52 protein-coding genes and 1 tRNA gene (1 of these 53 only partly in view) are annotated in these 57,282 nt (G+C 72.1%); 37 read left to right on the top strand and 16 right to left on the bottom strand.

Annotated features, from left to right (window positions below; translation table 11 throughout):
• From ACIQGQ_RS29160 to ACIQGQ_RS29130, 7 genes are all read left to right on the top strand, one after another.
• Positions 1-2,695: the 3' portion of a nitrate- and nitrite sensing domain-containing protein gene (locus tag ACIQGQ_RS29160; RefSeq protein WP_402401276.1), read on the top strand. It extends 362 nt beyond the left edge of the window; the window shows 2,695 of its 3,057 coding nt (coding positions 363-3,057); its start codon lies off the left edge, out of view; its stop codon occupies positions 2,693-2,695.
• Positions 2,692-3,180 (top strand): roadblock/LC7 domain-containing protein, encoded by a 489-nt coding sequence (locus tag ACIQGQ_RS29155; RefSeq protein ID WP_402401048.1) that lies wholly within the window; start codon positions 2,692-2,694, stop codon positions 3,178-3,180. Before ACIQGQ_RS29160 ends, ACIQGQ_RS29155 begins: the two co-directional genes overlap by 4 nt.
• Entirely contained in the window at positions 3,177-3,590 is a 414-nt protein-coding gene (locus tag ACIQGQ_RS29150) for a DUF742 domain-containing protein (RefSeq protein WP_352277121.1), read from the top strand. The genes ACIQGQ_RS29155 and ACIQGQ_RS29150 overlap by 4 nt, the downstream gene beginning before the upstream one ends.
• Positions 3,571-4,221 carry an ATP/GTP-binding protein gene (locus ACIQGQ_RS29145; protein WP_366293269.1) on the top strand — a complete coding sequence of 217 codons (651 nt, stop codon included), beginning with the start codon at positions 3,571-3,573 and terminating at the stop codon, positions 4,219-4,221. The genes ACIQGQ_RS29150 and ACIQGQ_RS29145 overlap by 20 nt, the downstream gene beginning before the upstream one ends.
• Positions 4,222-4,415: 194 nt before the next feature.
• Positions 4,416-5,654, top strand: a complete 1,239-nt coding sequence (locus ACIQGQ_RS29140) for a styrene monooxygenase/indole monooxygenase family protein (RefSeq protein ID WP_402401044.1) — start codon at positions 4,416-4,418, stop codon at positions 5,652-5,654.
• Positions 5,655-5,952: 298 nt separating this feature from the next.
• Complete coding sequence (locus ACIQGQ_RS29135) at positions 5,953-6,513, top strand: hypothetical protein (RefSeq protein WP_402401041.1); 561 nt, start codon at positions 5,953-5,955, stop codon at positions 6,511-6,513.
• A 120-nt stretch (positions 6,514-6,633) separates the two neighbouring features.
• Positions 6,634-7,281: a DUF6518 family protein gene (locus ACIQGQ_RS29130; RefSeq protein WP_402401039.1), complete on the top strand. Its 648-nt coding sequence runs from the start codon at positions 6,634-6,636 to the stop codon at positions 7,279-7,281.
• A 93-nt stretch (positions 7,282-7,374) separates the two neighbouring features.
• Here ACIQGQ_RS29130 and ACIQGQ_RS29125 read toward each other — a convergent pair whose 3' ends face one another.
• Positions 7,375-8,508: an NlpC/P60 family protein gene (locus ACIQGQ_RS29125; protein WP_402401036.1), complete on the bottom strand. Its 1,134-nt coding sequence runs from the start codon at positions 8,506-8,508 to the stop codon at positions 7,375-7,377.
• A 342-nt stretch (positions 8,509-8,850) separates the two neighbouring features.
• Here ACIQGQ_RS29125 and ACIQGQ_RS29120 point away from each other — a divergent pair, with 342 nt between their 5' ends.
• Complete coding sequence (locus ACIQGQ_RS29120; RefSeq protein WP_402401273.1) at positions 8,851-9,825, top strand: DUF3710 domain-containing protein; 975 nt, start codon at positions 8,851-8,853, stop codon at positions 9,823-9,825.
• Between the two features lie 71 nt (positions 9,826-9,896).
• Here ACIQGQ_RS29120 and ACIQGQ_RS29115 read toward each other — a convergent pair whose 3' ends face one another.
• The 4 genes from ACIQGQ_RS29115 to ACIQGQ_RS29100 form a co-directional block, all read right to left on the bottom strand.
• On the bottom strand, positions 9,897-12,536 hold the full coding sequence (locus ACIQGQ_RS29115) for a PQQ-binding-like beta-propeller repeat protein (RefSeq protein ID WP_402401033.1): 2,640 nt from the start codon (positions 12,534-12,536) through the stop codon (positions 9,897-9,899).
• A gap of 83 nt (positions 12,537-12,619) precedes the next feature.
• Positions 12,620-12,886, bottom strand: a complete 267-nt coding sequence (locus ACIQGQ_RS29110) for a hypothetical protein (RefSeq protein ID WP_402401030.1) — start codon at positions 12,884-12,886, stop codon at positions 12,620-12,622.
• Between the two features lie 149 nt (positions 12,887-13,035).
• Positions 13,036-13,788, bottom strand: a complete 753-nt coding sequence (locus ACIQGQ_RS29105; protein WP_402401027.1) for a TetR/AcrR family transcriptional regulator — start codon at positions 13,786-13,788, stop codon at positions 13,036-13,038.
• A 44-nt stretch (positions 13,789-13,832) separates the two neighbouring features.
• Entirely contained in the window at positions 13,833-14,768 is a 936-nt protein-coding gene (locus ACIQGQ_RS29100) for a diiron oxygenase (RefSeq protein ID WP_402401024.1), read from the bottom strand.
• A 176-nt stretch (positions 14,769-14,944) separates the two neighbouring features.
• Here ACIQGQ_RS29100 and ACIQGQ_RS29095 point away from each other — a divergent pair, with 176 nt between their 5' ends.
• Together ACIQGQ_RS29095 and ACIQGQ_RS29090 are read left to right on the top strand one after the other, a co-directional pair.
• Positions 14,945-16,051, top strand: a complete 1,107-nt coding sequence (locus ACIQGQ_RS29095; RefSeq protein WP_402401021.1) for a ferritin-like domain-containing protein — start codon at positions 14,945-14,947, stop codon at positions 16,049-16,051.
• A gap of 54 nt (positions 16,052-16,105) precedes the next feature.
• On the top strand, positions 16,106-17,020 hold the full coding sequence (locus ACIQGQ_RS29090; RefSeq protein WP_402401018.1) for an ADP-ribosylglycohydrolase family protein: 915 nt from the start codon (positions 16,106-16,108) through the stop codon (positions 17,018-17,020).
• Between the two features lie 7 nt (positions 17,021-17,027).
• On the opposite strand, the gene ACIQGQ_RS29085 is transcribed toward ACIQGQ_RS29090, so the two are convergent.
• From ACIQGQ_RS29085 to ligD, 8 genes are all read right to left on the bottom strand, one after another.
• Positions 17,028-18,098: an amidase family protein gene (locus tag ACIQGQ_RS29085; protein ID WP_402401015.1), complete on the bottom strand. Its 1,071-nt coding sequence runs from the start codon at positions 18,096-18,098 to the stop codon at positions 17,028-17,030.
• Between the two features lie 4 nt (positions 18,099-18,102).
• Positions 18,103-19,560, bottom strand: coding sequence for a penicillin-binding transpeptidase domain-containing protein (locus ACIQGQ_RS29080; RefSeq protein WP_402401012.1), 1,458 nt, complete (start codon positions 19,558-19,560; stop codon positions 18,103-18,105).
• A complete protein-coding gene (locus ACIQGQ_RS29075) occupies positions 19,557-20,936 on the bottom strand; it encodes an FtsW/RodA/SpoVE family cell cycle protein (RefSeq protein WP_402401009.1) in 1,380 nt (459 codons plus the stop codon). The genes ACIQGQ_RS29080 and ACIQGQ_RS29075 overlap by 4 nt, the downstream gene beginning before the upstream one ends.
• Positions 20,937-21,021: 85 nt before the next feature.
• Positions 21,022-22,317 carry an ATP-binding protein gene (locus tag ACIQGQ_RS29070; protein ID WP_402401006.1) on the bottom strand — a complete coding sequence of 432 codons (1,296 nt, stop codon included), beginning with the start codon at positions 22,315-22,317 and terminating at the stop codon, positions 21,022-21,024.
• On the bottom strand, positions 22,314-23,054 hold the full coding sequence (locus tag ACIQGQ_RS29065) for a hypothetical protein (RefSeq protein WP_402401003.1): 741 nt from the start codon (positions 23,052-23,054) through the stop codon (positions 22,314-22,316). Before ACIQGQ_RS29065 ends, ACIQGQ_RS29070 begins: the two co-directional genes overlap by 4 nt.
• A 131-nt stretch (positions 23,055-23,185) precedes the next feature.
• Positions 23,186-23,503, bottom strand: a complete 318-nt coding sequence (locus ACIQGQ_RS29060; RefSeq protein WP_402401001.1) for a zinc-ribbon domain-containing protein — start codon at positions 23,501-23,503, stop codon at positions 23,186-23,188.
• On the bottom strand, positions 23,500-25,650 hold the full coding sequence (locus ACIQGQ_RS29055; protein WP_402400999.1) for a HEAT repeat domain-containing protein: 2,151 nt from the start codon (positions 25,648-25,650) through the stop codon (positions 23,500-23,502). The genes ACIQGQ_RS29060 and ACIQGQ_RS29055 overlap by 4 nt, the downstream gene beginning before the upstream one ends.
• 270 nt (positions 25,651-25,920) lie before the next feature.
• On the bottom strand, positions 25,921-26,826 hold the full coding sequence (gene ligD, locus ACIQGQ_RS29050) for a non-homologous end-joining DNA ligase (protein ID WP_402400996.1): 906 nt from the start codon (positions 26,824-26,826) through the stop codon (positions 25,921-25,923).
• 60 nt (positions 26,827-26,886) lie between these two features.
• On the opposite strand from ligD, the gene ACIQGQ_RS29045 reads away from it, so the two are divergent.
• A complete protein-coding gene (locus ACIQGQ_RS29045) occupies positions 26,887-27,948 on the top strand; it encodes a Ku protein (protein WP_402400994.1) in 1,062 nt (353 codons plus the stop codon).
• A 76-nt stretch (positions 27,949-28,024) separates the two neighbouring features.
• On the opposite strand, the gene ACIQGQ_RS29040 is transcribed toward ACIQGQ_RS29045, so the two are convergent.
• A complete protein-coding gene (locus tag ACIQGQ_RS29040; protein WP_402400992.1) occupies positions 28,025-29,989 on the bottom strand; it encodes a protease pro-enzyme activation domain-containing protein in 1,965 nt (654 codons plus the stop codon).
• Positions 29,990-30,247: 258 nt separating this feature from the next.
• Between ACIQGQ_RS29040 and ACIQGQ_RS29035 the strand changes: the two genes are divergently transcribed.
• Positions 30,248-30,652, top strand: a complete 405-nt coding sequence (locus tag ACIQGQ_RS29035; RefSeq protein ID WP_366293328.1) for a hypothetical protein — start codon at positions 30,248-30,250, stop codon at positions 30,650-30,652.
• A gap of 89 nt (positions 30,653-30,741) precedes the next feature.
• Here the strand turns inward: ACIQGQ_RS29035 and ACIQGQ_RS29030 are convergent.
• Positions 30,742-30,813 (bottom strand) — tRNA-Arg (locus ACIQGQ_RS29030).
• 263 nt (positions 30,814-31,076) lie between these two features.
• On the opposite strand from ACIQGQ_RS29030, the gene ACIQGQ_RS29025 reads away from it, so the two are divergent.
• The 25 genes from ACIQGQ_RS29025 to ACIQGQ_RS28905 all read left to right on the top strand — a co-directional run bounded on the left by ACIQGQ_RS29025 (position 31,077) and on the right by ACIQGQ_RS28905 (position 56,944).
• Entirely contained in the window at positions 31,077-31,487 is a 411-nt protein-coding gene (locus ACIQGQ_RS29025; protein WP_402400988.1) for a response regulator, read from the top strand.
• Positions 31,488-31,542: 55 nt separating this feature from the next.
• Positions 31,543-32,538 (top strand): ArgS-related anticodon-binding protein NrtL, encoded by a 996-nt coding sequence (nrtL, locus tag ACIQGQ_RS29020; RefSeq protein ID WP_402400985.1) that lies wholly within the window; start codon positions 31,543-31,545, stop codon positions 32,536-32,538.
• Positions 32,539-32,562: 24 nt separating this feature from the next.
• Positions 32,563-33,954 carry a diaminopimelate decarboxylase gene (gene lysA, locus ACIQGQ_RS29015; protein ID WP_402400982.1) on the top strand — a complete coding sequence of 464 codons (1,392 nt, stop codon included), beginning with the start codon at positions 32,563-32,565 and terminating at the stop codon, positions 33,952-33,954.
• A gap of 98 nt (positions 33,955-34,052) precedes the next feature.
• Positions 34,053-35,342, top strand: a complete 1,290-nt coding sequence (locus tag ACIQGQ_RS29010; RefSeq protein ID WP_402401270.1) for a homoserine dehydrogenase — start codon at positions 34,053-34,055, stop codon at positions 35,340-35,342.
• Between the two features lie 6 nt (positions 35,343-35,348).
• Positions 35,349-36,419 (top strand): threonine synthase, encoded by a 1,071-nt coding sequence (gene thrC, locus ACIQGQ_RS29005; RefSeq protein WP_402400979.1) that lies wholly within the window; start codon positions 35,349-35,351, stop codon positions 36,417-36,419.
• Between the two features lie 328 nt (positions 36,420-36,747).
• Positions 36,748-37,665: a homoserine kinase gene (thrB, locus tag ACIQGQ_RS29000; protein ID WP_352277166.1), complete on the top strand. Its 918-nt coding sequence runs from the start codon at positions 36,748-36,750 to the stop codon at positions 37,663-37,665.
• 385 nt (positions 37,666-38,050) lie between these two features.
• On the top strand, positions 38,051-40,048 hold the full coding sequence (gene rho, locus ACIQGQ_RS28995) for a transcription termination factor Rho (RefSeq protein WP_402400976.1): 1,998 nt from the start codon (positions 38,051-38,053) through the stop codon (positions 40,046-40,048).
• Between the two features lie 378 nt (positions 40,049-40,426).
• On the top strand, positions 40,427-41,530 hold the full coding sequence (locus ACIQGQ_RS28990) for an LCP family protein (protein ID WP_402400973.1): 1,104 nt from the start codon (positions 40,427-40,429) through the stop codon (positions 41,528-41,530).
• A 152-nt stretch (positions 41,531-41,682) separates the two neighbouring features.
• On the top strand, positions 41,683-41,910 hold the full coding sequence (rpmE, locus tag ACIQGQ_RS28985) for a 50S ribosomal protein L31 (RefSeq protein WP_366293343.1): 228 nt from the start codon (positions 41,683-41,685) through the stop codon (positions 41,908-41,910).
• A 156-nt stretch (positions 41,911-42,066) separates the two neighbouring features.
• Positions 42,067-43,143 (top strand): peptide chain release factor 1, encoded by a 1,077-nt coding sequence (prfA, locus tag ACIQGQ_RS28980; protein ID WP_402400970.1) that lies wholly within the window; start codon positions 42,067-42,069, stop codon positions 43,141-43,143.
• A 44-nt stretch (positions 43,144-43,187) separates the two neighbouring features.
• A complete protein-coding gene (prmC, locus tag ACIQGQ_RS28975; protein ID WP_352277174.1) occupies positions 43,188-44,033 on the top strand; it encodes a peptide chain release factor N(5)-glutamine methyltransferase in 846 nt (281 codons plus the stop codon).
• A gap of 73 nt (positions 44,034-44,106) precedes the next feature.
• On the top strand, positions 44,107-44,754 hold the full coding sequence (locus ACIQGQ_RS28970; RefSeq protein ID WP_402400966.1) for an L-threonylcarbamoyladenylate synthase: 648 nt from the start codon (positions 44,107-44,109) through the stop codon (positions 44,752-44,754).
• The gene (locus tag ACIQGQ_RS28965; RefSeq protein ID WP_352277178.1) at positions 44,751-45,392 is read left to right on the top strand and encodes a protein-tyrosine-phosphatase; all 642 of its coding nucleotides are present in this window, start codon (positions 44,751-44,753) and stop codon (positions 45,390-45,392) included. Before ACIQGQ_RS28970 ends, ACIQGQ_RS28965 begins: the two co-directional genes overlap by 4 nt.
• A gap of 158 nt (positions 45,393-45,550) precedes the next feature.
• Entirely contained in the window at positions 45,551-46,810 is a 1,260-nt protein-coding gene (glyA, locus tag ACIQGQ_RS28960; RefSeq protein WP_402400963.1) for a serine hydroxymethyltransferase, read from the top strand.
• A 144-nt stretch (positions 46,811-46,954) separates the two neighbouring features.
• Positions 46,955-48,340 carry an MraY family glycosyltransferase gene (locus ACIQGQ_RS28955; RefSeq protein ID WP_402400961.1) on the top strand — a complete coding sequence of 462 codons (1,386 nt, stop codon included), beginning with the start codon at positions 46,955-46,957 and terminating at the stop codon, positions 48,338-48,340.
• 263 nt (positions 48,341-48,603) lie between these two features.
• Positions 48,604-49,041, top strand: coding sequence for a hypothetical protein (locus tag ACIQGQ_RS28950; protein ID WP_402400959.1), 438 nt, complete (start codon positions 48,604-48,606; stop codon positions 49,039-49,041).
• A gap of 225 nt (positions 49,042-49,266) precedes the next feature.
• Positions 49,267-50,088, top strand: coding sequence for a F0F1 ATP synthase subunit A (gene atpB, locus ACIQGQ_RS28945; protein WP_385215107.1), 822 nt, complete (start codon positions 49,267-49,269; stop codon positions 50,086-50,088).
• Between the two features lie 73 nt (positions 50,089-50,161).
• On the top strand, positions 50,162-50,401 hold the full coding sequence (locus tag ACIQGQ_RS28940) for an ATP synthase subunit C (RefSeq protein ID WP_005311859.1): 240 nt from the start codon (positions 50,162-50,164) through the stop codon (positions 50,399-50,401).
• 42 nt (positions 50,402-50,443) lie between these two features.
• A complete protein-coding gene (locus ACIQGQ_RS28935) occupies positions 50,444-50,986 on the top strand; it encodes a F0F1 ATP synthase subunit B (RefSeq protein WP_385215111.1) in 543 nt (180 codons plus the stop codon).
• A complete protein-coding gene (locus tag ACIQGQ_RS28930) occupies positions 50,983-51,798 on the top strand; it encodes a F0F1 ATP synthase subunit delta (RefSeq protein ID WP_402400955.1) in 816 nt (271 codons plus the stop codon). The genes ACIQGQ_RS28935 and ACIQGQ_RS28930 overlap by 4 nt, the downstream gene beginning before the upstream one ends.
• 138 nt (positions 51,799-51,936) lie before the next feature.
• Complete coding sequence (gene atpA, locus ACIQGQ_RS28925; protein WP_402400952.1) at positions 51,937-53,508, top strand: F0F1 ATP synthase subunit alpha; 1,572 nt, start codon at positions 51,937-51,939, stop codon at positions 53,506-53,508.
• A 3-nt stretch (positions 53,509-53,511) separates the two neighbouring features.
• Complete coding sequence (locus ACIQGQ_RS28920; RefSeq protein ID WP_402400949.1) at positions 53,512-54,426, top strand: F0F1 ATP synthase subunit gamma; 915 nt, start codon at positions 53,512-53,514, stop codon at positions 54,424-54,426.
• Complete coding sequence (gene atpD, locus ACIQGQ_RS28915; protein WP_402400946.1) at positions 54,426-55,868, top strand: F0F1 ATP synthase subunit beta; 1,443 nt, start codon at positions 54,426-54,428, stop codon at positions 55,866-55,868. Before ACIQGQ_RS28920 ends, atpD begins: the two co-directional genes overlap by 1 nt.
• A gap of 109 nt (positions 55,869-55,977) precedes the next feature.
• Positions 55,978-56,352: a F0F1 ATP synthase subunit epsilon gene (locus ACIQGQ_RS28910; protein WP_366293370.1), complete on the top strand. Its 375-nt coding sequence runs from the start codon at positions 55,978-55,980 to the stop codon at positions 56,350-56,352.
• 145 nt (positions 56,353-56,497) lie between these two features.
• Positions 56,498-56,944 (top strand): DUF2550 domain-containing protein, encoded by a 447-nt coding sequence (locus tag ACIQGQ_RS28905; protein ID WP_402401267.1) that lies wholly within the window; start codon positions 56,498-56,500, stop codon positions 56,942-56,944.
• 138 nt (positions 56,945-57,082) lie between these two features.
• On the opposite strand, the gene ACIQGQ_RS28900 is transcribed toward ACIQGQ_RS28905, so the two are convergent.
• Positions 57,083-57,282: glycosyl hydrolase family 18 protein (locus ACIQGQ_RS28900; RefSeq protein WP_402400943.1), on the bottom strand; the 200-nt coding region annotated here is incomplete at its 5' end.

Below are 57,282 nucleotides of genomic sequence, written 5' to 3'. Positions count from 1 at the left end.
CGAGGAGATCCGGGCCGCCGCCCCCGCCGCGCTCCGCCGCGACCTCGCCGGCATCCCCTCCCTGCGCCGCGAGGCGCTCAGCGGCAAGGGCACGGCGCTGGAGGCCCACCAGGCGTACTCCGAGATCATCGGCAAGCTCCAGGACCTCGCCGAGGAGCTGACGGAGAAGACCCCGCCGCGCGCCTCGGGGGCCACCCGCGCCTCGCTCGCCCTCGCCCGCGCCACCGAACAGGCCGCCGCCACCCGGGGGCTGCTGCTCGCCGCGCTCTCCGTGCCGGGCGGGGCCACCACCCCGCAGATCGACCCGGTGACCGGGCTTCCGGTGCAGAACGGTTCGAGCACGATCGACCCGGCGACCGGGCTGCCGGTCCAGCCGCAGGACGGCGCGAGCGCCAAGGACGACCGCACCCGCGACGAGCTGAGCGCCGCCGCCCAGCTGTCCCGGGTCCGCGAGCTCGGCGCGCTCGCCGACTTCGACCAGGTCGCGGGAGCCACCGCCCGCGACAGGCTGGCGTCCACGGTCACCGGACCTGAGGTCGCCAGCGCGGAGAAGTACCTCAACAGGCTCACCGCCCGCCCCGAACTGTCCGAGAGCGGCCGTGCCACCAGCCGCAAGAAGGCCGGGGCGGCGCTCTCCGCGCGGATCGACCGGATGCGGAGCGTCGAATCGGCCCTGGGCACCGAGCGGGTCGGCCGGCTGGAGCAGCTGCGCGACGACGACGTCACCGCGCTCGAACTGCGCATCGCGCTGCTCGGCGGCTGCCTGCTGATCGCCGTCGGCGTCTCCACCGCCGTGGCCCGGACCCTCACCCAGCCGCTCGCCGTGCTCCGGATCGGCGCCGCCCGGCTCGCCACGGAGCCCGAGACCGCAGAGCCGGTCCGCTACACCGGCCGCAACGACGAGTACGCCCAGGTCGTACGGTCCCTCAACAGCCTGCACGCGAGGCTCCAGGGGCTCCTGACCCGGTTCAACGGCCGCTTCGCGGACCTGGAGGGCGAGCGCGGCGAGCTGGCCGCCGGGCGCGAGGCCCTCGCCGCCGAGCGCGCCGAGCTCCAGACCGCGACCGCGGAGCTCACGGCCGAGCTGGAGCAGCTGAAGAACACCGTCCACCACACCTTCGTCAACCTCTCGCTGCGCACCCTCGGCCTGGTCGACCGCCAGCTGGGCGTCATCGAGGGCCTGGAGGACCGGGAGCAGGACCCGGAGCGGCTGGCCACCCTCTTCAAGCTCGACCACATGGCCACCGTCATGCGCAGACACAGCGAGAACATGCTGGTCCTCGCGGGCGCCGAGCACGGCCACGGGCACGCCGGGCCGATCCCGCTGGTCGACGTGGCGCGCGCGGCGGTCTCCGAGATCGAGCGGTACGAGCGGGTCGTCATCCAGGCCCTGCCGCCGCACGCCCAGGTCGCCGGCTTCGCCGCCGACGACCTCAGCCACCTGCTCGCCGAGCTGCTGGAGAACGCGACCGCCTTCTCGCCGCCGGAGTCCCGGATCCAGCTCTCCGGCTGGCTGCTGGAGAGCGGCGAGGTGATGCTCTCCGTGCAGGACGACGGCCTGGGGATGCCCGCGGACCGGATGACGGAGCTGAACGCCCGGCTCGCCGACCCGACCCTGTTCGAGGCGGGCGACCGGAGCGCGGAGGGGGCCGGGCTCGGCCTCCAGGTCACCGCGCTGCTGGCGGCCCGGCACGGCGTACGCGTCGAGCTGCGCGAGCACACCGGCAGCGGGCTCACCGCCGTCGTCGTCCTGCCCAAGGCCCTGCTGCCGGAGGCGCTCCCGGCCGCCACCCCGCCCCCGGCGAAGTCCTCCGGTTCCGCGCCCACGCTGAACCTCCCGGGCTCGGTCGCCGAGGCCAACTCCAACGCCCTGCCCGCCCGTACGCCGTCGGCCGGGCCGGAGCCGCAGCCGGAGCTGTCGTCCGGCGAGCCGCAGCCGCCGTCCGGCGACGAGCAGCCGACCGCGACCGCACCGGAACCGCGGCCCGCCGAACCCCAGCGGCCCGCCGAACCCCGGCCGTCCGCCGGGGAACGGCCGTCCGCCGAGGAGCCGCGGTCGTCCGGGGAGCGGCCCGCCGAGGACCCGCTGATCGCCGCCGCCGAGCGGGCGATCCGGGCGTCGGGCGCCGACTCCGTACCGGCCCCGGCAGCCGCCGAGCCGGCCCCGAAGTCCCCGGCCCCGGCCGAGTCGGAGTCCGAGGTCACCCTCCAGGTCCGCCTCCCCGTCGTACCGAAGCCCGCGGGCTCCCCGCGGCCCGAGGCGGCGGACCGGTACGCCATCGGCCCCGACCGCCATGAGCGGACGCCGGACCAGCCCCGGGACCGCATCCCGGAGCAGCGCACCCAACCGCCCGCGGAAGCCGCTTCCGCCGCACCGGCGGAGCCCGCCGCTCCCGCCGGGCGCGTCACCGACAAGGGGCTGCCCAAGCGCACCCCCCGCATCACCAAGCCCGCCGCGGCGGCCACCACCGAGCGCAAGGGGAACCTGGACAAGGAGGCGCTGCGCCGACGGCTCGGCGGCTTCCACCAGGGCGCGAAGGACGGCCGCCGGGACGTCGAGGCGGAGATCGCCGAAGGGCACCCCGCCCCGCCCGGCGCACCCACCGACCAGCACAGCGACGCGGCCCGACCGGGCAGCAGCATGACCGACCAGACGGATGAGACGGGGGACACAGTCGAGGAGGCACGCAGTTGACTGCGCCGAGCACCATCGGGCTGAGCACCGAGGCCCGCAACCTGCACTGGCTGCTGAGCAATCTGGTGGAGGAGGTACCAGGGGTCCACTCGGTCACCGTCGTCTCGTCCGACGGACTGATGCTGCTCTCCTCCGACCCCGGCCGTCTGGCCGCCGCGAACACCACGAACGCCGGGGTCTCCGACGGCCCCAGGGGCTCCAGCGCCGATCTGGCGACCATCGTCTCCGGCATCGGCAGCCTCACCATCGGTGCCGCCAAACTGATGGACGGCGGCGGCGTCAAGCAGACGATGGTCGCCATGGACGAGGGCAGCGTCTTCGTCATGTCGATCAGCGACGGCTCCCTGCTCGGGGTGCACGCCACCCCGGACTGCGACATGAGCGTCATCGCGTACCACATGGCGCTCTTCGTCGGCCGGGCCGGACACGTACTCACCCCCGAACTCCGCAGTGAACTGCGCAAATCGATGGAGAGCACCCAGTGAAGCCCGCTGCCGAATCCGCGCCCAGGCTCCCCGTACGCGGGGCCGACCGCAGGCCCGCCCGGGTCCGCCCGTACTCCCTCACCGGCGGCCGCACCCGCTTCGGGCACGTCCTGCTCGTCGAGACCTTCGTCGCCGCGCTCGACGCCCCCGAGGAGCGCCGCGAACTGACCAACGGCAGCCTGTCGACCCGGGTCATGCCCGAGCTCCAGGCGATCGTCGAGATCTGCCGCCGGATGCGCACCGTCGCGGAGATCTCGGCCCTGCTGAAGATGCCGCTCGGCGTGGTCCGGGTCCTCCTCAGCGACCTGGCCGACCAAGGAAAGATCCGCGTGTACGGAACCGGTCACGGCACCGGCCAGCCCGACCGCGCACTGCTCGAAAGGGTGCTCAATGGACTCCGCCGTCTCTGAGTCGACGCTCTTCGCCCCGCGCCGGCCGGGCACAGCGGACCAGGCAGAGGAATCGCTCCAGGCCTGGCAGCTCGACCGCACCCGGGCCCCCATCGCCACGAAGATCGTGGTCGCGGGCGGCTTCGGCGTCGGCAAGACGACCTTCGTGGGGGCCGTCTCCGAGATCACCCCGCTGAAGACCGAAGCGATGATGACCCAGGCCAGCGAGGAGACCGACGACCTCTCCGCGACGCCCGAGAAGGTCACCACCACCGTCGCGATGGACTTCGGCCGGATCACCCTCGACGACGACCTGGTGCTCTACGTGTTCGGCACCCCGGGGCAGCAACGTTTCTGGTTCATGTGGGACGACCTGGTGCGCGGCGCGATCGGCGCGGTCGTGATGGCCGACACCCGCCGGCTCGCCGACTGCTTCCCCGCCCTCGACTACTTCGAGAGCTGCGGCCTGCCCTACATCGTGGCCGTCAACCACTTCGAGGGGACGCCCGGATTCGAGGCGGAGGACGTACGGGAGGCCCTGACCATAGCCCCGCACGTACCTGTTGTGATCATGGACGCGCGTAACCGGATCACCGTCGTCGAGTCCCTGCTGGCCCTGGTCGGCCACGCCCTCGACGCCACCCCCGCCTAGGGCGTGTCCGGCGGATCATGGCCGGGATCGCGGTGTCCGGTACGGCACCTCGCGGCGTTGCCGAAACGTCCCCATGGCTCCGCTATGAAGACGCTCCGGCGCCCTGCGATGCACCGCACCGGACACCGCGCCCTGCCCGCCCCTGATCCGCCGGACACGCCCTAGACGTCCCAGACACAGCACGGAGAAGCGCGATGCGGAAGATACTCATAGTCGGAGCAGGTCAGTCCGGCCTCCAGCTCGCCCTCGGACTCCAGTCCAAGGGGTACGAAGTCACCCTCATGTCCAACCGCACCGCCGACGAGATCCGCTCCGGGCGGGTCATGTCCACGCAGTGCATGTTCCACACCGCGCTCCAGTACGAGCGGGACTACCAGCTCAACTTCTGGGAGTCCCAGGCCCCGCGCATCGAGGGCCTCGGCGTCTCCGTCGCGGCGCCGGACTCCTCGCGCGCCGTCGACTGGGTCGGCAAGCTGGACGGCTTCGCCCAGTCCGTCGACCAGCGGGTGAAGATGGCCGGCTGGATGGAGACGTTCGCCCAGCGCGGCGGGCAGCTCGTCATCCACGGCGCGGCCGTCTCGGACCTGGACTACTTCTCCCGCGCCTACGACCTCGTACTGGTCTCCGCGGGCAAGGGCGAGCTGGTCTCCATGTTCGGCCGGGACGCCTCCCGTTCGCCGTTCGACGCCCCGCAGCGCGCCCTGGCCGTCGCGTACGTCCACGGCATGGGCCCGCGCCCGGAGCACCCGGAGTTCGACGCGGTCCGCTGCAACCTGGTCCCCGGCGTCGGCGAGCTCTTCGTGATGCCGACCCTGACCACCTCCGGGCGCGCCGACATCCTGTTCTGGGAAGGCGTCCCCGGCGGCCCGGTCGACGTCTTCCGGGGCATCAAGGACCCCGCCGAGCACCTGGAGACGACCCTGGCGCTGATGGAGAAGTTCCTCCCCTGGGAGTACGCCCGCGCCACCAAGGTCGAACTGACCGACGCCAACGGCACCCTGGCGGGCCGGTACGCCCCGACCGTGCGCAAGCCGATCGGCCGACTGCCCGGCGGCGGCCTGGTGCTCGGCGTCGCGGACGTCGTCGTCGCCAACGACCCGATCACCGGCCAGGGCTCCAACTCGGCCTCCAAGTGCGCCAACGCCTACCTGGACTCGATCGTCGAGCACGGCGACGGCGAGTTCGACGAGGCATGGATGCAGGCCACGTTCGACCGCTACTGGGACACCGCCCAGCATGTCGTGAAGTGGACCAACGCCATGCTCGGCGTACCGCCCGAGCACGTACTGAACCTGATCGGCGCCGCCGGCCAGCTCCAGCCGGTCGCCGACCGCTTCGCCAACGGCTTCAACGACCCGGCGGACTTCGAGAACTTCTTCTTCGACCCGGAGAAGACCAACGCGTACCTCGCCGAGGCCTCGGGCGCCGCGTAGGCGTCCGACCTGCGGAGCAGCGGTCAACGCTGGTGAACACGCCGGTGCCTGTGGGCCGTCCTCGGACGGCCCACAGGCGGTTCGGCGGTCGGCCCGGTGGGGCGGGGACGGGGCCCGGTCGTGGTGTCTCCGTGGGGGCTCACGGCGCCCGCAGGATGGACCCCTGGTCACCCCCGCGGGGGTGCCGTACCCCGAGAGCGCGGGCCGTTGAGCGGCCCAACCCCTAAGGCGGCCCTCCGGGTGCGCCCGGGGATCATCCCGATACCTCATGACGGGGCCGGGCAGAGACCGTATGGGCATGACCTCAACGGCACGCAGAACCCGGCTGCTCTCCGTCCTCATCCCCTTCCTGCTGCTGTGCTACGGGGTGCTGCGCCTGATCGACGGCATGGACGGCGACCACGGCCCGGGGACGGCCTGGAACCTCGGCCACACGTTCTTCCTCGCCGCCTTCCTCCTGTTCGGCGTCCTCGTCGTGGAGCTGCGCCGCCTCGTTCCCGTAGCCACCGCCCGGACGCGGACCGCCGCTGGTGCCGCCGCGGTCGCCGGAGTATTCGGCGCGGGCTGTTTCGTGTGGGTCATCCTCGGCGATCTGTTCTCCGGCCTGGCCGACTCCGCCCCGCTGCCCGGCCTTCTGGAGATGGCGGGCCCGCTCGCCTTCCAGCTCGGCATGCTCATCCTGCTGATCATGCTGGCGGCCCTACGGCCCAGGCGGCTGCCCGTGTGGAGCCCGGTGCTCGTGTTCGTGTCCTTCGCCCTGATCACGGTCGACCTCGACCTGATCCCGCTCGCGGCCGTCGGCCTCCTGGCCGGCCTCGCACCGCTGGCCCGCGACCGCACGCTTCGTACAGCGCCGTAGGCCTCCCTGCCGCGTCAGCACCTGCAGGTCAAGGGAACGTACCGCCGGCGCCACACATCCTTACAACTGCACCAAGCGGTGTGAGCCGTGCAGCCCTCGACAGACGAAGTGAGCACCACCATGAGCGCGTCCCCGGTCATCGCCCCAGTGCCCGGTACGAGTGGAAGATCCTGGGCCTACGCGACAGTGTCGGCATGCGTCGGAGGAATCCTGCTCGGCGTCCTGACCAACCTGCTCCAGGGCTGGCTTCCGGGTGCGTGGAACCAGATCGTCAACTCCGGTGGGGTCTGGTCCGTCGCCGCGTTCGCCGCAGGCGCGCTGGTGGCCCGGAAGACCGGCTTGTCCACGGCCGTCGTCGCGGGCCTGCTCGCCGAGTCCGGTCTCGTCGTCGGCTACTACGGCTACGCGGAGGTCGGCCGCGACGGCATGGGCTCCCTGTTCGCTCCGCTCGTCTGGCTCGGCATGGCGTTCATCGCCGGTCCCCTCTTCGGGGCGGCGGGCTTCGGGTGGCGAGGGACCAGCCCGCGCCACCGTGTCATCGGCCTTGCCGCGCTGGCGGGCGTTTTCGGCACGGAAGGCATCCACTACGCCTGGGTTCTGCACTACGCCCCCCAGGCATGGGCCTGCCTCGCCCTTCTGGTTCTCGTCCCCCTGCTCATGGGCCGCACCCACAGAGAACGCGTGCTGACCCTCCTGACCGCCCTTCCCTTCTCGCTGCTGGCCTACCTCGTCTTCTACAGACTGATCCTGACGACACTCCTCGGCTGAGAACACGCGGGGGACGGGGAGAACCCGCAGCCGCAGGGGCACGGGTCGGCCCCGCCGCCGTCCCGCCCGTCGCAGTCCGCCGTCCCGGCGGCCTCAGCGCCTCGGGGCGGACGAGGAGCCGTACCCCGTGTGCGAGCCCGAGGCGGCGCCCGAGGGGAGCCTCGGCAGCCGGTACTTGGACAGCGGGGTGCCGCCCGGGTCGGGGCGCACCGCGCCCAGCAGCGGGTTCGACCCCATCGGCGACACCTTCACCCGCGAACCCGGCCGGGGCGCCTGCACCACCAGCCCCTTGCCGATGTAGAGCGCGACATGCGTGGCCCTCGGGAAGTAGATCACCAGGTCCCCCGGGCGCAGCGCGTTCACCGGGACCTTCCGCAACTGCCGCCACTGCTCCTGGGAGGTCCTCGGGATGGGCCGGCCCGCCTTCGCCCAGGCCCGCGAGGTGAGCCCCGAGCAGTCGAAGGAGTTCGGGCCCTGCGCGCCCCACACGTACGGCTTGCCGATCTGCTCGATCGCGTACGCCACCGCCCGGCGGCCCGCCGCGGACGGCCGCCCGGTCGAGGAGAGCGCACCGGAGGCGGCCAGGGCGTGCTGCGCCTGTGTCGTCTGGCGCTGCTCCAGCCGGTCCAGCGCGCCGAGCTGGCTGCCGGAGAGCGAGGCCAGCATCGTCTCGACGTCCTTGAGCCGGGACCGGACCGCATCCCGCTGTTTCTTCCGCTTCGACACCAGCGTCTGCTGCCGGTCCAGCGCCGCACGGGACTCGGCGGCCAGCCGGTCGGCGCGCTTCTCGGCACCGGTGAGCCGCTGCACGGCCGCCGTCCGCACGGTGGCCGCGCGCCGGATCAGATGCTCCTGGTCCAGGAGGCCCTCGGGGTTCCGGGACATCAGCAGTTGCAGATACGCCGAGAAGTCGGACCGGCCCTGGTACTGCTCCCGGGCGAGCCGCCCCACCGCGTCACGGCTGTCGGCCAGCGCGGTCTGGGCGGTGACGAGCGCGGCGTCCAGCTTCTTCACCTGCGCCTTGCGCTGCTTCAGCTCCGCCACGGTCCCGTTGTACGCCTCGGCGGCCTCCTCGGCCTGTTGATACAACTGCCGCATTTCTGACAATAGTTGGGCGACACTCTTATTCTTCGGGGCGACCGGGACGGGGGCGGCGACGGCCGCCGGTGCGAGGACGGCCACGGTCAGGGCCGCGGCACAGACCGTACGGGAGACTCCACCTGGCATGACACACCTCCGGCAACGGGGCGATCATGGGACTACCCCATAAGTGAGCGCAACGAGACAATACGGTCACTCGATGTCGCGGGATGCAAGAACCGTGGCGCGTGGCGGCGGGCGGATTCGCCCGGAAGGGCGCGGGGCAGGACAGCTCAAGTGCGGCGGTTCAGCGGCATGCAGGGGTGGGAACGGCCCAGGAGGCCGGTGGAGAAGCGGGAGGGGCTGTGTCGTCCGGTTCCGGAACTCTTCAGGGGCTGCGGCCATGTCTCCGGTGTCGGGGCGTCCGGGGTTCGGCGGAGGCCTTTGCCGCTCCGCTCCGTGTGTTGGCGGGAGGAGTGCGACGTGGTCATGCGGGGCGGTGAAAGTGCCGAGGCGTATGCGGCCGAGGTGGTGAGGAAGGCTGCCGAGGGCGGGCGGATCGATCCGGATGTCCTCACGGAAGTGGAGGACGATCGCTGGGATCGCTTGAATCCCAGGATCATCTTGATAGCGGCGATCGAGATAATTCTCCGTGATCGATCGAGGGATGATTCGCCGAGTGCTGTCCAGGTGGCTCCAAGGTACGTGGAGCTCTTCCCCGCGGGGGATGTTCTGGCGATGACCAGAATTTTTCTCGGAGATGTTTCCGCTGTATCTGAGGGGAATTCTCGCGGATATTTCACGCTGCCCGGCGTGGTGGGATTCCTTTCCGCCCTCCTCGCGGAGGAGTCCATGTCGCGAGAGAGCGCGGACAGGCTCGTTTCGGCAGCGGTCGAGGTGTGCCGGGAATCGCTGTGTGGTGACGTCATTCGGCGGGGCCTCGGGTCCGGGCCGTGGGACATCGAGGAGATCGATGTATCCGAACTGGATCTCATCGACATGGGAGGAATCCTGGTCCTCGAATCGGCGGGCATGGAAGTGCGGCCCATCGAGTTCGATGGTCAAATGCTGGCCGTTACGTTGGTGCGCGGCGACACCGCCGTTCAGCTCCAAGCCTTCCGGGCCGATTCGGGCGTTCTCTGGGAGAGCGTTCGCACGGACATGGTTGCCGGTATACGTGCCCAGGGGGGCAGGGCAACGGAATGGGTCGACCGGGCGGGGGTCGAGATCAGGGCGTCCGTCCCGAGGGTGACGGAATCCGGCCATCAGGTGACCAGGGACATCAGGGTTCTCGGAAGCGACGGACCTGGTTGGATGCTGCGGGCCGTGGTGAGCGGTGCCGGAGCCGCCTCCGGGAACGGGGCCGACTGGGCCTACGCGACGTTTCTGTCCACCGTGGTCGTCGGCACGTACGCCCTGTCCGGGACGAGTGACGTGATCGGGTTGCACCCGCCCACGCGGTGACATGCGGATCCGGTCGGTGACCCGCCGCCCCGGTCGCGTCGTAGGTGCGTGGCCGCGACCGGGGCGGGGTCTCAGTCGACCGGGAAGGCGTAGAAGATCCGGTCGCGTTGGACCACGACGGTGCGGTCGGCGGGCAGGACGCGGTATGGGGCGGTGACCGTGGGGCCCTTGGGGTCCTGGGTGCCGATGTCCTGGAACTTCCACAGCCGTCGGCCGTCCGCCGAGGCGAAGGCGGTGACCTGGGAGGCGTCCGCGGCCAGCAGTGTTCCGCCGCCCGCGCTGAGGGTGACGGCGGGGGCCGCCGTGCCGATGGCCGCCTCCGTGGAGCGCCGCCAGCGCAGCCGTCCCGTCTCCCGTTCGACGGCGCCGACCTCCTGGTTGCGGCTGGTGACGTGCAGCACCGTCCCGGAGACCACGGGGGTGCCGAACGGGGCCCCGCCGGTGCCGTTCAGCGTCCATTTCGGCTTGCCGGCCGGGGTCTCGAACGCCTGGAGGGCGTCGCCCACCGCCGCGTACAGCAGTCCCCGGTCGTCGCCGGCGACCGCGGCGTCCGGCGCGACCGAGCCGAGCGACCGGTCCCACTGCGGCTTCCCGGTCTTCCGGTCGAAGCTCCGGAAGACCGCCTTGCCCTTGTCGGCCTTGACCTGTCCGGGGGCGAGCGTGGCCGAGGTCTGCCGCACGACCACACCGTCCTCGCGGACCGCGACCAGCCGGTGGACGGGGGTGGCGGGGCCGCGCCCTGCGGGTACCGGGGTCCGCCACAGCTGGGCGCGGCGGGCGAGGTCGTAGCCGAACAGGTACGCCTTGACGACCTGTTGGTCCTTGCCGCGCTTCTTGCCCTTCTTCGGCGGCGGGGCCTTGACCGTGACGGTCTCGGTGGCGGTGAACCACAGCTCCGTCCCCGACGCGCCGGCCACCGACGGGGCGGCGAGCGACGGCGTCTCGGGGGAGAGCTCCGCGAGGGCCGCCCGGTGCACGGTCTTCCCGTCCTTCGGTGACAGCCAGAGGAACGCGGACGGGGTCGCCACGAAGCAGAAGTCCTGCCCGGCGTCCGGTACGGCCCGGCCACCGGCCGCGTCCTTGTTCTCCCAGATCCGGCGCCCGGTCCGCAGGTCGACGGCGGACGCGCCGGCCTCGCCGGTCAGCACCAGCAGCCGGTTGTTCCAGACGGTGGCGGTGAGCGACGCGGCGTCGGCCTCCGGGTGCGTGTACACCCAGCGGGGCCGCGGCGGCAGGCCCGCGACGGTGGGGCCGCCGTGGCTCGGCGAGGGCCCGGCGTTGTCGTCGGTGTCCCCGTCGCCGCCCGCCAGCGCGAGCGCGCCGCCCCCGCCGACGAGCAGCCCGGCGGCCCCGGCGGCGAGCCCGATGAACAGGCTCCGCCGCCCGACGTCCGAAGCGGAGGAGGGGGGCGGGGTGGTGGGACGGGCACCCAGCGGGACCGGAAGCGGCCGGGGGTCCGCCGCGCCCGGCGGCGCGGGCAGGGCGGGCAGCGCGGAGGCGGACGGCGGCACGGCCGGTACGGGGGAGAGCCCGGCGGGCAGCGCCGGTACGGGCCCCGAGGACGGGACCGCGGGCAGCGCCGCGGACGCCGGCGGCAGCGCGGGGCGGCCGGTCAGCTCCTGCGGGACGGCCAGTTGGGTCGTGGGCCGGTCCGTCGCCGGGGCCCGGCGGGCGATGTCCCCGAGCTGGGCGGTCCGGGTGTCGGCGGGCGGCGCGGCGGCGGGCACCGGAGCCTCGGCGGCCCCGGTCGCCTCCGCGGTGGGTGATTCCGGCGTTCCCGGCGCCTCCGTCGCCTCGATCCGCTCACCGGCCGCGACGGCCTCCCGTACGCGTATTCCCTGCTCCACCACCGCGGCCGCCGTCGCCTCCGGCAGCCAGCCGCCCTCCGCCGACTCCGCCGCGCCCCCGGGGGCCAGCTCGGCCGCGATCTCCTCGGCGCTCGGCCGGGCGGCCGGGTCCTTCTCCAGGCAGCGGGCGATCAGGTCGCGCAACTCCTCGGGCACAGCGCCCAGTTCAGGAGCCGTACGGGCGATCCGCTCGGCGCCCTCGGCGGCCGGCCCCTCGGCGAGCGGGGTCGTGCCGGTCGCCGCGTACGCCAGCAGCAGGCCCAGTACGAAGAGGTCCGAGGCGGGGCCGGGCTCCTCGCCCTCGACCTGTTCCGGCGTCAGATAGCCGAGCCGTACCGACAACTGGCCGCCGGGGCCCGCCGACGCGTCGACCGCAGCCCCCAGCGGGCCGAAGGCGATCAGCCGGGGCCCGTCCCCGGCCAGCAGTACCGTGTGCGGGGCCAGCCCCTGGAGCACCGCCCCGGAGGCGTGCACCCGCGCCAGGACCTCGGCGAGCCCCGCGCCCAGCACCCGCACGGCCCGCTCGGGCAGCGGCCCGGTCGTCCCGATGACCTCCGCCAGGGTCAGCGCGGGCAGGTACGGGGCGGCCGTCCACTGCAACTCGTCGGCCTCGCCGTCCGGGCCGTCCGGCGAAGGCTGGACCCAACTCCCGGCCAGTTCACGCGCGGTGCGGGCCTCCGCCTGGAAGCGGCGCCGGAAGACGGGCTGCGAGGCGAGTCCGGTACGGGCCGCGGTGACCACCACCGCGTCGTCCCCGGTGGCGCCGCGCGCGAGGTACAGCACACTGCCCGCGGTCGTACGCATCCGCGCGAGCACGGTGTACGGGCCGAAGCGGCGTGGATCGTCCTGACGCAGCGCCTCCATGGCGCACCCCCTCGCTGACCGTCCCTGGGCACCAGAGCGTCGATCCTAGGGGGTACGGGCGGCCGTCTCCGCTACCGGGCCCGTCAGCCCGGCTTGGACCAGGGCCACTTGAGGGTGCGGCGCTCCCGGCCCTCCGGCACGTACTCGTACACCCAGCCGCGCTGGATGCCCAGCCGCTTGGAGTAGCCGGCCGGGACCCTGCGGTACGCGTGCACCGTGGCGGGCCCGCCGTCGGCGGACGGTACCGGGACCTCGTACCACTTGGGCGGATGGCCGGTCGGGCCGACCAGCACGGGCAGCACCCGGCCGTCCAGGGGGCCGCCGGTGAAGGCGGTGTTCTCGCTTCGCACCGCCCCAGTCTGACCGATGGGCCCGCGCCCGGCAGCGGGCGGCCCGCCGAGACCGGGAGCGGGGGCCCGTCCGCCCGTCTGTCCGTCCCGGACGGTGCTCGGCCCGCCGAGGCCGGACCTGTCAGTCGTCCCGGCCGGTCATCGTCCGGTCATCGTCCGGCCCCGGGCAGCAGATGGCCCGCCCCGCCGAGCACCGGGCCCAGGCCCGCGGCCAGGCGGCCCGCCGGGCCCTCCGGCCGCTCCAGCGGCAGCAGCGCCGCCATCACCTCCGCGGTCTGCGGGTCGCTCGCCGCGGTCGCGGCCAGCAGCGCCATCAGATGGTCCACCAGCCAGTCCCGCAGCTCCGACGCGGCGGGCCGCTTCTCCTCGTCCAGCCAGATCAGGGACGCCGCCTCGACCGCCGCGATCCAGGTCCGCACCATCATCCGCAGCCGGGGGCCCGGCTCGGACCGCTCGCCCAGATGGCGCAGGATCTGCTCGGCCGCCGCCCGCCGCACCTCGTCGACGATCGCCGACGTGCGCGAGGTCTCGGCGACGCTGCCGCCGCGCAGCAGCGCGCTGAACCCGGTGTCGTGCCCGTCGACGAAGGCGAGGTAGCGGTCCAGCACCCGCGTCACCCGCTCGGTGGGCGGCCCCACCGGCGGCTCGGCGAAGCAGAGGATCAGCTCCTCGGCGGCCGAGCGCAGCGCCGCCTCGTACAACTGCTGCCGCCCGCCCGGGAAGTAGCGGTAGACGAGCGGACGGGAGACCCCCGCGACACTCGCCACCTCGTCGAGCGAGACCTCGTCGGGGGCCCGGTGGGCGAAGAGGGAGAGCGCCGCGCCGAGCAGTTGGGCGCGGCGCTCCTCGACACTGAGCCTTCGGTACGCACGGGCCGGTGACGCGGCGGCGACAGGGGTCATGGTCCGAAGCCTAGGCGCTCTGTCCCAGGACACGCCCCGGCCGTTCAGGCCAGCAGTCCGGAACGCTTCCACAGCTTGCGCCCCACCCCGTTCAGCACCCCGATGTCCTCGAAGAAGTCCGTCAGCCGCTTCGCGCCCGACTGCATGACCTCGGCGCGGTGGCCGCTCGCCCGTACCTGGGCGACGGCCTCGCGGCGGTCCAGGCCGACGTGCTCGTACACCTGCGGGTTGACGAAGCAGACGGAGAAGACGCGGGCCGCCTCCCCGCAGCTCAGCCGGGTCAGCCGGCGCTCCCAGGCCGGGGCGGTCACCATCTGGCGGCGCAGCTCCTCACGGGCGTAGCGGACGTGCCGCGCCTCCTCGACGACATGGATGCGGGTCACACCGCGCACCAGCGTCTGGACGCGCTCGTCGGGGAAGGTCAGCCGCTGCATCCAGTCCAGGATCTCCTCGCCCAGCAGGGTCGCGGCGAACGAGCCGGGGGTGGTGGAGATGGTCTTCAGCACCCGGGCGAGGTTGTGGTAGACGCGCGGTACGGGGTAGTCGGGCGAGCCGCCCCACTTGATCATGCGGCCGAACATCATCGAGTGCCGGCACTCGTCGGCTATCTCGGTCAGCGCGTAGCGGACGTGGTTGCTGGTCACCGGCCGGTCGTAGATGTGCCGGACCAGCAGCTGCATCAGGATGATCTCGAACCAGATGCCCAGCGAGGCGAGCGAGGCGCCCTCGTGCCGGGAGAGTTCGATCCGCTGCTCCTCGGACATCCGCCGCCACAGCGGGGTGTCGTAGAGCGAGACGAGCTCGGGCGGCCAGAACCACTTGCCCTCCTCGACCGGGGCGTCCCAGTCCAGCTCCTTGTCCGGGTCGAAGGAGTGCCTGGCCGAGGATTCGAGGAGCCGGGCGGCCACCTGTTCGCGGTCCCGGAGCGGTCCGAGTGCGTCGCGCAGGAGTTGGACGTCGGCTTCGGTCACTGGGGTCATTCGGGGGCACCTCGCTATGGGGTTACCGGCGGTCACTTCTTATGAGACTCCCAGTCAGCAAGGCCGTCAATCCCTTCCGCGCGACTTGTTGACCCGGCGTCTACCAACGTGTGAACCTGCCAACTGAGCGCACCGCCAAGGGAATTGCCGCCAACCGCCAGGCGAAGGAGCCGTCCGTGTCGACACACGACCTCTACACCACCGCCCCCGGGACATCGCTGTGGGAGGTGCCCGCCTCCGGCGCCGCCCGCTTCAGCTGGGACTACGACGACGGCCGCGAACGCCTGCTCGCCCTCTACCAGAAGGGCAAGGACAAGCAGTGGGACGGCAACAAGCGCATCGACTGGTCCCTGGAGGTCGACCCGGAGGACCCGCTGGGCACCCCCGACGAGGCCCTCACCCTCTACGGCACCCCGCACTGGGACAAGATGACCGGGAAGGACCGCGGCCGGCTGCGCAGCCACTACACCTCCTGGCAGTTCAGCCAGTTCCTCCACGGTGAGCAGGGCGCCATGATCTGCGCCGCCCGGATCGTCGAGTCCGTCCCCGACCTGGACGCCAAGTTCTACTCCGCGACCCAGGCCATGGACGAGGCCCGGCACGCGGAGGTGTACGGCCGGTTCCTGCACGAGAAGGTCGGGATGGTCTACCCGATCAACGACAACCTCCAGGCCCTGCTCGGCGACACCCTGCGCGACTCCCGCTGGGACATGCCCTACCTCGGCATGCAGGTCCTCATCGAGGGCCTCGCGCTGGCCGCGTTCGGCATGATCCGCGACACCACGACCAAGCCGCTGCCCAAGCAGATACTGGCCTACGTCATGCAGGACGAGGCCCGGCACGTCGCGTTCGGGCGGATGGCGCTGCGCGACTACTACAAGCAGCTGAGCGAGGCCGAGCGGCGCGAGCGCGAGGAGTTCGTCATCGAGGGCTGCTACCTGATGCGCGACCGGCTCAGCGGTGTCGAGGTGCTGGAGAACTTCGGCATCGGCAAGCGGGAGGCCAAGGAGCTGTCCGAGCACTCGGAGTTCCTCCAGCTCTTCCGGAAGCTGCTGTTCAGCCGGATCGTGCCGTGCGTCAAGGACATCGGCCTGTGGGGCGAACGGCTCCAGAAGGCCTACGTCGACATGGGCGTCCTCGAACTCGGCGACTTCAACCTGGACCTGCTGATGGCCCAGGACGAGGAGATCGCCGAACAGCTCGACCGGGACCGGTTCGCCGCGGAGGAGCAGGCCCGGGTCGCCGAGGTCGAGGAGGCGATAGCCCAGGGCGGGGGCGCCTGAGCGGGCGGTGCGTGGCCGGAAACGGGATGTGCGCCGCGGGGCGGCGCGGCAAGGATGGCCACCATGACCACACCGCCGCCACCGCCGCCCGCGTACGCCGCCGACCCCGCCGCCGCCCGCCGCAGCCTGGAGGCGCTGGCCCTCGGGGACGCCTTCGGGGAGCGCTGGTTCCCCCTCTTCCGTGAACCCCGGCGGGCGGCCGCCGAGATCCGGGCCCGCCGCACCCCCGACGAGCCCGTCTGGCACTGGACCGACGACACCGCGCTGGCCCGCGCCCTGCTGAGGGTGCTGGACGAGCACGGCCGGGTGGAGCAGGACCGGCTCGCCCTCTGCTTCGCCCTCTCCTACGGGACCGACCGGGCCCGGGGGTTCGGGCACGGCATGCACATGCTGCTGCCCGCGCTCCTGACGGCACCCGCCGACTGGCGCACCCTGGCCCCCGGACTCTTCGAGGGCGGCAGCCTCGGCAACGGCGCGGCGATGCGGGTCGCCCCGCTCGGCGCCTACTTCCACCACGACCTCGACCTCGTCGCGGAACAGGCCGCGCGCCAGGCGGAGGTCACCCACGCCCACCCGGAGGGGATCGCGGGCGCGGTGGCGGTCGCGGTTGCCGCCGCGCTGTCCGTACGGGGCACGCTCACCCTGGCCGAGGTCGCCGCACTGACCCCTGCGGGGCTCGTCCGCGACGGGCTGCGCCGGGCCGCCGACGTCCCCTTCGACACCGCGCCGTGGAAGGCCTCCGACCTGCTGGGCAGCGGGCAGCGCATCCGCGCCGACGACACTGTGCCGTTCGCCCTGTGGACCGCGGCCCGGCACCCGGACGACCTGGAGGCGGCGCTCTGGGCGACGGCCGAGGGACTCGGCGACGTCGACACCACGTGCGCCGTCACCGGCGGCGTGGTCGGCGCGGCCACCGGGACCACCGGGGTGCCCGAGTCCTGGCTGCGGCGTCGCGAGCCGCTGGACTGACGCCCGCTCAGCGGCGTACGGCGGGCAGGGCGCGTTCCACCGCACCCGCCGCCGCGAGCAGCGCCGCGTCCGCCCCGCGCTCCGCGACCAGCTGGAGCCCCACCGGGCAGCCGTCCGCCGTGAACCCGGCCGGAACACTGGCGGCCGGATGCCCGCTCAGGTTGAACGCCCAGGTCAGCGCGGTCGAGTACGTCTCGCCCGGGCCCTCGTGGCCGTGCGGGCGGTTCGGTGTGGTCGGCGTGAGCAGCAGGGGTGTACGGGCGAACAGCGCGTCCAGCACCGCGTCGTTCGCCCGCCGGACCTCCTCGCCGCCGGGCGACACCGCCCCGCCCCGGACCGTCCGCCACGCCTCCCGCGGGTCGAGCAGCGGGCACCCGCCGTCCACCAGCCGCACCACTCCGGCCGCCACCAGCCGCCGCACCGCCCGCCGGACCACCGCCGCGACCTCCGGGTCGACCTCCGCGTACCCCAGATCGACGCTGAACACCGCGTCCACCGGCCCCGTCGGCGGCGCGGGCACCGCCACCTCCAGGACATGGCGCGCGAAGGCACCGGCCTCCCCGGCCGTGCGGGCCAGCACACCGGCGGCGGCCAGCCCCGTGCGGTCCGGCGACGGCAGCAGGCCGTTCGTCGTCTTCAGCCCGAACACCCCGCACCACGCCGCCGGGATCCGCACCGACCCGGCCCCGTCGCCGCCGGTCGCCAGCCCCACCAGGCCCGCCGCCACCGCGACCGCCGCGCCCGCCGAGGATCCGCCCGGGGTGCGGTCGGCGCGCCAGGGGTTGACCGTACGGCCCAGGGCGCCCTGCCCCCAGGTCTGCCAGGGGGTGCCGGGGCCGGGCACCGACGTCGAGCCGACCGGCACCGCCCCGGCCCCGGCCAGCCGCCGCGCCGCGTACGCGCCGATCCCCGTGCGCCCCTTGACCGCGAACGGCACCCCGGCCAGCGGCAGCCCGCCCGCCCTCTCCGCCGCCGCGCGCGCCCGCTCGGGCCACACCTCGACGAAGGCGCACAGCCGGGGGTCCTCCCGGCCGATCCGCTCCAGGGCCCGCTCCACCGCTTCCACCCGATTCCCCACCGGGTCAGCCTCTCAGGGCCGCCGCCATCACGGAACGGGCGATCGGGGCCGCGCTGCCGCCCCCGCTGATGTCCGCCCGGTCCGCCGCCGCGTCCTCGACCACCACGGCGACCGCCACGGCCGGCCGCGCCGCGTCGGGCGCCTGCGCCCAGGAGATGAACCAGGCATAGGGCAGGCCCGAGTTGTCCACGCCGTGCTGCGCGGTGCCGGTCTTGCCGCCGACCGTCACGCCGTCGATCGCCGCGTTGGTCCCGGTGCCGTTCTCCACCACGTCGACCATCATCCGACGCAGCTGCATCGCCGTGCCCGGGTTCATCGCCCGGTGGTAGGAGCGGGGGCCGTTGCGCTGGACCGTCCTGGACCCGTGGGTGGTCGTACGGTCCACCAGGTACGGGCGCATCAGCTCGCCGCCGTTGGCCACGGCGGCCGCCACCATCGCCATCTGGAGCGGGGTGGCCGTGGTGTCGAACTGCCCGATCGAGGAGAGCGCGAGCTGGTCCTTGCTCATCTCCGTGTCGAAGTTGCTCTTCGCCACCCCCGAGGGGATCCGCAGCCCGGTGTCGTCGAAGCCGAAGTTCCGCGCGGCGTCCACCATGCCGTCGAGCCCCACCCGTACGCCCAGGTCCGCCAGGACGGTGTTGCAGGAGATCCGGATCGCCTCGGCCAGCGAGGCCCGCTCGCAGCCGCGTGCCTCGTTGGGCAGCGTGGTCGTGGTGCCCGGCAGGACGTACGGGGACGGGGTGCGGGTGTCGGCGTCGGGGTCGGTGACGACCTGGGCGTCCAGCGCCGCGGCCGCCGTCACGATCTTGAAGGTGGAGCCCGGGGGATAGGTCTGCCGGATCGCCCGGTTGAGCATCGGCTGGCTCTTCGAGGCGTTGAGCCGCTCCCAGGCACCGGTGACCGCCGCCCCGGTGCCCGAGATCAGCCCGGGATCGTACGAGGGCGTCGAGACCAGCGCCAGGATCTTCCCGGTGGCCGGCTCCAGCGCGGCGACCGCGCCCCGCCGCCCGCCGAGCCCCTGGTACGCGGCCCGCTGCACCGCGTCCACGACGGTGGTGACGACCCGTCCGCCGGGCTGCTGGGCCCGGGTGACGTCGTTCCAGAACGGGAGCGGGGCGAGCATCGGATCGGTGCCGGAGAGGAGGGGGTCCTCGGCGTTCTCCAGCAGCGTCGTGCCGTACGTCTGGGAGGCGTAGCCGGTCACCGGCGCGTACAGCGGGCCCTCGCGGTAGGTGCGCTCGTAGGCGAGCTGCTCGCCGGTGTCCTTCGAGCCGGTGACGGACCGGCCGCCCACCACGATGTCGCCGCGCGGCTGGTCGTAACGGGCGATCGTGAGGCGGCGGTTGGCCGGGTTGTTGTCGAGCTTGTCGGCGTCCAGGACCTGGATGCGGGCGGCGTTCAGCAGCAGCGCCACCAGCAGGACCAGCAGGAGCGCGGCGGCCCGCCGGATGTAGCGGATCACCGTCCGCCCTCCGTGACCCGCGCGACGATCCCGGTCTCCACGGCGTCCGGCCGCGGTCTGCGGGCCTGGTCGCTGATCCGGATCAGCAGCGCCATGATGATCCAGTTGGTGACCACCGAGGAACCGCCCTGGGCGAGGAACGGCATCGCCATGCCGGTCAGCGGGATCAGCCCCATCACCCCGCCCGCGATCACGAAGACCTGGAGCGCCAGGATCGAGGCCAGGCCGATCGCCAGCAGCCGCCCGAACGGGTCGCGCAGGGCGAGCCCGGCCCGGTAGCCGCGGGCCACCACCAGCGCGTACAGCAGGAAGACCGCGGTCAGCCCGGTCAGTCCCAGCTCCTCGCCCGCGGTCGCCAGGATGAAGTCGGACTTGGCGGCGAACCCGATCAGGATCGAGTGGCCGAGCCCCAGCCCGGTGCCGAGCAGCCCGCCCGCCGCGAACGCGAACAGCGACTGGGCCAGCTGGCCGGGGCCCTGGCCGGCGTCGATGGAGGCGAACGGGGCGAGCCAGTCCTGCACCCGGCTGTGCACATGCGGTTCGAGGGAGCCGACGACGAACGCGCCGACCGCCGCGAGCAGCAGCCCCACCGCGATCCACCCGGTCCGCCCGGTGGCCACGTACAGCATGATCACGAAGAGGCCGAAGAAGAGCAGCGAGGTGCCCAGGTCGCGCTCCAGGACCAGGACGCCGACGCTGAGCAGCCAGATCGCCACGATCGGGCCGAGCACCCGGCCGGTGGGCAGTTGGAGCCGCCAGATGCGGCGGCCGGTGTAGGCGAGCGCGTTGCTGTTGGCCGCGAGGTACGCGGCGAAGAACACCGCGAGGAGGATCTTCGCGAACTCGCCCGGCTGGAAGGAGAATCCGCCGATCCGGATCCAGATCTTGGCGCCGTTCACCGCCGGGAAGAAGATCGGCACGATCATCAGGACCAGCGCGGCGGCCACCGAGAGGTACGCGTACCGCTGGAGCACCCGGTGGTCCCGGAGCACGACGACCACCACGATGAACAGCGCCACCCCCAGCGTGGACCAGATCAACTGGGTGGGCGCCGCCCGGTCCCCGGGCGTCTCCAGGTCGAGCCGGTAGATCAGCACCAGACCGAGCCCGTTGAGCAGGACGGCGATGGGCAGCAGCAGCGGATCGGCGTACGGGGCCCGCAGCCGCACCGCGAGATGGGCGAGCAGCGCCAGCAGCCCCAGCCCCGCCCCGTATCCGGCCGCGTCGGGCGGGACCGTGCCGTTCTTCGCCAGGCCGACGGAGACGTACCCGAAGACCGCGATCAGGACGGCCCAGAGGAGGAGCAGCAGCTCGATCCCGCGCCGTCTCGTCAGGCGTAGCTCGGGCGGAGGCGTGTCCGCCGTCGTTGCGGTCATGCCGGGAAACGTAGCAAGAGCCGCTACGTATTTCCCTTATGTCGCAGCAGGTATGTCCGAAGAAGGACCGTGGGACGACGCCCCGTCACGCGTCGGGCGGGGCGGCGCGCGGGGCGTCCGGCGGCCGGTGCGCGGGCAGGGTCAACCGGGCCACCGCCCCGCCGTCCGGGGCGTTGCGGAACTCCAGCCGGGCGCCGATCACCGCGGCCTGCCCGGCGGCGATGGTCAGCCCGAGGCCGTGGCCCTTGCCGCCGCCCCCGGTACGGAACCGGCGCGGCCCGTCGTCCAGCAGGTACTCCGGGAACCCGGGGCCGTGGTCGCGCACGGTCACCACCGGGCCGTCGACCGTCGCCACCACCGGGGGCAGGCCGTGCCGGTGGGCGTTGGCGATCAGATTGCCCAGCACCCGCTCCAGCCGCCGCAGATCGGTCCCGACGTGTACCGGCGCCCCCTGGGTCGCCCCCTCGACCCGTACCTCGGTCGCCGTCCCGGAGGCGCGCGCCACCCGCGCGACCAGCGGCGCCAGCTCGTACACCCCGAGGTCGACATGTTCCCGGCCGGCGTCCAGCCGGGAGATCTCCAGCAGGTCCTCGGTCAGCGCCCGCATGGTCCGCACCCGGTCCCGGACCAGCTCGGAGGGGCGTCCCGGCGGCAGCAGCTCGGCGGCGGCGGAGAGGCCGGTCAGCGGGGTGCGCAGCTCGTGCGCCACATCGGCGGTGAAGCGCTGCTCGGCCAGGAGCTTGCGCTGGAGCGTGGCGGCCATGGTGTCGAGCGCCCCGGCGACGGTCGCGACCTCGTCCTGCGGGCGCGAGGGGTCCGTCGTGCGCGGGTCGCCGACCCGGGCGTCGAGGTCGCCCGCGCTGATCCGGCGGGCCACCAGCGCCGTCTGGTGCAGCCGCCGGGTGACCCGGGTGACGGCGAACGCCCCGACCAGCAGGGTCGCGCCGATGGCCAGCACCGAGGAGCCGGCGATCGCCCCGTCGAGGCTCTCGATGGTGCGGGCGCTCAGCCGGTAGTCGACCTGGACGGCCAGCGCCCGCCCGTCCGCCGGGGCCGCCGCCCACATGACCGGCCGGCCGTCCAGGTCGCCGACCACCGTGCCGCGCCCGCCGCCCGCCGCCAGGGTGCGCAGGGCGGCGGGCAGCCCCGGAGGGTCGAGCCCGGAGCCCGGCGGCAGCGCCTCGCCGGTCTCGTACGCGGTGGTGACGTCGGAGAGCCGGGACAGCGCCTTCTCCCGGGCCTGGCCCACGGTCCGGCGGGTCACCTCGGTGTGCACCAGGACGCCCAGCAGCGCGGCCAGCGCGCAGCACATCACCGTGATGAAGAGCCCCGCCTTCCAGGTGAGCGAGGCGGTCCAGGCGGGCGGGCGCAGCCGGCTCATCGCCGCCCCGCGGGGGCTTCGGCGAGCGGGGCGGGGGAGGAGCCGGCCGGGCTGGGCCGGGTGAGCGGCGAGGGGGACGACGGCATCCGCTGGATCTCCTCCTGGGTGGGCAGCATCGCCCGCTGGCTGCCGTCCCAGGTCCAGGAGGTGCGGTACTCGTAGCCCGGGATCGCCGACGGGGCGCGCACGATCAGGTCCCGGCCGGCCAGCTCGACGCTGATCACCGCGTCCGAGGTGGACAGGATGCGGGTCAGCACGCCGCCCCGGGCGGTGTAGGCCCGCACCGAGAGCTGACCGCCCGTCAACCGGATGCCCAGCACCAGGTCCTCGCGGCCGTCGCCGGTCAGATCGCGGTAGTACGGCCGCAGCACCGGGCAGGAGGCGGGTTCGGTGCCGCAGGCGTTGATCCGCCGTACGGTGTCGGCGGGCAGCTCGGCCGTACCGCTGCCCCGGCCCGACCGGGCCGAGAGACCGGCCCGCACCACCGCCACCGGGTCCAGCCGGTGCACGTCGTCGCCCGGCACCGTGATCCCGGGGATGCGCGCGGTCTCGCCCTCGCCGTAGTCCTTCGGGGCGGCGGAGGCGGTCGGCAGACCGGGCCAGAGCCGGACGGGCCCGACGGCGGGCGGGACCGTACCGGCGCTCCGCAGCCCGCCGTTGTCACCGCAGCCGGTCAGCAGCACCGCACCGGCGACGGCCCCGAGGGCCGCCGCCGCACGGTATCCCAGCCGACGCATGACTCCCTCCCTTCCGGAGACCGGATTCCACGACTGTATGCGGAAGGAAGTCAGTTATGTGTATTTAAGAAGTCAGTTATCCGTATTTACTGCGCGCGAGGGTTGCCGCCCCGGCGGCAACCGGCCGGACGTCAGTCCTGGTACGGGCCCTGCCCGTTCGGCGCGTACCCCTGCCGTCCCTGCGGCTGCCCGTACGGATTGCCCTGCTGCGCGGCCGTGTGCTGGGCCAGCAACTGCTCGGCCTGCTCCTTCGCGATCTGCTGCTCGCCCCCGCAGAACGTGCACTGGGTGGCGTACTTCGTCGAGAACGGGAAGAGCGGCACGAAGAACAGGGTGAACTTCGTGACCCGCTTGCGCAGGGTGTGCGCGGCCGGGTTCCCGCACCAGCCGCAGACCAGCGTCAGAATGGCCAGCTGGTACAGATAGCCGCGCGTACCGAAAATGATCATGTGGTGGGTCCCTTCCCCGTCCTGCCCGAAAGCGCCTGCCGACAGAACGTCAGCAGTTTCTCGTCCTCATGGGTGTCATGGCTGCCGTATCCGCCGTCCATCGCGTTGTGACGGCGTACGGAGGCGAGTTCGGCGCGCAGCACCTCCGCCGCGAGGGACCCCTCGCCGGCCGCCCCCATCAGCGCCAGGCCCTCCGCCACCCGGACGCGGACCTGGCGCTCCTGCTCCCAGGCCGCCAGCAGCACCGGTACGGACTCCCCGGCCCGCCCGGACACCTCCCACAGCGCGATGGCCGCGTCCACCCGCAGCCACACCTCCCCGTGCCCCAGCAGGGCCCGCAGCCTCGGCGCGACCACCTCGGCCCGCGCCCCCAGCCCGCCCAGCGCCCGCACCGCGGCCCGGACCTCGTGGACGCGCTCCGCCCGCAACTCCTCCACCAGCACCGGCAGCACCGCCCCGGCATCCCCCTCGACCGCCCACAGCGCCTTCGCCACCTCGGTCACCGAGGTGGCCCCCGGGCTCCGCAGCAGCGCCCGAAGCTCGGGAACGGCCTCGCGCGCCACCGGCCCGAACGAGCCGATGGCCCGCAGCGCCGACGTACGGACCCAGTCGCCCCGGTACTCCGGCGCACCGCGCAGCACCCGCAGCACCTCCGGCAGCGCCTCGTCCGCCCGCAGCGCGGCGACGGCGGTCAGCAGCGGCGCCGCCCGGTCGTGCGTGCGCCCGTCGAGCGGCAGGGCGGCGAGCCCCCGCCGCAGCGCCCCGGTCAGCGGGGCGCCGTCCGCCCCGAGACAGCCGATGGCGAAGCCCACGTCGTGCGGCACCTCGGGCCGCTCCAGCGCGGCGGCCAGCGCGGGCAGCGCGCGTACGTCGCCCAGCCGGGCCAGCGCCTTCACCGCGCTGCCCAGCGCGGGCGGCCCGCTCGGCCAGTCCCGCACCCACGCCCCCGGGTCCGCCGCCACCCGCGCCGCCAGCGCGTCCGCGGCCGGCGCGGCCAGCCCGAACAGCTCCTCCAGCACGTGCGAGGCGGCCTCGGCGAGCCGCGGCTCGGGGGTGGCGAGCTGCTCGCCGACCAGCCGGACCAGCTCGCCGTACTCGCCCCGCCAGGCCCGGATCAGCCCGCCGCACATCCGGAGCGCGTCGATCCGCTGCTGTCGGTCCGGGCTGCGCAGCTGGTCCGCGAGGAGCGCCGTCCGCTCGGCGACCCGGTCGTCGAGCCCGGCGTGCAGGGTGCGCAGCAGATCCGCCGTCCACGGGGCGGCGGGCCGTACCACCGGCTCGTCGGGCAGCGCCCGCAACCGGGCCGCCGCCGGGGCGGACCGCTCCTCGGCGGGCGGCTCCCCGGCCGCCTCCGGGTACGCCTCGACCGCCGCCGCCCCGGGCCGCGCGCCCACCGCCGGGCCCGCCCCGGACCGGCGCGCCGGGACCGCGCGCAACTGTCGCAGCACCCCCGTCACCACCCGCACCACGTCACCGGGGAGCGCGTCCGGGGCGCACCGGGCCAGCTGGGCCAGCGCGGCCAGCCGCAGCCCCGGCGGGAAACCCCCGCCCGCCAGCCGGGTCAGCCACCCCGCCGCCTGCCCGGCCAGCGACCGGTGGCGCAGCGCGATCCGCCCGGCCGCCTCGACCAGGGCGAGCCGCACCTCCTCGTCCGGCTCGATCGGCAGCCGCTCCCGCAGCACCGCGAGCACCCGGTCCGGGTGGTCGTGCAGCGCCGCGAGCGCCAGGGGCGCGTTGAGCCGCACGCCCGGGTCCTCGTCGGACATCAGCTCGAAGAAGACCCCCGCGCCCGCGGTGACCGCGGTGGCCGCCATCGCGTAGTTGGCCGCGCCCTCGATCTCGTCCTCGTCGATCTCGTCGTCCTCGTCCAGATCGATCCCGCCGATGCTGGTGAGGAGTTCGACGATGCCGCCCCGGTCCTGGACGCCCGGGTCCACGACCAGCTCGAAGAGGAAGGGAATGCTGGCCAGCGTGCAGGCGTACACGTCGCCCTGGTGGTGCACCGCGCCGTACATCCCGTCCAGCGCCGTCTCGCGCCGTGCCGGGTCGGCGGACGCGAGCCCCCGCAGCAGGGCGGGCACGTCATCGGCCGGCCCGTAGGCATGCTCCATCGAGGCCCAGTCGACCTCGTCGATCCCCGCGAACACCCCATCGCCTCCCCACGCGTTACAACGAAGCAGTGTCTGCGAGGAGTGTGCACCACGGTCCGGCCGATCCGCCCTTCACATGCGGTCTTTTCCCGGCGGGCATGACAAACGGCCGGGTATGCGCTATCGGACCGGGGTGAATCGGACATCCGTGCTACGGCGCGTCCATGCCACCCGTGCCCCGGCGCACCGGACCCGTCCGCGCTCCGGCGCACCGGATCGGCCGCGCTCCGGCGCGTCCGCACCTGCCGCGCGCCGGGGCGTCGGGATTCACTCGGGCCCCGGCGCGTCCGGCAGCGTCCCGGCCGACGCCGGATCGGCCAGCGGTGCGAGCAGGTCCCCGTACCGGGCCAGCCGCGCCGCCATCCCGTCCGCCAGGACGACCAGCTCGCCGGGGGAGCGGCAGCCCTCGACCTCCGCCCAGGTGACGGGCGCGGAGACGGCCGGTTCGGGGCGGGCGCGCAGGGTGTAGGGGGTGGCGGTGGTCTTCGACGCGGCGTTCTGGCTGAAGTCGACGAAGACCTTCCCCGGGCGCAGCGCCCGCCGCATCCGGTGCACCACCAGCTCCGGGAGCTCCCGCTCGGCCCGGACGGCCAGCTCGCGCGCGTACGCCGACACCCGTTCGGCGGGGGTCGGCTCCAGCGGGACGAGCAGGTGCAGCCCCTTCGATCCGGACGTCTTCGGATAGCCGCGCAGCCCGTCCGCCGCCAGCCGCCCGCGCAGCCAGCACGCCACCGCACAGCACTCCACGACGGTCGCGGGCTCGCCCGGATCCAGGTCGAACACCATCCGGTCGGCGAGCCCCGGCGCCCCCGCCCGCCACTGCGGGGTGTGGAACTCCACCACCAGATTGGCCGCCCACACCAGCGCGGCCAGATCCTCCACGAGCACCTGCCCGGCCGGTTCGTCCCCGCGCCGGGGCACCGGGGCGGTCCGCACCCAGGACGGTGTGCCCGGTGGCGGGTTCTTGCTGAAGAACCGGGGGCCGTCCACGCCGTCCGGATACCGCAGGAACGACACCGGGCGGTCGCGCAACTGGGCGAGCAGCGGTTCCGCCACCGTGGCCGCGTAGTAGTGCAGCACCTCGCCCTTGGTGGTCCCGGTGGCCGGATACAGCACCTTGTCGAGATTGCTGAGCGCCAGCCGCCGCCCCGCCACCTCCGTGATCGGCGTCATACGATAAGAATCACACGTTTCGCCAGGTACAGGTATCCATCCGGACACAAGGGGTGAACGGTGAGATCCATATGGAACGGCGCCATCTCCTTCGGGCTGGTCAGCATCCCCATCAAGCTGGTCAACGCCACCGAGAGCCACGCGGTCTCCTTCCGGCAGATCCACCTCGCCGACAACGGCCGGGTCCGCTACCGCAAGGTCTGCGAACTCGACGGCGAGGAGCTCTCCGCCGCCGAGATCGGCAAGGCGTACGAGGAGGCCGACGGCTCGATGATCCCGATCACCGACGAGGACCTCGGCGCGCTCCCGCTGCCCACCGCCCGCACGATCGAGATCGTGGCGTTCGTGCCCGCCGCCTCGATCGACCCGCTCCAGATGGACGCGGCGTACTACCTCTCCGCCGACGGGGCCACCGCGGCCAAGCCGTACACCCTGCTCCGGGAGGCGCTGAAGCGGAGCCGGAAGGTCGCCGTGGCCAAGTACGCGCTGCGCGGCCGGGAGCGGCTCGGCATGCTGCGGGTGGTCGACGACGTGATCGCCATGCACGGACTGCTCTGGCCGGACGAGATCCGCAGCCCCGAGGGGGTCGCCCCGCAGACCGAGGTCACGGTCCGGGAGGCCGAACTCGACCTGGCGGACGCGCTGATGGACACCCTCGGCGAGGTCGACCTGGACTCGCTGCACGACGACTACCGCGAGGCGGTCGAGCAGCTGATCGCCGCCAAGGCGGCGGGCCGCACCCCCGAACCGGCCGAGGCGGGCGGCTCCGGCGGCGGCAAGGTCATCGATCTGATCGCGGCCCTGGAGAGCAGCGTCCGCGAGGCGAAGGAGGCCCGGGGCGAGAAGCCGGGGGACACCTCCGTCGCCGAGGTCACCCCGCTGGCCGGCCGCCGGAAGTCCGGCTCCACCGGCGCCCGGAAGAAGGCGCAGCCCGCGCGCCGGACCGCGAAGAAGGCGGCGGGGAGGACCACGAGGACGACGAAGCCGGCCGCCGGGAAGACGGCCGCGAAGAAGGCCACCGGAAAGACGGCGGCGAAGGCATCGGCGAAGAAGACCGCGAAGAGGGCCACCGCGAAGGCGGCGACGGAGAAGGCCGCCCCGCGCCGACGGGCCTCGGCCTGAACCTCCCCGCCCGTACGCACGCGGCGGCCGCCCCGGGAAGCGCCCGCTCCCCGGGACGGCCGCCGTCCTCCCGCTCTCAGTGCCTGCCGCGGAACGGGAAGCGGTACGAGTCCACGTAACCGGCCGCCGGGGTCCCGACCCCCGTCACGTCGTCGTAGCCGCGGACCGCCTTCAGCGAGGCGTCCTTGCCGAGGCCGCGCAGCGACGTCAGCAGCCCGTCCGAGGCGTCCACCCCGTTGGCGTAGTCGACCCGGACCACCGCGAGGTCCCGGTTCGGGCCCAGCGGGTGGTCGGTGACGTCGTGGTACACCTTCGAGCCGTACCGGGCGTAGATCGACGGGTTGGCGAACCCGATCGGCAGCCCGTACCGGGCCTGCTGCGCCAGCGCCTGGACGCCCGCGACGACCGGCGCGGCCAGCGAGGTGCCGCCGATGCGGTACTCGTCGTAGCCGAGCGAGCCGTCGGGCAGCGTCTGGGTCTGGCCGACCAGGAAGCCGGTGTTCGGGTCGGCGACGGCCGCGATGTCCGGGGCCGTGCGCATCCGCTGCTTGCCGTTGGCCCGCGCGAGCGCGTCCGGCACGATCCCGCGCTGGTAGAACGGCTGCTTCACGGTCGAGCTGGTGCCGCCGCCCGCCCCCGAGGTGTAGGCGCCGGGGAATCCGTCCCAGCTCTTCCCGTCGGCGGAGAGGGTCGCCTTGAGCGTGCCCCAGCCGGTCTCCCACTGGTACGTGTCGTTCTTGCCGACCGCCAGCGCGGTGCCGCCGACGGAGGTCACCCAGGCGGAGTTGGACGGCACGTCGATCTGCTTCGTCCCGGTCGACTCGACGTTGTCCCCGTCGTCGCCGGAGGAGAAGTAGAAGCCGATCCCCTCGACCGCGCCCATCTTGAAGACCTGGTCGTAGGCGGCCGCGACGTCCGGCGTCTCGTTGGACTCCACATCGCCCCAGGAGTTGGAGACGATGTCGGCGAGCCGCTTGTCGACCACCTTGTTCAGGGTGTCCAGCAGGTCCTCGTCGTAGCAGGAGGCCGCGCCCAGGTACACGATGTCCGCGGCCGGCGCGACCGCGTGCACGGCCTCGACGTCCAGGGTCTCCTCGCCGTACCAGCCGGAGGCCCCGCACTCCTCGGTCCGGGTGTAGTCGGCCGGCAGCACCTGGCGCAGCTGTCCCCTGCGGTACGGGGCGTCGCCGTTGCGCCGGGCGTACTCGGCGGCGTCCTGCGCGATGGTCGGCGAGGCGTACGCGTCGGTGATCGCGACCGTGACGCCCTTGCCGGTCCACTTCCCCGCCCCGTACGCGGCGCGCAGCTGCTTCCCGGTGTAGCCCTTGACGGCGTACGGCGCCTTCTTCCCGTACGCGTCCGGCAGCGCCGACGACGTCGTGGAGCCGTAGTACGTGGAGAAGGGCCCGGCGTTGCGGAACACGCCGTCCGGCGGAGGGAGTTCCTCGTCGTGGCTCGACTTGTGCGGGGCGTTGTCCAGGCCGGAGACGGCGAGGACGGCGTCGCCCAGCGCGGCGGGCACCGAGGCGGTGGACGCCGGCGCGCGGTAGGTCCGGTTGCCCTTGCGGTAGTTGTGCAGCCGGGTGCTGAAGGCCCGCTGGGCGGTGGCGACGTCACCGGTGGCCGAGACGTAGTGCTGGTTGGCGCCGGTGACCGTCAGCCCGCTGGACCGCAGCCAGTCCCGGACCCGGTCGATCTGCCCCTGGGTGGCCCCGAACCGGGCCTGCGCCTGCTCGGCGCTCAGGAACTTCCCGTACGAGGCGGAGTCCGGGTCGGACACGGCGGCGGCGTAGGCGGCCAGCCCCTTCGCGTCCCGGCCGGCCAGATGGACCCGGACGGCGACCTTGGTGCCGTCGGCGCTGGCGCCCCGGTCCGCCCCGGCGGTGGCCCAGGCGGGCTTGGTGCCGGCCAGCGCGGCCCGTCCGCCCGGAGCGGAGTCGGCGCTGGCGTTCGGTGCCCCGAGGGCGAGCGCACCGGCCAGCAGCGGCAGCGTGGCCACCATGCTCAGCGCGGCGCGACTTCTCGCGCGGCTGGTTCTCATACAACCCCCTGCGATGTGGTCTTCGCGTGTGGACGACATGCACTGGATGATGTGCACATGTAATGCGCCACTCTGGCGAGGAACACCTCATATGAGGGGCATGCGGAGGCCAAGAATCCACCAAATGCCCTGGTCCACAGGGTGGTTCACGCGGTGTTTCGCGGACTCTTCGCGGGCAATGGCCAGGTTTGTCGGACGGTGGCGGGGCCGGCGGGCGGGGCGCCGCGCGGCAGGGCCCTTCCGTGAGGCCACGGGCCTATGCTCACCGGTATGGAGCAGAGCGAAGTGGTGAAGCGGGTGGTGGGCATCCTCACGGAGGCGGGCGAGATCCGCCGACTGCTGGAGGAGGACGTCGACCGCGACGACCTGGACCCCGACAGCGGCGTGGTCACCGTGCTGCTGAACGAGACGATGCCCCGCATCTCCGTACCCGAGGACGCCTCGGTCCAGGAGGTGGCGACACTGATCGCCCGGGAGGTCGGCGGCGCGGTCGAGCAACTGGTCGGCGCGTTCACCCTGGCCTTCGCGATGCTGGCCCAGGTGCACGACTCCGGACAGACCGACGTGACCTCCGCCGACGTCCTCCAGGACCTGGCGCTGCGTGCCGAACAGATCGGCACCGGCGGGCCGGACGGCCAGGAAGGCGGATCGGGCATCGCCTGATCCACGCCGGCACGGGACCATACGAGAAAGACCCCCCGATCCGGCGTGATGCCTGATCGGAGGGTCTTTCCCTCGACACTTCTTCGAAGTGCCCTCGGCAGGATTCGAACCTGCGCACACGGCTCCGGAGGCCGATGCTCTATCCCCTGAGCTACGAGGGCGAGTCGCTGTCCTGCTCGGCGACGGGTGAAACACTACCAGCTTCCGAGGGGTGCCCGTGAACAGGTATTTCCGGGCCGCCCGACGGGGGTGTCCGGCAGGCGGCCGGGCCGGATCGTCCCGGGCCGGGACCGGGGGTGCGCGGCGTGTTCCGGACGCTTCCGGCCACCGTTCGCGCCACCCGTCCGGGGGCGTAAGTGGGTAAAACCCGGACGCAGCCCCGGAACCGCCCTACTCTCGGAGTGTGTCAGGGGCGTGTGGCCGCGTGCTTGTTGTCGACGACAACAAGGTCATCCGGCAGTTGATCAGGGTCAATCTCGAGCTTGAGGGCTTCGAGGTCGTGACCGCGGCCGATGGTGTCGAGTGTCTTGATCTGGTGCATCGGGTCCTGCCCGACGTGATCACGCTCGATGTCGTCATGCCCCGGTTGGACGGTCCGCAGACCGCGGCCAGACTGCGCTCCGACCCGCGGACCAGACATCTGCCCGTCGCGATCATCAGCGCCTGCACGCCCTACGGGACGGACGGCGGCGCGGCCGAGATCGACGCCTTCCTCGCGAAGCCCTTCGAGCCGACCGAGCTGGTGCGGCTCGTGCGGCGGCTGATGGTGCGCGAGGAGCCGCCGGCGCCGGCCGGGCGGCGGGAAGCCGGGACCGCGGAGCGCGCCGCGGGGTGACCGCATGGTGAAACCGGGTCGCGGGGTGCCACCCCTCCTCCCCTACGCTGGTCCCGTGACCCCCGCCGATCTCTCCACGACCGTGCTGCACGCCGTGCGCCGCGCGGTCGACGAGGACGCCCTGCGCGTGGCCGTGCCCGCGCGCGTCCGGGTCGAGCGGACCAGGCCCGGCGGCCGAGGCGACTACGCCTGCGCCGTCGCCCTCCAGCTGGCCGGCCCCGCCGCGCTCCCCGCCAGGGACGTCGCCGAGATCCTGCGGCGGCGGATGCTCCGGACGCCGGGCATCGCCGCCGTCGAGGTCACCGGCCCCGGCTTCCTGAACTTCACGCTGCCCGCCGCCCACGACCTCGGCGCTCTGGTGCGCACGATCCGGGAGCGCGGCACGGCGTACGGCCACGGCGACGCCCTCGCCGGCACCAGCGTCTCCTTCGCCCCCGCCGAGGAGCCGCGCGCCCGGGTCGTCACGGACACCGTCGAACGGCTGCTGCGCTCCCAGGGCGCCGAGGTCGGCGACCGCACGGCGGACGGCGAGGCGCTCCACGTCCACCCGGTGCCCGCCGCCGACCGCGACCTCTTCGCCCGGCTCGGCGAGGACGCCGCGCGCTGGGCCCTGCTGCGGCCCGCCCCGCACGACCGCCCCCGGCACACCGGGAGCGGCGAGCTGCTCGTCCAGCGGGAGGGCAACCCGCTCTTCCGGGTGCGGTACGCCCACGCCCGGACCCGCGCCCTCGGCCGGAACGCCGGGCAGTTCGGCTTCCGGGCCGCCCACGAGTGCGCCGTGGACGCCCCCGCGCTCGGGGCGCTGCTCGCCGACCATCCGGCGGTGCTCACCGCCGCGGCCCGGTACCGCGAGCCCGACCGGCTCGCCCGCCATCTGGAGGCCGTCGCCGCGGCCTTCTCCGACTTCCACGACGGCGCCGCCCCGCTCCCCGTCGGTGACGAGAAACCCTCGGCCGCCCACCGCTCCCGGCTCGCCCTCGCCGAGGCCGCCGGGACGGTGCTGGCCGGTGGCCTGTCCCTGCTCGGCATCAGCGCGCCCGAAGTCCTCTGAGAGACCCGAAAGAGCAGAACCACCATGAGCCGATCCGCACACCCCGCCGGTCCCCGCCACGCCGACGTCATGACGGAGGGGCACTACACCGCCCCGCCCGCCGACCTCAACGCCCTGGACGCGAAGGTCTGGGCCCGTACCGTCACCCGTGACGAGGACGGCGCGATCACCGTCGGCGGCCTCCAAGTGACCCGGCTGGCCGAGGAGTTCGGGACCCCCGCCTACTTCCTCGACGAGAGCGACTTCCGGGCCCGCTGCCGCGCCTGGGCCGACGCCTTCGGGCCCGGCGCCGACGTCTTCTACGCCGGGAAGGCCTTCCTCTCCCGCGCCGTCGTGCGCTGGCTCACGGAGGAGGGGCTCAACCTCGACGTCTGCTCCGGCGGCGAGCTGACGACCGCGCTGGACGCCGGGATGCCCGCCGGGCGCATCGCCTTCCACGGCAACAACAAGACCGTCGACGAGATCGAGCGGGCGGTCTCCGCCGGGGTCGGCCGCATCGTGCTCGACTCCTTCCAGGAGATCGTCCGGGTCGCGCACGTCGCGCAGCGGCTCGGCAGGCGGCAGCGCGTACAGATCCGGGTGACCGTCGGCGTCGAGGCACACACCCACGAGTTCATCGCCACCGCCCACGAGGACCAGAAGTTCGGGATCGCGCTGGCCGGGGGACAGGCCGCCGAGGCGGTGCGCCGGGCGCTCACCCTCGACGGGCTGGAGCTCATCGGCATCCACTCGCACATCGGCTCGCAGATCTTCGACATGGCCGGCTTCGAGGTCTCCGCCCGGCGGGTGGTCCAGCTGCTCGCCGAGGTGCGCGACGAGCACGGGGTGGAGCTGCCCGAGATCGACCTCGGCGGCGGCCTCGGTATCGCGTACACCCCCGAGGACGACCCCCGCGAGCCGCACGAGATCGCCAAGGCGCTCGGCGACATCGTGACCCGCGAGTGCGAGGCCGCCGGGCTCACCACCCCGCGGATCTCCGTCGAGCCCGGCCGCGCGATCGTCGGGCCGACCGCGTTCACGCTGTACGAGGTCGGCACGGTCAAGCCCCTGGAGGGGCTGCGGACGTACGTCAGCGTCGACGGCGGCATGTCGGACAACATCCGCACCGCGCTGTACGACGCCGAGTACAGCGTCGCGCTCGCCTCGCGCACCTCCGACGCCGAGCCGATGCTCGTCCGGGTCGTCGGCAAGCACTGCGAGAGCGGCGACATCGTGGTCAAGGACGCCTTCCTGCCGTCCGACCTCGCCCCCGGCGACCTGATCGCCGTGCCCGCCACCGGCGCGTACTGCCGCTCCATGGCGAGCAACTACAACCACGCCCTGCGTCCGCCGGTCGTCGCGGTGCGCGACGGCGCGGCGCGTGTCATCGTCAGGCGCGAGACGGAGGAAGATCTCCTGCGTCTCGATGTCGGCTGATGAAATAGATGTCTCAGGATCCGGACGGGTGGCAGAATCGCCCGTCCGGTGAGTGAGACTGGTCCACACATCAGATGTAAAGGAATCGAGGTCGGATGATGCGTACGCGTCCGCTGAAGGTGGCGCTGCTGGGCTGTGGAGTGGTCGGCTCAGAGGTGGCGCGCATCATGACGACGCACGCCGACGACCTCGCCGCGCGCATCGGCGCGCCGGTCGAGCTCGCCGGTGTCGCCGTGCGCCGGCCCTCCAAGGTGCGCGAGGGCATGGACCCCGCGCTGATCACCACCGACGCGACCGCCCTGGTCAAACGGGGCGACATCGACGTCGTCATCGAGGTCATCGGCGGCATCGAACCCGCCCGGACGCTCATCACCACCGCCTTCGAGCACGGCGCGAGCGTGGTCTCCGCCAACAAGGCCCTGCTCGCCGAGGACGGTGCCGCGCTGCACGCCGCCGCCGAGCAGCACGGCCGGGACCTCTACTACGAGGCCGCCGTGGCCGGGGCCATCCCGCTGGTGCGTCCGCTGCGCGAATCCCTCGCCGGCGACAAGGTCAACCGGGTCCTCGGGATCGTGAACGGCACCACCAACTTCATCCTCGACAAGATGGACACCAGCGGCGCCGGGTACTCCGAGGCGCTCGACGAGGCCACCGCCCTCGGATACGCCGAGGCCGACCCGACCGCCGACGTCGAGGGGTTCGACGCCGCCGCCAAGGCCGCGATCCTGGCCGGCATCGCCTTCCACACCCGGGTGCGGATCGGTGACGTGTACCGCGAGGGCATCACCGAGGTCACGGCCGCAGACATCGCCTCCGCCCGCCGCATGGGCTGCACCGTCAAGCTCCTCGCCATCTGCGAGCGCGCCGCCGACGGGCAGTCGGTCACGGCCCGGGTGCACCCGGCGATGATCCCGCTGAGCCACCCGCTGGCCTCCGTCCGCGAGGCGTACAACGCGGTCTTCGTCGAGGCCGAGGCGGCCGGGCAGCTGATGTTCTACGGCCCCGGCGCCGGCGGCTCGCCGACCGCCTCCGCGGTCCTCGGCGACCTGGTCGCGGTCTGCCGCAACAAGCTCAACGAGGCCACCGGACCCGGTGAGTCCGCGTACACGCGCCTGCCGGTCAGCCCGATGGGCGACGTGGTCACGCGCTACCACATCAGTCTCGACGTGGCCGACAAGCCGGGCGTGCTCGCCCAGGTGGCGACGGTCTTCGCCGAGAAGGGCGTATCGATCGATACGGTCCGACAGCAGGGCAAGGGCGGTGAGGCGTCCCTCGTCGTCGTCACCCACCGTGCGTCCGACGCGGCGCTCTCGGCGACCGTCGGGGCGCTGCGGCAGCTCGACACCGTGCGCGGTGTCGCCAGCATCATGCGTGTTGAAGGGGAGTAAGGACCCATGACCACCAAGGGCACCCACCAGTGGCGCGGCATCATCGAGGAGTACCGGGACCGGCTTCCGGTCACGAGCACGACGCCGGTCGTCACGCTCCGTGAGGGCGGTACGCCGCTCGTCCCCGCTCAGGTCCTCTCCGAGCGCACGGGCTGCGAGGTGCACCTCAAGGTCGAGGGCGCCAACCCGACCGGTTCCTTCAAGGACCGCGGCATGACGATGGCCATCACCCGGGCCAAGGAGGAGGGCGCCAAGGCGGTCATCTGCGCCTCCACCGGCAACACCTCCGCCTCCGCCGCCGCGTACGCGGTGCGGGCCGGGATGGTCTGCGCCGTGCTCGTGCCGCAGGGCAAGATCGCGCTCGGCAAGATGGGCCAGGCGCTGGTGCACGGCGCCAAGATCCTCCAGGTCGACGGCAATTTCGACGACTGCCTGACGCTGGCCCGCTCGCTCTCGGACAACTACCCGGTGGCGCTGGTCAATTCGGTCAACCCGGTCCGTATCGAGGGCCAGAAGACCGCCGCCTTCGAGATCGTCGACGCGCTCGGCGACGCTCCGGACATCCACGTCCTCCCGGTCGGCAACGCGGGCAACATCACCGCGTACTGGAAGGGCTACCGCGAATACGCGGCGGACGGCATGGCCACGCACACCCCGCGCATGTGGGGCTTCCAGGCGTCCGGTTCCGCCCCCATCGTGCGCGGCGAGGTCGTCAAGGACCCGTCGACGGTCGCCACCGCGATCCGGATCGGCAACCCGGCCTCCTGGCAGTTCGCGCTGAACGCCCGGGACGAATCGGGCGGTTTCATCGATGAGGTGACGGACCGCCAGATTCTGTCCGCCTACCGGCTGTTGGCCTCCCAGGAGGGCGTCTTCGTGGAGCCGGCCTCGGCCGCCTCCGTCGCGGGCCTGCTGAAGGCCGCCGAGGAGGGCAAGGTCGACCCCGGCCAGAAGATCGTCTGCACGGTCACCGGCAACGGCCTCAAGGACCCCGACTGGGCCGTCGCGGGCGCCCCGCAGCCGGTCACCGTCCCGGTCGACGCGGCCACCGCCGCCGAGAAGCTGGGCCTCGTCTAAGAGTTCCCGCGCGTGCCGGACCCGGGCGGTCCGGCACGCGCCCCGGGCCCCGCCCGCGTGGGCAAGAACCCAGCTCAACCACCCCTTTTCGGGACGAGAGCGCACCCGCCGCGTGCGACACGCATCGTGCGCCTCCTGTGCGCCCTATGTCGCCACAGAACCTTCCTTCGATAAGCTGTACCCAACCGCCCCGCCGCGTCTGCCGCGGTGCCTGGGCCGTCGTGGCCGTCGGGCTCTCCGTAATCCCATCCCCCGTCACCACGACTTCCGCCGCACGGAGAAAACGCTTCACCACCCCCGCCGCCACCCAAGGAGAGTCGTTCAACCGATGGCCGGTCCCGCCTTCCGAGCCGCCGCCGTCCGGGTGCGCACCCCCGCGACCAGCGCCAACCTGGGCCCGGGTTTCGACGCCTTCGGCCTCTCCCTGGGGCTGTACGACGACGTCGTCGTCCGCGTGGCCGACTCCGGACTGCACATCGACATCGCCGGCGAGGGTGCCGACACGCTGCCCCGCGACGAGAAGCACCTCCTCGTGCGCTCGCTCCGCGCGGCCTTCGACCTGCTGGGCGGCCAGCCCCGCGGCCTGGAGATCGTCTGCGCCAACCGGATCCCGCACGGCCGCGGCCTCGGTTCCTCCTCCGCCGCCATCTGTGCCGGGATCGTCGCGGCCCGTGCCGTGACCACCGGCGGCGAGGCCCGCCTCGACGACGCGGCCCTGCTGGAGCTGGCCACCGAGATCGAGGGCCACCCCGACAACGTCGCGGCCTGTCTGCTCGGCGGGTTCACGCTGGCGTGGATGGACGGCGGAGCGGCGCGGGCCCTCAGGATGGACCCCGCAGAATCCATCGTTCCGGTGGTTTTCGTCCCCGGCAAGCCGGTGCTCACCGAGACCGCCCGGGGCCTGCTCCCCCGTACGGTCCCGCACGTCGACGCCGCCTTCAACGCGGGCCGCGCGGCCCTGCTCGTCGAGGCCCTGACCAGGAACCCCGAGCTGCTCCTCACCGCCACCGAGGACCGGCTCCACCAGGAGTACCGCGCCCCCGCGATGCCCGAGAGCGTGGAACTCGTCAACCGACTGCGCGCGGACGGCGTCCCCGCGGTCATCTCCGGTGCCGGGCCGACCGTGCTCGCACTGACCGAGGACGGTGCGGCCGAGAAGGCCGCACGGCTGGCGGGCGAGGGCTGGGCGGCCAACCGCCTCGCGCTCGACGCCCAGGGCACGAGTGTGCTGCCGCTCGCTCCGTAGCGGAGAAGATTGCCGGTGAGGGAGAGGGGGAATGTTTGTTGGAGCCGGTAGTGTTAACCTCAAGTCAGCAATCGACGTCTCAGTGGCGCGTTGCTTCGTGTCCCCTTCCGGGACCACCGATTCTTCCGGGAGCCTCCCCAAAACTGCCTGAGCAGCCTTTCTGAGCAGTTTCGTGCACGCTCCGGAACCGGCACGACACCCCTCGCTCGTCCAGGAGTGGGCCGAGCAGGGGGATGCTCGCGCCGGACCCCACGCACACTTTCATCTCTCCGCCGTACCCCGGCGGACCACCGCCCCGGCACGGTCAGCAAAGAAGACCGCAGTCGGACAGCACAACCGGTCGCCGAGCCAGAAGGCCGACGTCCGCTCCAGGGAAGGACCCTTCGTGAGCGACACCACCGATCTGATGGGCGTGACTGCCGACAAGACCGTCGACAGCGCCGCGCCCGCCGAAGGTGCTGCCACTGGCACCACCGCACGGCGCCGCCGCTCCGGCACCGGCCTTGAGGGCATGGTCCTGGCCGAGCTGCAGCAGGTCGCGTCCGGCCTCGGTATCAAGGGCACCGCGCGGATGCGCAAGGGCCAGCTGATCGAGGTCATCAAGGAGGCGCAGGCGGGCAACGCCGCGCCCAAGGCCGCCGCGCCCGCCGCGACGGCGGAGACCAAGCCGAAGCGCCGCGCCACCTCCAAGGCGCGCACCGGGGACGAGTCCGCGGCCGCCGAGCCCGCCGAGAAGAGCGCGGGCCAGCAGCAGATCGACATCCCCGGCCAGCCGGCCAGCGAGGACCAGCCCGTGGTCGAGCGCCGTCGCCGCCGGGCGACCGCGCAGGCGGGCAGCCCCACCGAGACCAAGGCGGAGGCCAAGCCCGCCGAGGCCAAGGCGGAGGCGCCGGCCGAGCCCAAGGGCGAGGAGCGCGCCGAGGCCGCCGCCGACACGGCCGAGGGCCGTCGCGGCGACCGCCAGGACCGTCAGCGCGGGGAGCGCGGGGAGCGTGGCGACCGCCGCGACCGCCAGCGCGACCGCCGGGGCAAGGGCGACGACCAGGGCCAGCAGGGCGGCCAGCGCCAGCAGCGCCAGGGCCAGGGCCAGAGCCAGGGCCAGGGTCCGCAGAGCGGCCCGCAGGACGACGGCTACGACGACGAGGCCGGCGGCCGCCGGGGCCGTCGCGGCCGCTACCGCGACCGCCGGGGCCGTCGCGGCCGCGAGGACTTCGCGGGCGAGGTGCCGGTCTCCGAGGACGACGTCCTGATCCCCGTCGCGGGCATCCTGGACATCCTCGACAACTACGCGTTCATCCGGACCTCCGGCTACCTGCCCGGCCCGAACGACGTGTACGTCTCGCTCGCCCAGGTCCGCAAGAACGGCCTGCGCAAGGGTGACCACGTCACCGGTGCGGTGCGCCAGCCCAAGGACGGCGAGCGCCGGGAGAAGTTCAACGCCCTGGTCCGTCTCGACTCGGTGAACGGCATGGCGCCCGAAACCGGCCGCGGCCGCCCGGAGTTCCAGAAGCTGACCCCGCTCTACCCGCAGGACCGGCTCCGCCTGGAGACCGACTCCAACGTCCTGACGACGCGGATCATCGACCTGGTCGCCCCGATCGGCAAGGGCCAGCGCGGTCTGATCGTGGCCCCGCCGAAGACCGGTAAGACCATGATCCTCCAGGCGATCGCCAACGCGATCACGGTCAACAGCCCCGAGTGCCACCTGATGGTCGTCCTGGTCGACGAGCGTCCGGAAGAGGTCACCGACATGCAGCGGTCGGTGAAGGGCGAGGTCATCTCCTCGACCTTCGACCGCCCCGCTGAGGACCACACCACCGTCGCCGAGCTGGCCATCGAGCGCGCCAAGCGTCTCGTGGAGCTGGGTCACGACGTGGTCGTCCTGCTGGACTCCATCACCCGCCTCGGCCGTGCGTACAACCTCGCGGCCCCCGCTTCCGGCCGCATCCTGTCCGGTGGTGTCGACTCGACCGCGCTGTACCCGCCGAAGCGCTTCTTCGGTGCCGCGCGCAACATCGAGGACGGCGGTTCGCTGACCATCCTGGCCACCGCGCTCGTCGAGACCGGCTCGCGCATGGACGAGGTGATCTTCGAGGAGTTCAAGGGCACCGGCAACATGGAGCTCAAGCTCGACCGGAAGCTCTCGGACAAGCGCATCTTCCCGGCGGTGGACGTCGACGCGTCCAGCACCCGCAAGGAGGAAATCCTCCTGGGCAGCGAGGAGTTGGCGATCGTCTGGAAGCTCCGCCGGGTGCTCCACGCGCTCGACCAGCAGCAGGCGATCGAGCTCCTCCTGGACCGGATGAAGAAGACCCAGTCCAACGCGGAGTTCCTGCTCCAGATCCAGAAGACGACACCGGCCCCGGGCAACGGCAACGACTGACGTCGCGCCCGCCCGGCCGCCACACACAGGGCCGCCCCCGCCACTTCGGTGCCGGGGGCGGCCCTGTGTCGTACACCGTGTCCGGACCGAGACCTTTGCCACATCCCGGACCGGCCCCGAAGAGCGGTGAGATGGCTGTACCGCTCAAGAAACCGCAGGTGAGCGGGGGATTACCGGGTGTCCGCCCGGGCCTGGGGCCCACTGGTTCCTCACGTCGGCACAACAGGTGGCTGTGCAACCCTTTTTGGTAGGGCGACGTCGTGAGAAGTACCGACAAGTCGTCGATACCCGGTTTGTCGACGAGTCCGTCGACGTGTTCCGTACCCGCACACCACTGCTTGGGGGTAGCCGGGCGAGGCCGAGGAGCTAAGGAGACCCATGACCGAGCAGAACGGGAGCGGCGGCCGAATACGTCCCACCGGCAGGCGCCGGAAGAAGCCCTCCCGCCGCCGCAGGGCGACGGTGATAGCCGCCTGGACCCTGGCCGGGGCCGTGGTCGCCGGCGGCGCCGGACTGGGGTTCGCGTACGTCAAGCTCAACGGCAATCTGAAGTCCGTCGACATCAACGCCGCCCTGGGCAAGAACCGCCCCCAGAACATCGACAACGGCTCCCAGGACATCCTCGTCCTCGGCTCGGACTCCCGGTCCGGCGCGAACGGCGAGTACGGCGCGGACGAGGGCACCGCCCGCTCCGACACCGCGATGGTCCTGCACGTAGACAAGGGCCACCGGACGGCCTCCGTCGTCTCCATCCCGCGCGACACCCTCGTCACCCGCCCCAACTGCGTCAGCGACACCACCGGCCGGACCGTCGCCGGCCAGCAGCGGGCGATGTTCAACACGGCGTACGAGGTCGGCGGCCCGGCCTGCGCGGTCAAGACCGTCGAGGCCATGTCCGGCATCCGCATGGACCACTACCTGGAGGTCGACTTCACCGGCTTCAAGAAGCTCATCGACCAGCTGGGCGGCGTGAAGATCACCACCACCGCCCCGATCGACGACCCCAAGAGCCACCTGAAGCTCGACGCCGGCACCCACACCCTCGACGGGGAGCAGGCGCTCGGCCTGGTCCGCACCCGCAAGAGCGTCGGCGACGGCAGCGACCTCGGCCGCATCCAGCTCCAGCAGGCGTTCGTCAAGGCGCTGATGGACCAGGTCAAGAACGTCGGGGTGTTCTCCAACCCGAAAACCCTGTTCGACCTCGCGGACACCGCGACCAAGACCGTCACCACCGACTCCGACCTCGGCTCGGTGAAGGAGCTCACCGCCTTCGCCAACGGCCTCAAGGGCCTCGGCTCGAAGAACGTCCACATGGTCACCCTGCCCGTGGAGTACGACGCCGCCGACCCGAACCGGGTCGTACCGCTGGAGCCCGGCGCCACCGAGGTCTGGACCGCGCTCGCCCACGACCGGCCGATCCCGGCCTCCGCCACCGAGCACTCGGCGGGCGACAAGGGCGCCGCGGGCAGCGTCGTCCACTGACCGGTGCCCCTCCCGGGCCGGGGGAATAGTTGCGGACCGCCCCCGGTTTTGGGAGATACGACTGGTCCTGGCAGACTGGTACGTCGGCCCCGGTTCACGGACGTGCAATCCGCGCGTGCGACCCGGCGCCCTCCCGAACCTAGGAGAAACCCTTGAAGCGCGACATCCACCCCGAGTACGTCGAGACGCAGGTCAGCTGCACCTGCGGCGCGTCGTTCACCACCCGTAGCACCATCGACGGCGGCACCATCCGCGCCGATGTCTGCTCCGAGTGCCACCCGTTCTACACGGGCAAGCAGAAGATCCTCGACACCGGTGGCCGTGTGGCCCGCTTCGAGGCCCGCTTCGGCAAGGCTGCTTCCGGCTCCGCCAGCAAGTAGCGAGCCACTGCGCCGGTTCCTGGCGCCCTCTCACGGGGGCGTCGGGACCGGCGTTTTTTCCGGCCGGGGGTGTACGGACCCGTCGCCGCACCCCCGCCCGGCCGGCACCACGCCGTCCAGCAGGCACGCCCGAGTGAAGGAAACAGGAGCCCGAAGATGTTCGAGGCGGTCGAGGAACTGATCGGCGAGCAGACCGATCTGGAGAAGCAGCTCGCGGACCCCGCGGTCCACGCCGACCAGGCGAACGCGCGCAAGCTCAACAAGCGCTACGCCGAGCTGACCCCGATCGTCGCGACGTACCGCTCCTGGAAGCAGTCCGGCGAGGACATCGAGACGGCCCGCGAGCTCGCCGCCGACGACCCCGACTTCGCCGCCGAGGTCAAGGAGCTGGAGAAGCAGCGCGAGGAGCTCACCGAGAAGCTCCGCCTGCTCCTGGTCCCGCGCGACCCCAGCGACGACAAGGACGTCCTCCTGGAGATCAAGGCCGGCGCGGGCGGCGACGAGTCCGCCCTGTTCGCCGGCGACCTGCTGCGCATGTACCTGCGCTACGCCGAGCGGGTCGGCTGGAAGACCGAGATCATCGACTCCACCGAGTCCGAGCTGGGCGGCTACAAGGACGTCCAGGTCGCCGTGAAGACCAAGGGCGGCAACGGCGCCACCGAGCCCGGCCAGGGCGTGTGGGCCCGCCTCAAGTACGAGGGCGGGGTGCACCGCGTGCAGCGGGTGCCCTCCACCGAGTCCCAGGGCCGCATCCACACCTCCGCCGCCGGGGTGCTCGTCACGCCCGAGGCCGAGGAGGTCGACGTGGAGATCCACGCCAACGACCTCCGGATCGACGTCTACCGCTCCTCCGGCCCCGGCGGCCAGTCCGTCAACACCACGGACTCCGCCGTCCGCATCACGCACCTGCCGACCGGCGTCGTCGCCTCCTGCCAGAACGAGAAGAGCCAGCTCCAGAACAAGGAGCAGGCCATGCGCATCCTGCGGTCGAGGCTGCTCGCCGCCGCCCAGGAGGCCGCCGAGCAGGAGGCCTCCGACGTACGCCGCAGCCAGGTGCGCACCGTCGACCGGTCCGAGAAGATCCGCACGTACAACTTCCCGGAGAACCGGATCTCGGACCACCGCGTCGGATTCAAGGCGTACAACTTGGACCAGGTGCTCGACGGCGACCTGGACGCGGTGATCCAGGCGTGCGTCGACGCCGACTCCGCCGCCAAGCTCGCCGCCGCGTGAGCAGAGCCCGCCCCGCCCGCCCGTAGACCGTACGGAGAACCGCGATGAACCTGCTGCTCGCCGAGGTGGCCCAGGCCACCCAGCGGCTGGCCGACGCCGGTGTGCCCTCGCCGCGATTCGACGCGGAGGAACTCGCCGCGTTCGTGCACGGCGTCAAGCGGGGCGAGCTGCACCGGGTGCCGGACGCGGACTTCGACGCCCGCTACTGGGAGGCGATCGCCCGCCGCGAGGCCCGCGAACCCCTCCAGCACATCACCGGCCGCGCCTTCTTCCGCTACCTGGAGCTCCAGGTCGGGCCCGGCGTCTTCGTCCCCCGCCCGGAGACCGAGTCGGTCGTCGGCTGGGCGATAGACGCGGTGCGCGCGATGGACGTGGTCGAGCCCGTCGTCGTCGACCTGTGCAGCGGCTCCGGTGCCATCGCCCTGGCCATGGCCCAGGAGGTGCCCCGCTCCAAGGTGCACGCCGTCGAGCTCTCCGACGACGCCCTCGTCTGGACCCGGAAGAACGCCGACGGCTCCCGCGTCACCGTCCACCAGGGCGACGCGCTGACCGCCCTGCCCGAGCTGGACGGCCAGGTCGACCTGGTCATCTCCAACCCCCCGTACATCCCGCTCACCGAGTGGGAGTACGTGGCGCCCGAGGCCCGCGACCACGACCCTGAGATGGCCCTGTTCTCCGGCGAGGACGGCCTCGACACCATCCGCGGCATCGAGCGCACCGCGCACCGCCTGCTGCGCCCCGGCGGCCTCGTCGTCATCGAGCACGCCGACACCCAGGGCGGCCAGGTGCCGTGGATCTTCGCCGAGGAACGCGGCTGGGCCGACGCGGCCGACCACCCCGACCTGAACAACCGACCCCGGTTCGCCACGGCCCGCAAGGCCCTGCCGTGACCGGCGGCCACCCTCCGCACACCCCGTACCCGCCCCACCCGTCACACCCGTACACGTTTGAGGAGGCCGGCTGATGGCTCGGCGATACGACTGCAACGACGCGACCGACCGTACGACGGGCCTGCGCGAGGCCGCGTCGGCCGTCCGCCGCGGCGAACTGGTCGTGCTGCCCACCGACACCGTGTACGGCATCGGCGCGGACGCCTTCAGCTCCGAGGGCGTCGCCGACCTGCTGGCGGCCAAGGGGCGCGGCCGGAACATGCCGACCCCGGTGCTGATCGGCTCCCCGAACACCCTGCACGGGCTGGTCACCGACTTCTCCGAGCAGGCCTGGGAGCTGGTCGACGCCTTCTGGCCGGGCGCCCTCACCCTGGTCGCCAAGCACCAGCCCTCGCTCCAGTGGGACCTCGGCGACACTCGCGGCACCGTCGCCATCCGGATGCCGCTGCACCCGGTCGCCATCGAGCTGCTCACCGAGTTCGGCCCGATGGCCGTCTCCAGCGCCAACCTCACCGGCCACCCGGCCCCCGAGACCTGCGACGCCGCCCAGGAGATGCTCGGCGACTCCGTCTCCGTCTACCTGGACGGCGGGCCGACGCCCGGCATCGTCCCCTCGTCGATCGTCGACGTCACCGGCAAGGTCCCCGTGCTGCTCCGGGCCGGCGCGCTCTCCGCCGAGGAGCTCCGCAACGTGGTACCCGACCTCGAGGTGGCCAATTGACCGCCCCTGAGGGGCGTGGCATAGCGGGGCGGCCCGACACTTTCCGCATCCTCCACGTCAGCACCGGCAACGTCTGCCGCTCGCCGATCACCGAGCGGCTGACCCGGCACGCCCTGGTGGACCGCCTCGGCGATCCGCTGGGCGGCGGGCTGATCGTGGAGAGCGCGGGCACCTGGGGCCACGAGGGCGCCCCGATGGAGGCCAACGCCGAGATCGTCCTCGCCGACTTCGGCGCCGACACCACCGGCTTCGTCGGCCGGGAGCTCCTCGACGAGCACGTGATCCGCGCCGACCTGGTGCTCACCGCCACCCGCGACCACCGTGCGCAGGTGATCTCGATGGGTCACTCGGCCGGGCTGCGGACCTTCACGCTCAAGGAATTCACCCGGCTGGTCCGGGCGATAGACCCCGCCACCCTGCCCGACCCGCTCGACGAAGGCGTCGTCGAGCGGGCCCGCGCGCTGGTCCGCGCCGCCGCCGCGCTGCGCGGCTGGCTGCTGGCGCCCACCGTCGAGGCCGACGAGGTGCACGACCCGTACGGCGCCCCGATCACCTTCTTCCGGTCCATCGGCGACGAGATCAACCAGGCCCTCGACCCGGTCCTCACGGCCCTGACCGGAGTCCCCGCGCCGCACTGAGCGCGACGCCGCCCGCGCCGCCACGACGGGCGGAGCAAGCGTGGCGGGCCCACGGGGCCGACCGGTGCGCCCCGGCGCCGTACAGCGGGCAGGAGCGCCGCCCCCGGCCTACATTGAGAGCTGACGCCAGCGCCCCCCTCCAGGTCCGGAGCATCCCGATGCCGGTCACCACTCCCGCCGCACCGCCCTCCGGCCCCGTCCTGCCCCAGGACCCCGCCGCCCTGCTCCGGGAGGACCCGGAGGTCGCCGCCGTGCTCCTGGCGGAGCTGCGCCGCCAGTCCACCACCCTCCAGCTGACCGCCGCCGAGAACTTCACCTCGCCCGCGGTCCTCGCCGCCCTGGGCTCCCCGCTCGCCAACAAGTACGCCGAGGGCTACCCGGGCGCCCGCCACCACGGCGGCTGCGAGCAGGCGGACGCCGCCGAGAACATCGCCCGCCGCCGCGCCACCGCCCTCTTCGGCGCCGAGCACGCCAACGTCCAGCCGCACTCCGGCTCCGCCGCGGTCCTCGCCGCGTACGCCGCGCTGCTGCGCCCCGGCGACACGGTCCTCGCCATGGGACTCCCGTACGGGGGACACCTCACCCACGGTTCGCCCGCCAACTTCTCCGGCCGCTGGTTCGAGTTCGTCGGATACGGAGTGGACCCCGAGAGCGGACTGATCGACTACGAGCAGGTGCGCGCCCTGGCCCGCGCCCACCGCCCCAAGGCGATCGTGAGCGGCTCCATCTCCTACCCCCGCCACCCCGATCACGAGCGGTTCCGGGAGATCGCCGACGAGGTGGGGGCGTATCTCATCGCCGACTCCGCGCACCCGATGGGGCTGATCGCCGGGGGAGCGGCCCCGAGCCCCGTGCCGTACGCCGACGTGGTCTGCGCGACCACCCACAAGGTGCTGCGGGGGCCGCGCGGCGGGATGCTGCTGTGCGGCGCCGAGCTGGCGGAGCGGATCGACCGGGCGGTCTTCCCGTTCACCCAGGGCGGCGCCCAGATGCACAGCGTCGCGGCCAAGGCCGTCGCGTTCGGGGAGGCGGCGGCCCCGGCGTTCGCCGCGTACGCCCATCGGGTGGTCGCGCACGCCCGGGTGCTGGCGGCCGGCCTGGAGGCGGAGGGCTTCGAGGTGACCACGGGCGGTACGGACACCCATCTGATCGTCGCGGACCCGGCCCCGCTGGGCGTCGACGGCGCCACCGCCCGCGCCCGGCTGGCGGCGGCCGGGGTGGTGCTGGACACCTGCGCGCTGCCGTACGGGGACGCCCGGGGCATCCGGCTCGGTACGGCGGCCGTGACCACCCAGGGTCTGGACGAGGCCGACATGGCCCGGCTGGCGGTGCTCCTGGGGCAGGCGGTGCGGGAGGACGCCGACGTCCGCGCCGAGGTCCGGGCACTGGCCGTGAACCATCCGCCCTACCCGGGGTGACGCCGAGGGCGGCGTACGAGGGGCCCCACGGCCCGGAACCGGCCGCCCCGCGCCCGGTGTCCTCCGTCACGAGGCCCGTCCAGCGCGGCCGCCCGGTGGCTCCGGACGGTTTATGGTGTGGGCTGAGATGGCCAGGCGAATTCTGTGGGGCAGCCCGTGCGTGATTACCTGCTGACGCTCTGCGTCACGGCCGCGGTGACGTATCTGCTGACCGGTCCGGTGCGCAAGTTCGCCATCGCGATCGGGGCGATGCCCGCGATCCGTGCGCGCGACGTCCACCGGGAACCGACCCCGCGGCTCGGCGGCATCGCCATGTTCGGCGGGCTCTGCGCCGGGCTGATCGTCGCGGCCCACCTCCACAACCTCGAATGGGTCTTCCAGCTCTCCACCGAACCGCGGGCGCTGCTCTCCGGGGCCGCGCTGATCTGGCTCATCGGGGTGCTCGACGACAAGTTCGAGATCGACGCCCTGATCAAGCTCGGCGGCCAGATGATCGCCGCCGCGGTCATGGTCCTCCAGGGGCTGACGATCCTGTGGCTCCCGATCCCGGGCGTGGGCACGGTAGCGCTCACCCAGTGGCAGGGCACGCTGCTCACGGTCGCGCTGGTCGTGATCACCATCAACGCGGTCAACTTCGTCGACGGCCTCGACGGGCTCGCGGCGGGCATGGTGTGCATCGCCGCCGCGGCGTTCTTCCTGTACACGTACCGGCTCTGGTACGGGCACATGATCGAGGCGGCGGCCCCGGCGACACTCTTCGCGGTGATCCTGATGGGCATGTGCCTGGGCTTCCTGCCGCACAACATGCACCCGGCCCGGATCTTCATGGGCGACTCGGGCTCGATGCTGATCGGCCTGGTGCTGGCGGCGGGGGCGATCTCCGTCACCGGCCGGGTCGACCCGGACACGTTGAAGATCTTCGCGGGCAGTGAGCGCGAGGCGACCCACGCGATGCTGCCGGTCTTCATCCCGCTGCTGCTGCCGCTGACGATCATCGCGATCCCGGCCGCGGACCTGGTGCTGGCGATCGTGCGGCGCACCTGGAACGGCCAGTCCCCGTTCGCGGCGGACCGGGGCCATCTGCACCACCGGCTGCTGGAGATCGGCCACTCGCACAGCAGGTCGGTGCTGATCATGTACTTCTGGTCGGCCCTGATCGCCTTCGGCGCGGTCGGCTACTCGGTGCACTCGACGTCGTTGTGGATCGTGCTGGTCATCATGGGGATGAGCACGATCGGTCTCGTCCTGCTGCTGATGCCGCGGTTCACCCCGCGGGCCCCGTACTGGGCGGAACGCTTCGTACCGCCCCGCTACCGCCACCGTCGCGCCGGAAGAGGAACCTCCGGTACGGAACCCCCGGCGGCCGCCGGGGAGAGCCCCGAGGGGCGGACGGGGCACGAGGGGTGTGCGGGGTCCGTGGAGCCGGAGCGGACCCCGGTCGTGGTGGGAGTTTCGGGCGTCAACGGAGCGACCGCCATCGGCCCCCGTTCGCGTCTTTCGGACAGAAACAAGGCTGAAAGCGCGCGCTGAAATTCAGGGCATCGCGGGGCAATAGCAGACAGCTTGCCTCGTTGTCCTGCTCACATGCGCATCTTCACTCTCACGTGTGACAGTAAGCACACCTTTCGAGTAAAGACCTCATCAAATAGTTTGTGATACCGTTCACGAAGCCCGGTGACGGGGCCGAAGAGCTGGAATAGCGACGTTCATCGGTCCGAGGCCATCGACCCGCCCCGGGCCTACGCTCGTCCATGACGACACCCTGCCCACCCCCTGCAAGCGGAGCTGCCGCCATGCCGTCCAACGACGCCCGGACTCTCCTCCAAGTCGCCGTACCCACCGCTGCCGCCGGCGCTGTCGCCGTCGCGGTCAGTGCCGGGGTCGCGGGCGGCAAGGGAGCCCTGGGCGCGCTCGTGGCGACGGTCGTGGTGATCCTCTTCATGGGGATCGGGCTGATCGTCCTGCAGCGGACCGCGAGGTCCCTGCCCCACCTCTTCCAGGCGATGGGGCTGATGCTTTATACGGCTCAGCTTCTCCTGCTGTTCATCTTCGTCGCCGCATTCAAGAACACGACGCTGTTCAACCCGAAGGCATTCGCGATCACGCTGGTGGCGATGACCCTCGTGTGGATCGGCGCGCAGACGCGTGCGCACATGAAGGCCAAGATCCTTTACGTCGAGCCCGAGTCCGACAAGGCGGAAAAGCCCAAGAACACGGGCACGAAGTCGTGAAGGGTAGGGGCGGGATAAGAGCGGGTTCAAGACCCTGCTATCGTCCGGTTCCAACTGCGGCATTGCGGGCGCGGGCATGTGAGCTGACGCCTGCTCGATCGCGAGGCTCAATGCCTGACTGCCGCTCACACATCCGTAACACCAGTCCAGTGCCGAACCGCGGCTGCGCGCCGCGCCGACACAACGAGGTTGCCGTACCTATGCGCCACGCTGAAGGAGCCCGCGGTGAGTGCTGACCCGACACAGGTGCTCGCCTTCGAGACCGATTGCCACATCTTCTCCGGTTGTGGTTTCCCGGCACCCGGCTTGCACTCGTTCCTGTTCGAGCCGCTTTGGGGCGACGCGGACAGCAACCTGTACTTCAACAAGCCGATGCTGTTGGCCCTGCTCGGCTCGATCGTCATCGTCGGCTTCTTCTGGGCGGCCTTCCGCAAGCCCAAGGTCGTTCCCGGCAAGCTGCAGATGGTCGCTGAGACGGGATACGACTTCATCCGCCGCGGCATCGTCTACGAGACGATCGGCAAGCGCGAGGGCGAGAAGTACGTCCCACTCGTGGTCTCGCTGTTCTTCTTCGTCTGGATGATGAACCTCTGGGCGATCATTCCGGTCGCCCAGTTCCCGGTGACGTCGATCATCGCCTACCCCGTGGGGCTGGCGCTGATCGTCTACATCGTGTGGGTCAGCCTGACGTTCAAGCGTCACGGCTTCGTCGGTGCCTTCAAGAACTTCACCGGCTTCGACAAGTCGCTGGGCCCGGTCGCCTACCTCGCCGGGGCCATCGAGCTCTTCTCGAACCTGCTGGTCCGGCCCTTCACCCACGCGGTGCGACTCTTCGCGAACATGTTCGCCGGTCACACGCTGCTGCTGCTCTTCACGATCGCCAGCTGGTACCTGCTCAACGGTGTCGGCATCGCCTACGCGGGCGTCTCCTTCGTGATGACGATCGTGATGACCGCCTTCGAGCTCTTCGTCCAGGCGCTTCAGGCGTACGTGTTCGTGCTCCTGACCTGCACCTACATCCAGGGCGCGCTCGCCGAGCACCACTGAGCCCCTCGCGCTCGGTCCCTAAACGTCCGGTGGCCAACCCCCACCGGTTCTTGAAAGAGAAGGAAGAACTGGCATGTCCCAGACCCTTGCCGCTGTCACCGGCGACCTGAAGGCTCTCGGCTCCATCGGTTACGGCCTCGCCGCCATCGGCCCCGGCGTCGGCGTCGGCATCATCTTCGGTAACGGCACCCAGGCGCTGGCCCGTCAGCCCGAGGCCGCCGGCCTCATCCGCGCCAACCAGATCCTCGGCTTCGCCTTCTGTGAGGCGCTCGCCCTCATCGGTCTGGTCATGCCGTTCGTCTACGGCTCCTGATCCACGGATCACAGACCAGCCCACTAGACGAAAGGCAATGACGTGAGCCAGTTGCTTACGATCGCGGCCGAGACGGAAAACCCGCTCTTCCCGCCGATCCCCGAGCTCGTCATCGGCCTCATCGCCTTCCTCATCGTCTTCGGCTTCCTCGCCAAGAAGCTCCTCCCGAACATCAACAAGGTTCTGGAAGAGCGCCGCGAGGCCATCGAAGGCGGTATCGAAAAGGCCGATGCGGCCCAGACCGAGGCCCAGAGCGTTCTTGAGCAGTACAAGGCTCAGCTCGCCGAGGCCCGTCACGAGGCCGCGCGCCTGCGCCAGGAGGCGCAGGAGCAGGGTGCCGTGATCCTGCAGGAGATGCGGGCCGAGGGCCAGCGGCAGCGCGAGGAGATCATCGCTGCCGGCCACGCCCAGATCGAGGCCGACCGCAAGGCCGCGGCCTCCGCGCTGCGTCAGGACGTGGGCAAGCTCGCCACCGACCTGGCCGGCAAGCTCGTCGGCGAGTCCCTGGAGGACTACGCCCGGCAGAGCGGCACCGTCGACCGTTTCCTCGACGAGCTCGAGGCGAAGGCCGAGGCTGTCCGATGAACGGAGCGAGCCGCGAGGCACTGGCTGCCGCACGTGAGTCCCTCGACGCGCTGACCGACAACACGTCGGTCGACGCGGCGAAGCTCGCCGAGGAGCTGGCCGCCGTGACGGCGCTGCTCCACCGCGAGGTCTCCCTGCGACGGGTCCTGACCGACCCGTCGCAGCCCGGCGAGGCCCGGGCGGAGCTGGCCGGACGGCTGCTGCGTGGTCAGGTGGGCGGCGAGACCGTCGACCTGGTCTCCGGCATGGTCCGCTCCCGCTGGTCGCAGTCGCGCGACCTGGTCGACGCGGTCGAGGAGCTGGCGAACACCGCCGACCTCACCGCCGCCCAGCGCAGCGGGGACCTCGACGACGTCGAGGACGAACTGTTCCGGTTCGGCCGGATCGTCGCCTCCGACAAGGCACTGCGCGCCGCGCTGACCGACCGGTCGGCCTCCGCCTCCGCCAAGGGGCAGCTGCTGCACAGCCTGCTCGACGGCAAGGCCAGGGCCACCACCGTGCGCGTCGTCACGCGGCTTGTCACCCAGCCGCGCGGACGTAGCCTGGAAGAGGGACTGGAGTCCCTTTCCAAGCTCGCCGCGGAGCGCCGGGAGCGCATGGTCGCGGTCGTGACCTCGGCAGTGCCGCTGAGCGATCAGCAGAAGCAGCGCCTCGGCGCGGCGCTGGCGAAGATCTACGGTCGCCCGATGCACCTGAACCTCGACGTGGACCCCACGGTCCTCGGCGGGATCGCGGTGCGGGTCGGCGACGAGGTCATCAACGGCACCATCGCGGACCGCCTCGACGAGGCGTCCCGTCGCATGGCCGGCTGACCGACGCCGCGCAGTAACAGAACAGAGCAAGACCAGCGGCCCGGTTGGGCCGTGCAGAAACTGCAGAAGATTCCTGGGGGTCGGCCCCCAGACCCCCTTAAGAAACTTCGGGCCCAACAAGGAGAGCAGGGAACCCAGATGGCGGAGCTCACGATCCGGCCGGAGGAGATCCGGGACGCGCTGGAGAACTTTGTCCAGTCGTACAAGCCGGACGCGGCCTCGCGCGAGGAGGTCGGTACGGTCAGCGTTGCCGGCGACGGCATCGCGAAGGTCGAGGGTCTTCCCTCGGCCATGGCGAACGAGCTGCTGAAGTTCGAGGACGGCACCCTCGGTCTCGCCCTCAACCTCGAGGAGCGCGAGATCGGTGCGATCGTCCTCGGCGAGTTCAGCGGTATCGAGGAGGGCCAGCCGGTGCAGCGCACCGGCGAGGTGCTCTCCGTCGGCGTCGGCGAGGGCTACCTCGGCCGCGTCGTCGACCCGCTCGGCAACCCGATCGACGGTCTCGGCGAGATCGCGACCGACAGCCGCCGCGCCCTTGAGCTGCAGGCCCCTGGCGTCATGGTCCGCAAGTCGGTGCACGAGCCGATGCAGACCGGCTACAAGGCCGTCGACGCCATGGTGCCGATCGGCCGCGGCCAGCGTCAGCTGATCATTGGTGACCGTCAGACGGGTAAGACCGCTCTGGCCGTCGACACGATCATCAACCAGCGCGACAACTGGCGCTCGGGCGACGTGAACAAGCAGGTCCGCTGCATCTACGTCGCCATCGGTCAGAAGGGCTCCACCATCGCCTCCGTGCGCGGTGCCCTCGAAGAGGCCGGCGCGCTGGAGTACACGACCATCGTCGCCGCCCCGGCGTCCGACCCGGCCGGCTTCAAGTACCTGGCGCCGTACACCGGTTCGGCCATCGGCCAGCACTGGATGTACCAGGGCAAGCACGTCCTGATCATCTTCGACGACCTCTCGAAGCAGGCCGACGCCTACCGCGCCGTGTCGCTTCTGCTGCGCCGTCCGCCGGGCCGCGAGGCCTACCCGGGCGACGTCTTCTACCTGCACTCGCGTCTGCTGGAGCGCTGCGCCAAGCTCTCCGACGACATGGGCGCCGGTTCGATGACGGGTCTCCCGATCGTCGAGACGAAGGCCAACGACGTGTCGGCGTTCATCCCGACCAACGTCATCTCCATCACCGACGGCCAGTGCTTCCTGGAGTCCGACCTGTTCAACGCCGGCCAGCGCCCGGCCCTGAACGTCGGTATCTCGGTCTCCCGCGTCGGTGGTTCGGCCCAGCACAAGGCCATGAAGCAGGTCTCCGGCCGCCTCCGTGTCGACCTCGCCCAGTACCGCGAGCTGGAGGCGTTCGCCGCCTTCGGTTCCGACCTGGACGCGGCCTCGAAGGCGTCGCTGGAGCGCGGTAAGCGCATGGTCGAGCTGCTGAAGCAGGGCCAGTACCAGCCGATGCCCGTCGAGGAGCAGGTCGTCTCCGTCTGGGCCGGTACCACCGGCAAGATGGACGACGTCCCGGTCCAGGACATCCGCCGCTTCGAGAGCGAGCTGCTGGAGTACCTGCGCCGCGAGCGCAAGGACCTCCTGACCAGCATCCGCGAGGGCGGCAAGATGTCCGACGACACGCTGCAGTCGATCGCCGACGCGATCGCCTCCTTCAAGCAGCAGTTCGAGACCGCGGACGGCAAGCTGCTGGGCGAGGGCTGATCGATGGGCGCTCAGCTTCGCGTTTACAAGCGCCGCATTCGCTCCGTCTCCGCCACGAAGAAGATCACCAAGGCGATGGAGATGATCGCCGCCTCGCGCATCGTCAAGGCGCAGCGCCAGGTGGCGGCATCCACGCCGTACGCGACCGAGCTCACCCGTGCGGTGACCGCGGTGGCGACCGGCTCGACCACCAAGCACCCGCTGACGACCGAGGCCGACACCCCGGCCCGGGCCGCGATCCTGCTCATCACGAGCGACCGCGGTCTGGCCGGCGGTTACTCCTCCAACGCCATCAAGGCCGCGGAGCGACTGACCGAGCGGCTCCGGGGCGAGGGCAAGGAGGTCGTCACCTACGTGATCGGCCGCAAGGGTGTCGCCTACTACGGCTTCCGCGAGCGCAAGATCGCGGACTCGTGGACCGGCTTCACCGACAGCCCGACGTACGCGGACGCCAAGCGCGCCGCGGCGCCGCTGATCGAGGCCGTCACCCAGGAGACCGCCGAGGGCGGTGTCGACGAGCTGCACATCGTCTTCACGGAGTTCGTGTCGATGATGACGCAGAACCCGATCGACGACCGGATGCTGCCGCTCAGTCTCGGTACGACGAAGGACGAGGACGGCAAGGGAGAGATCCTGCCGCTGTTCGAGTTCGAGCCGTCGGCGGAGGACGTTCTCGACGCGCTGCTTCCGCGGTACGTCGAGAGCCGGATCTACAACGCGCTGCTGCAGGCCGCTGCTTCCGAGCACGCCGCCCGCCGCCGCGCGATGAAGTCCGCCACCGACAATGCCGGTGAGCTCATCAAGACGCTCTCCCGGCTTGCCAACGCGGCCCGCCAGGCCGAAATCACCCAGGAAATCAGCGAGATCGTCGGTGGTGCCAGTGCGCTGGCCGACGCGACCGCGGGGAGTGACAAGTAATGACGACGACAGTTGAGACGGCCGTTGCCACGGGCCGCGTCGCCCGGGTCATCGGCCCGGTCGTCGACGTGGAGTTCCCCGTCGACGCGATGCCGGACATCTACAACGCGCTGACCGTCCAGGTGGCCGACCCGGCCGAGGACGGCAAGCTCAAGACGCTGACCCTGGAAGTCGCGCAGCACCTCGGCGACGGCGTGATCCGCGCGATCTCGATGCAGCCGACCGACGGCCTGGTCCGCCAGGCCCCGGTGACCGACACGGGCGAGGGCATCACCGTCCCCGTCGGTGACATCACCAAGGGCAAGGTGTTCAACACCCTCGGCGAGATCCTCAACAAGCCGGAGGCCAACGCCGAGGTCACCGAGCGCTGGGCGATCCACCGCAAGGCGCCCAACTTCGACCAGCTCGAGTCCAAGACCGAGATGTTCGAGACCGGCGTCAAGGTCATCGACCTTCTCACCCCGTACGTCAAGGGTGGAAAGATCGGTCTGTTCGGTGGTGCCGGTGTCGGCAAGACCGTTCTGATCCAGGAAATGATCTACCGCGTGGCCAACAACCACGACGGTGTGTCGGTGTTCGCCGGTGTCGGTGAGCGCACCCGTGAGGGCAACGACCTCATCGAGGAAATGGCCGAGTCGGGCGTCATCGACAAGACCGCGCTGGTCTTCGGCCAGATGGACGAGCCGCCGGGGACGCGTCTTCGGGTCGCGCTCGCCGGTCTGACCATGGCGGAGTACTTCCGCGATGTCCAGAAGCAGGACGTGCTCTTCTTCATCGACAACATCTTCCGGTACACCCAGGCCGGCTCCGAGGTGTCCACCCTGCTCGGCCGTATGCCGTCCGCGGTGGGTTACCAGCCGAACCTGGCCGACGAGATGGGTCTGCTGCAGGAGCGCATCACGTCGACCCGTGGTCACTCGATCACCTCGATGCAGGCGATCTACGTCCCCGCGGACGACCTGACCGACCCGGCCCCGGCCACCACCTTCGCCCACCTCGACGCGACGACGGTTCTCTCCCGTCCGATCTCCGAGAAGGGCATCTACCCGGCCGTGGACCCGCTGGACTCCACGTCCCGGATCCTGGACCCGCGCTACATCGCGCAGGACCACTACGAGGCCGCCATGCGCGTCAAGGGGATCCTCCAGAAGTACAAGGACCTCCAGGACATCATCGCCATCCTCGGTATGGACGAGCTCGGCGAGGAGGACAAGCTGGTCGTCCAGCGTGCCCGCCGTGTCGAGCGCTTCCTGTCGCAGAACACCCACGTCGCCAAGCAGTTCACCGGCGTGGACGGTTCGGACGTGCCGCTGGACGAGTCGATCGCCGCGTTCAACGCGATCTGCGACGGTGAGTACGACCACTTCCCCGAGCAGGCGTTCTTCATGTGCGGTGGCATCGAGGACCTGAAGGCCAACGCCAAGGAGCTCGGCGTCTCCTGAGCCCTGGCTCACCGAGGGGGACGGGGCACGTCCCGTCCCCCTCACCACGCCCCTTAGAATTGACCCAACACCCGGCGGAACGGCCGGGTGGTGACCCGAGGAGCCACCCTTGGCTGCTGAGCTGCACGTCGAGCTGGTCGCCGCGGACCGCAGTGTCTGGTCCGGCGAGGCCACCCTGGTCGTCGCGCGCACCACGTCCGGCGACATCGGCGTCATGCCCGGTCACCAGCCGCTTCTGGGTGTGCTGGAGTCGGGCCCGGTGACCATCCGTACGAGTGGTGGCGGCACGGTCGTCGCCGCTGTGCACGGCGGATTCATCTCGTTCGCGGACGACAAGCTCTCGCTGCTCGCGGAGATCGCCGAGCTTGCGGACGAGATCGATGTCCAGCGCGCCGAGCGCGCGCTGGAGCGTGCGAAGTCGGACACGGACGCCGCTTCCGAGCGGCGCGCCGAAGTGCGACTGCGCGCGGTGGCGGTGCGCTAGCGCACCGCGACGACGTAGCTTTACCCTCAGCCGCGGCCCGAGCTGGAGAACCCCTCCAGACCGGGCCGCGGCTGAGGCGATGCAGGTGCGGTTGTTGCAGGTCCGGCGGTATTCGTAACTCGACGACGCGAGGAGGTCGGTGCAGATGGTCCTCGCGCTGTGGGTGGGCGGTCTGGTCGTCGCCCTGGTCCTGGTGGGGCTCTTCGTCTTCGGCATGCGCCGACGGCTGATCCAGCGCTCCGGCGGCACCTTCGACTGCAGTCTGCGGTGGAACGTGCCGGAGGAGCCCGACCTCTCCGGCAAGGGCTGGGTGTACGGCGTCGCCCGGTACAGCGAGGACCGGATCGACTGGTTCCGGGTCTTCTCGTACGCGCCCCGTCCGCGCCGTGTCCTGGAGCGTGCCTCGATCGAGGTGGTCGCCCGGCGGCTGCCCGAGGGCGAGGAGGAGCTGGCGCTCCTGTCCGACGCGGTGGTGCTCGGCTGCCTCCATGAGGAGACCCGCCTGGAGCTGGCCATGAGCGAGGACGCGCTGACCGGTTTCCTGGCCTGGCTGGAGGCGGCACCGCCCGGCCAGCGGGTGAACGTGGCCTGAGCGCCGCGGGCGGCCGTCACCGGGCCGCCGTACAGATGGAGAAGCCGGGGAGACAGGGGGCGGACCTGTCTCCCCGGCTGCTTTGCGGGGTGGTGCGGTGCGGTGCCGGTGGTGGGGGCGGCCGGCACCGCGTGGGGACTACTTCAGGCCGCTGTTGATGGCGCTGACGAGTTCGCCGTTGGCGGTGTCACCGCTGAACTCCCAGAAGAACGCGCCACCGAGGCCCTGGCTCTTCGCCCAGGTCATCTTGGAGGTGATGGTGGCGGGGGTGTCGTAGCTCCACCAGTTGGTGCCGCAGTGGGCGTAGGCGGTGCCGGCGACGGTGCCGGTGGAGGGGC

The organism is Streptomyces sp. NPDC092952, from assembly GCF_044754785.1.
GTDB lineage: Bacteria > Actinomycetota > Actinomycetes > Streptomycetales > Streptomycetaceae > Streptomyces.
The sequence above is the reverse complement of the archived record's forward strand: the minus strand, read 5'-3'. Positions and strand labels throughout refer to the sequence as shown.

Coding starts and splice junctions, on each gene's coding strand:
- ACIQGQ_RS29145 (WP_366293269.1), top strand. CDS start 3,571: ATGGACTCCGCCGTCTCTGAGTCGACGCTCTTCGCCCCGCGCCGGCCG.
- ACIQGQ_RS29140 (WP_402401044.1), top strand. CDS start 4,416: ATGCGGAAGATACTCATAGTCGGAGCAGGTCAGTCCGGCCTCCAGCTC.
- ACIQGQ_RS29135 (WP_402401041.1), top strand. CDS start 5,953: ATGACCTCAACGGCACGCAGAACCCGGCTGCTCTCCGTCCTCATCCCC.
- ACIQGQ_RS29130 (WP_402401039.1), top strand. CDS start 6,634: ATGAGCGCGTCCCCGGTCATCGCCCCAGTGCCCGGTACGAGTGGAAGA.
- ACIQGQ_RS29125 (WP_402401036.1), bottom strand. CDS start 8,508: ATGCCAGGTGGAGTCTCCCGTACGGTCTGTGCCGCGGCCCTGACCGTG.
- ACIQGQ_RS29120 (WP_402401273.1), top strand. CDS start 8,851: ATGCGGGGCGGTGAAAGTGCCGAGGCGTATGCGGCCGAGGTGGTGAGG.
- ACIQGQ_RS29115 (WP_402401033.1), bottom strand. CDS start 12,536: ATGGAGGCGCTGCGTCAGGACGATCCACGCCGCTTCGGCCCGTACACC.
- ACIQGQ_RS29105 (WP_402401027.1), bottom strand. CDS start 13,788: ATGACCCCTGTCGCCGCCGCGTCACCGGCCCGTGCGTACCGAAGGCTC.
- ACIQGQ_RS29100 (WP_402401024.1), bottom strand. CDS start 14,768: ATGACCCCAGTGACCGAAGCCGACGTCCAACTCCTGCGCGACGCACTC.
- ACIQGQ_RS29090 (WP_402401018.1), top strand. CDS start 16,106: ATGGCCACCATGACCACACCGCCGCCACCGCCGCCCGCGTACGCCGCC.
- ACIQGQ_RS29075 (WP_402401009.1), bottom strand. CDS start 20,936: ATGACCGCAACGACGGCGGACACGCCTCCGCCCGAGCTACGCCTGACG.
- ACIQGQ_RS29070 (WP_402401006.1), bottom strand. CDS start 22,317: ATGAGCCGGCTGCGCCCGCCCGCCTGGACCGCCTCGCTCACCTGGAAG.
- ACIQGQ_RS29065 (WP_402401003.1), bottom strand. CDS start 23,054: ATGCGTCGGCTGGGATACCGTGCGGCGGCGGCCCTCGGGGCCGTCGCC.
- ACIQGQ_RS29060 (WP_402401001.1), bottom strand. CDS start 23,503: ATGATCATTTTCGGTACGCGCGGCTATCTGTACCAGCTGGCCATTCTG.
- ligD (WP_402400996.1), bottom strand. CDS start 26,826: ATGACGCCGATCACGGAGGTGGCGGGGCGGCGGCTGGCGCTCAGCAAT.
- ACIQGQ_RS29040 (WP_402400992.1), bottom strand. CDS start 29,989: ATGAGAACCAGCCGCGCGAGAAGTCGCGCCGCGCTGAGCATGGTGGCC.
- ACIQGQ_RS29035 (WP_366293328.1), top strand. CDS start 30,248: ATGCTCACCGGTATGGAGCAGAGCGAAGTGGTGAAGCGGGTGGTGGGC.
- lysA (WP_402400982.1), top strand. CDS start 32,563: ATGAGCCGATCCGCACACCCCGCCGGTCCCCGCCACGCCGACGTCATG.
- ACIQGQ_RS29010 (WP_402401270.1), top strand. CDS start 34,053: ATGCGTACGCGTCCGCTGAAGGTGGCGCTGCTGGGCTGTGGAGTGGTC.
- thrC (WP_402400979.1), top strand. CDS start 35,349: ATGACCACCAAGGGCACCCACCAGTGGCGCGGCATCATCGAGGAGTAC.
- thrB (WP_352277166.1), top strand. CDS start 36,748: ATGGCCGGTCCCGCCTTCCGAGCCGCCGCCGTCCGGGTGCGCACCCCC.
- ACIQGQ_RS28990 (WP_402400973.1), top strand. CDS start 40,427: ATGACCGAGCAGAACGGGAGCGGCGGCCGAATACGTCCCACCGGCAGG.
- prfA (WP_402400970.1), top strand. CDS start 42,067: ATGTTCGAGGCGGTCGAGGAACTGATCGGCGAGCAGACCGATCTGGAG.
- prmC (WP_352277174.1), top strand. CDS start 43,188: ATGAACCTGCTGCTCGCCGAGGTGGCCCAGGCCACCCAGCGGCTGGCC.
- ACIQGQ_RS28970 (WP_402400966.1), top strand. CDS start 44,107: ATGGCTCGGCGATACGACTGCAACGACGCGACCGACCGTACGACGGGC.
- glyA (WP_402400963.1), top strand. CDS start 45,551: ATGCCGGTCACCACTCCCGCCGCACCGCCCTCCGGCCCCGTCCTGCCC.
- ACIQGQ_RS28950 (WP_402400959.1), top strand. CDS start 48,604: ATGCCGTCCAACGACGCCCGGACTCTCCTCCAAGTCGCCGTACCCACC.
- ACIQGQ_RS28940 (WP_005311859.1), top strand. CDS start 50,162: ATGTCCCAGACCCTTGCCGCTGTCACCGGCGACCTGAAGGCTCTCGGC.
- ACIQGQ_RS28930 (WP_402400955.1), top strand. CDS start 50,983: ATGAACGGAGCGAGCCGCGAGGCACTGGCTGCCGCACGTGAGTCCCTC.
- atpA (WP_402400952.1), top strand. CDS start 51,937: ATGGCGGAGCTCACGATCCGGCCGGAGGAGATCCGGGACGCGCTGGAG.
- ACIQGQ_RS28920 (WP_402400949.1), top strand. CDS start 53,512: ATGGGCGCTCAGCTTCGCGTTTACAAGCGCCGCATTCGCTCCGTCTCC.
- atpD (WP_402400946.1), top strand. CDS start 54,426: ATGACGACGACAGTTGAGACGGCCGTTGCCACGGGCCGCGTCGCCCGG.
- ACIQGQ_RS28905 (WP_402401267.1), top strand. CDS start 56,498: ATGGTCCTCGCGCTGTGGGTGGGCGGTCTGGTCGTCGCCCTGGTCCTG.